The organism is Bacillus kalamii (assembly GCF_047238185.1).
Classification (GTDB): Bacteria; Bacillota; Bacilli; order Bacillales; family DSM-1321; genus Bacillus_AD.
The window spans coordinates 2,823,721-2,881,391 of the sequence record NZ_JBDFMI010000001.1; the positions used below are offsets into that span (position 1 = coordinate 2,823,721).

Annotated in this window: 57 protein-coding genes (1 of these 57 running past the window's edge); 17 read left to right on the top strand and 40 right to left on the bottom strand. The window is 41.0% G+C overall.

Going from position 1 to position 57,671, the window contains the following annotated elements:
- Together ABC357_RS14030 and ABC357_RS14035 are read right to left on the bottom strand one after the other, a co-directional pair.
- Positions 1-78: the 5' portion of a sporulation protein gene (locus ABC357_RS14030; protein ID WP_412888112.1), read on the bottom strand. 405 nt of this gene lie to the left of the window's left edge; 78 of the gene's 483 nt are visible here — the first part of the coding sequence; it begins with the start codon at positions 76-78; its stop codon lies off the left edge, out of view.
- Between the two features lie 340 nt (positions 79-418).
- Positions 419-772: a DUF1360 domain-containing protein gene (locus tag ABC357_RS14035; RefSeq protein ID WP_412888113.1), complete on the bottom strand. Its 354-nt coding sequence runs from the start codon at positions 770-772 to the stop codon at positions 419-421.
- A 131-nt stretch (positions 773-903) separates the two neighbouring features.
- Here ABC357_RS14035 and ABC357_RS14040 point away from each other — a divergent pair, with 131 nt between their 5' ends.
- The gene (locus tag ABC357_RS14040; RefSeq protein WP_412888114.1) at positions 904-1,431 is read left to right on the top strand and encodes a CotY/CotZ family spore coat protein; all 528 of its coding nucleotides are present in this window, start codon (positions 904-906) and stop codon (positions 1,429-1,431) included.
- Positions 1,432-1,471: 40 nt separating this feature from the next.
- Here the strand turns inward: ABC357_RS14040 and ABC357_RS14045 are convergent, their stop codons facing one another.
- On the bottom strand, positions 1,472-2,056 hold the full coding sequence (locus ABC357_RS14045; RefSeq protein WP_412888115.1) for a CotO family spore coat protein: 585 nt from the start codon (positions 2,054-2,056) through the stop codon (positions 1,472-1,474).
- Between the two features lie 164 nt (positions 2,057-2,220).
- The gene (fabI, locus tag ABC357_RS14050; protein WP_412888116.1) at positions 2,221-2,994 is read right to left on the bottom strand and encodes an enoyl-ACP reductase FabI; all 774 of its coding nucleotides are present in this window, start codon (positions 2,992-2,994) and stop codon (positions 2,221-2,223) included.
- 189 nt (positions 2,995-3,183) lie between these two features.
- Here fabI and ABC357_RS14055 point away from each other — a divergent pair, with 189 nt between their 5' ends.
- Complete coding sequence (locus tag ABC357_RS14055) at positions 3,184-3,393, top strand: helix-turn-helix transcriptional regulator (protein ID WP_412888117.1); 210 nt, start codon at positions 3,184-3,186, stop codon at positions 3,391-3,393.
- Positions 3,393-3,716, top strand: a complete 324-nt coding sequence (locus ABC357_RS14060) for a hypothetical protein (protein ID WP_412888118.1) — start codon at positions 3,393-3,395, stop codon at positions 3,714-3,716. The genes ABC357_RS14055 and ABC357_RS14060 overlap by 1 nt, the downstream gene beginning before the upstream one ends.
- A gap of 278 nt (positions 3,717-3,994) precedes the next feature.
- Here the strand turns inward: ABC357_RS14060 and ABC357_RS14065 are convergent, their stop codons facing one another.
- Complete coding sequence (locus tag ABC357_RS14065) at positions 3,995-6,145, bottom strand: peptidoglycan D,D-transpeptidase FtsI family protein (protein ID WP_412888119.1); 2,151 nt, start codon at positions 6,143-6,145, stop codon at positions 3,995-3,997.
- Between the two features lie 453 nt (positions 6,146-6,598).
- Complete coding sequence (gene mgtE / locus ABC357_RS14070) at positions 6,599-7,972, bottom strand: magnesium transporter (RefSeq protein WP_412888120.1); 1,374 nt, start codon at positions 7,970-7,972, stop codon at positions 6,599-6,601.
- Between the two features lie 219 nt (positions 7,973-8,191).
- Here mgtE and prpE point away from each other — a divergent pair, with 219 nt between their 5' ends.
- Positions 8,192-8,932 (top strand): bis(5'-nucleosyl)-tetraphosphatase PrpE, encoded by a 741-nt coding sequence (prpE, locus tag ABC357_RS14075; RefSeq protein ID WP_412888121.1) that lies wholly within the window; start codon positions 8,192-8,194, stop codon positions 8,930-8,932.
- 67 nt (positions 8,933-8,999) lie between these two features.
- On the opposite strand, the gene ABC357_RS14080 is transcribed toward prpE, so the two are convergent.
- A complete protein-coding gene (locus ABC357_RS14080; RefSeq protein ID WP_412888122.1) occupies positions 9,000-9,971 on the bottom strand; it encodes a GNAT family N-acetyltransferase in 972 nt (323 codons plus the stop codon).
- Positions 9,972-10,074: 103 nt separating this feature from the next.
- On the opposite strand from ABC357_RS14080, the gene sspO reads away from it, so the two are divergent.
- Positions 10,075-10,224, top strand: a complete 150-nt coding sequence (gene sspO / locus ABC357_RS14085; protein ID WP_412888123.1) for a small acid-soluble spore protein SspO — start codon at positions 10,075-10,077, stop codon at positions 10,222-10,224.
- Between the two features lie 255 nt (positions 10,225-10,479).
- Here sspO and ABC357_RS14090 read toward each other — a convergent pair whose 3' ends face one another.
- Genes ABC357_RS14090 through ABC357_RS14105 form a run of 4 tightly spaced genes read right to left on the bottom strand, consistent with a single transcriptional unit; the run spans position 10,480 to position 13,270 of the window.
- Positions 10,480-11,379: an RluA family pseudouridine synthase gene (locus tag ABC357_RS14090; protein WP_412888124.1), complete on the bottom strand. Its 900-nt coding sequence runs from the start codon at positions 11,377-11,379 to the stop codon at positions 10,480-10,482.
- A gap of 43 nt (positions 11,380-11,422) precedes the next feature.
- Positions 11,423-12,217: an NAD kinase gene (locus ABC357_RS14095; RefSeq protein ID WP_412888125.1), complete on the bottom strand. Its 795-nt coding sequence runs from the start codon at positions 12,215-12,217 to the stop codon at positions 11,423-11,425.
- A gap of 48 nt (positions 12,218-12,265) precedes the next feature.
- Positions 12,266-12,880: a GTP diphosphokinase gene (gene yjbM / locus ABC357_RS14100; protein WP_412888126.1), complete on the bottom strand. Its 615-nt coding sequence runs from the start codon at positions 12,878-12,880 to the stop codon at positions 12,266-12,268.
- A gap of 24 nt (positions 12,881-12,904) precedes the next feature.
- The gene (locus tag ABC357_RS14105) at positions 12,905-13,270 is read right to left on the bottom strand and encodes a UPF0738 family protein (RefSeq protein WP_412888127.1); all 366 of its coding nucleotides are present in this window, start codon (positions 13,268-13,270) and stop codon (positions 12,905-12,907) included.
- Between the two features lie 180 nt (positions 13,271-13,450).
- Here ABC357_RS14105 and ABC357_RS14110 point away from each other — a divergent pair, with 180 nt between their 5' ends.
- The 5 genes from ABC357_RS14110 to ABC357_RS14130 all read left to right on the top strand — a co-directional run bounded on the left by ABC357_RS14110 (position 13,451) and on the right by ABC357_RS14130 (position 17,782).
- On the top strand, positions 13,451-14,041 hold the full coding sequence (locus ABC357_RS14110) for a CYTH domain-containing protein (protein WP_412888128.1): 591 nt from the start codon (positions 13,451-13,453) through the stop codon (positions 14,039-14,041).
- Between the two features lie 9 nt (positions 14,042-14,050).
- Positions 14,051-14,746, top strand: a complete 696-nt coding sequence (locus ABC357_RS14115) for a lytic transglycosylase domain-containing protein (RefSeq protein ID WP_412888129.1) — start codon at positions 14,051-14,053, stop codon at positions 14,744-14,746.
- 122 nt (positions 14,747-14,868) lie between these two features.
- Positions 14,869-15,261 carry a globin domain-containing protein gene (locus tag ABC357_RS14120; RefSeq protein ID WP_412888130.1) on the top strand — a complete coding sequence of 131 codons (393 nt, stop codon included), beginning with the start codon at positions 14,869-14,871 and terminating at the stop codon, positions 15,259-15,261.
- A gap of 121 nt (positions 15,262-15,382) precedes the next feature.
- Positions 15,383-16,249, top strand: a complete 867-nt coding sequence (locus ABC357_RS14125; protein ID WP_412888664.1) for a ClpXP adapter SpxH family protein — start codon at positions 15,383-15,385, stop codon at positions 16,247-16,249.
- A 903-nt stretch (positions 16,250-17,152) separates the two neighbouring features.
- Complete coding sequence (locus tag ABC357_RS14130) at positions 17,153-17,782, top strand: DUF1269 domain-containing protein (RefSeq protein WP_412888131.1); 630 nt, start codon at positions 17,153-17,155, stop codon at positions 17,780-17,782.
- 50 nt (positions 17,783-17,832) lie between these two features.
- On the opposite strand, the gene pepF is transcribed toward ABC357_RS14130, so the two are convergent.
- Entirely contained in the window at positions 17,833-19,644 is a 1,812-nt protein-coding gene (gene pepF, locus ABC357_RS14135) for an oligoendopeptidase F (protein WP_412888132.1), read from the bottom strand.
- Between the two features lie 90 nt (positions 19,645-19,734).
- Positions 19,735-20,958, bottom strand: coding sequence for a competence protein CoiA (locus tag ABC357_RS14140; protein WP_412888133.1), 1,224 nt, complete (start codon positions 20,956-20,958; stop codon positions 19,735-19,737).
- Between the two features lie 200 nt (positions 20,959-21,158).
- On the opposite strand from ABC357_RS14140, the gene ABC357_RS14145 reads away from it, so the two are divergent.
- A complete protein-coding gene (locus ABC357_RS14145) occupies positions 21,159-21,566 on the top strand; it encodes a group-specific protein (protein ID WP_412888134.1) in 408 nt (135 codons plus the stop codon).
- 91 nt (positions 21,567-21,657) lie between these two features.
- Here the strand turns inward: ABC357_RS14145 and cls are convergent, their stop codons facing one another.
- Together cls and mecA are read right to left on the bottom strand one after the other, a co-directional pair.
- Positions 21,658-23,169 (bottom strand): cardiolipin synthase, encoded by a 1,512-nt coding sequence (gene cls, locus ABC357_RS14150; protein ID WP_412888135.1) that lies wholly within the window; start codon positions 23,167-23,169, stop codon positions 21,658-21,660.
- Positions 23,170-23,348: 179 nt separating this feature from the next.
- Positions 23,349-24,026, bottom strand: a complete 678-nt coding sequence (mecA, locus tag ABC357_RS14155) for an adaptor protein MecA (protein WP_412888136.1) — start codon at positions 24,024-24,026, stop codon at positions 23,349-23,351.
- A 366-nt stretch (positions 24,027-24,392) separates the two neighbouring features.
- Between mecA and ABC357_RS14160 the strand changes: the two genes are divergently transcribed.
- Positions 24,393-24,944, top strand: coding sequence for a GNAT family N-acetyltransferase (locus ABC357_RS14160; protein WP_412888137.1), 552 nt, complete (start codon positions 24,393-24,395; stop codon positions 24,942-24,944).
- A gap of 97 nt (positions 24,945-25,041) precedes the next feature.
- Here the strand turns inward: ABC357_RS14160 and spxA are convergent, their stop codons facing one another.
- Positions 25,042-25,437 carry a transcriptional regulator SpxA gene (gene spxA / locus ABC357_RS14165; protein WP_412888138.1) on the bottom strand — a complete coding sequence of 132 codons (396 nt, stop codon included), beginning with the start codon at positions 25,435-25,437 and terminating at the stop codon, positions 25,042-25,044.
- Between the two features lie 530 nt (positions 25,438-25,967).
- On the opposite strand from spxA, the gene ABC357_RS14170 reads away from it, so the two are divergent.
- The gene (locus ABC357_RS14170) at positions 25,968-26,159 is read left to right on the top strand and encodes a hypothetical protein (RefSeq protein WP_412888139.1); all 192 of its coding nucleotides are present in this window, start codon (positions 25,968-25,970) and stop codon (positions 26,157-26,159) included.
- A gap of 48 nt (positions 26,160-26,207) precedes the next feature.
- Here ABC357_RS14170 and ABC357_RS14175 read toward each other — a convergent pair whose 3' ends face one another.
- The 10 genes from ABC357_RS14175 to ABC357_RS14220 all read right to left on the bottom strand — a co-directional run bounded on the left by ABC357_RS14175 (position 26,208) and on the right by ABC357_RS14220 (position 38,095).
- Positions 26,208-27,158 (bottom strand): ABC transporter ATP-binding protein, encoded by a 951-nt coding sequence (locus ABC357_RS14175; protein WP_412888140.1) that lies wholly within the window; start codon positions 27,156-27,158, stop codon positions 26,208-26,210.
- A gap of 1 nt (position 27,159) precedes the next feature.
- Positions 27,160-28,203 carry an ABC transporter ATP-binding protein gene (locus ABC357_RS14180; RefSeq protein ID WP_412888141.1) on the bottom strand — a complete coding sequence of 348 codons (1,044 nt, stop codon included), beginning with the start codon at positions 28,201-28,203 and terminating at the stop codon, positions 27,160-27,162.
- Positions 28,204-28,220: 17 nt separating this feature from the next.
- On the bottom strand, positions 28,221-29,255 hold the full coding sequence (opp3C, locus tag ABC357_RS14185; protein WP_412888142.1) for an oligopeptide ABC transporter permease: 1,035 nt from the start codon (positions 29,253-29,255) through the stop codon (positions 28,221-28,223).
- Positions 29,255-30,184 carry an oligopeptide ABC transporter permease gene (gene opp3b, locus ABC357_RS14190; protein WP_412888143.1) on the bottom strand — a complete coding sequence of 310 codons (930 nt, stop codon included), beginning with the start codon at positions 30,182-30,184 and terminating at the stop codon, positions 29,255-29,257. The genes opp3C (ABC357_RS14185) and opp3b (ABC357_RS14190) overlap by 1 nt, the downstream gene beginning before the upstream one ends.
- A gap of 106 nt (positions 30,185-30,290) precedes the next feature.
- Entirely contained in the window at positions 30,291-32,000 is a 1,710-nt protein-coding gene (locus ABC357_RS14195) for a peptide ABC transporter substrate-binding protein (RefSeq protein ID WP_412888144.1), read from the bottom strand.
- 301 nt (positions 32,001-32,301) lie between these two features.
- On the bottom strand, positions 32,302-33,246 hold the full coding sequence (locus ABC357_RS14200) for an ABC transporter ATP-binding protein (RefSeq protein WP_412888145.1): 945 nt from the start codon (positions 33,244-33,246) through the stop codon (positions 32,302-32,304).
- A 1-nt stretch (position 33,247) separates the two neighbouring features.
- On the bottom strand, positions 33,248-34,297 hold the full coding sequence (locus tag ABC357_RS14205) for an ABC transporter ATP-binding protein (protein ID WP_412888146.1): 1,050 nt from the start codon (positions 34,295-34,297) through the stop codon (positions 33,248-33,250).
- Positions 34,298-34,312: 15 nt separating this feature from the next.
- A complete protein-coding gene (gene opp3C, locus ABC357_RS14210) occupies positions 34,313-35,347 on the bottom strand; it encodes an oligopeptide ABC transporter permease (RefSeq protein WP_412888147.1) in 1,035 nt (344 codons plus the stop codon).
- Positions 35,347-36,276 carry an oligopeptide ABC transporter permease gene (gene opp3b / locus ABC357_RS14215; RefSeq protein ID WP_412888148.1) on the bottom strand — a complete coding sequence of 310 codons (930 nt, stop codon included), beginning with the start codon at positions 36,274-36,276 and terminating at the stop codon, positions 35,347-35,349. The genes opp3C (ABC357_RS14210) and opp3b (ABC357_RS14215) overlap by 1 nt, the downstream gene beginning before the upstream one ends.
- Before the next feature lie 130 nt (positions 36,277-36,406).
- Positions 36,407-38,095: a peptide ABC transporter substrate-binding protein gene (locus ABC357_RS14220; RefSeq protein WP_412888149.1), complete on the bottom strand. Its 1,689-nt coding sequence runs from the start codon at positions 38,093-38,095 to the stop codon at positions 36,407-36,409.
- Positions 38,096-38,598: 503 nt separating this feature from the next.
- Here ABC357_RS14220 and ABC357_RS14225 point away from each other — a divergent pair.
- Positions 38,599-38,970: a DUF3899 domain-containing protein gene (locus tag ABC357_RS14225; protein WP_412888150.1), complete on the top strand. Its 372-nt coding sequence runs from the start codon at positions 38,599-38,601 to the stop codon at positions 38,968-38,970.
- 106 nt (positions 38,971-39,076) lie between these two features.
- A complete protein-coding gene (trpS, locus tag ABC357_RS14230; protein WP_412888151.1) occupies positions 39,077-40,063 on the top strand; it encodes a tryptophan--tRNA ligase in 987 nt (328 codons plus the stop codon).
- Positions 40,064-40,125: 62 nt separating this feature from the next.
- Here trpS and ABC357_RS14235 read toward each other — a convergent pair whose 3' ends face one another.
- The 9 genes from ABC357_RS14235 to ABC357_RS14275 all read right to left on the bottom strand — a co-directional run bounded on the left by ABC357_RS14235 (position 40,126) and on the right by ABC357_RS14275 (position 47,655).
- Positions 40,126-40,881, bottom strand: a complete 756-nt coding sequence (locus ABC357_RS14235) for a YjbA family protein (protein WP_412888152.1) — start codon at positions 40,879-40,881, stop codon at positions 40,126-40,128.
- Between the two features lie 124 nt (positions 40,882-41,005).
- Positions 41,006-41,803, bottom strand: a complete 798-nt coding sequence (locus tag ABC357_RS14240; RefSeq protein WP_412888153.1) for a DUF2268 domain-containing putative Zn-dependent protease — start codon at positions 41,801-41,803, stop codon at positions 41,006-41,008.
- 433 nt (positions 41,804-42,236) lie between these two features.
- Entirely contained in the window at positions 42,237-43,472 is a 1,236-nt protein-coding gene (fabF, locus tag ABC357_RS14245; RefSeq protein ID WP_412888154.1) for a beta-ketoacyl-ACP synthase II, read from the bottom strand.
- Positions 43,473-43,612: 140 nt separating this feature from the next.
- Positions 43,613-44,554, bottom strand: coding sequence for a beta-ketoacyl-ACP synthase III (locus ABC357_RS14250; RefSeq protein WP_412888155.1), 942 nt, complete (start codon positions 44,552-44,554; stop codon positions 43,613-43,615).
- A 399-nt stretch (positions 44,555-44,953) separates the two neighbouring features.
- Complete coding sequence (locus tag ABC357_RS14255) at positions 44,954-45,142, bottom strand: ComZ family protein (protein WP_412888156.1); 189 nt, start codon at positions 45,140-45,142, stop codon at positions 44,954-44,956.
- A 1-nt stretch (position 45,143) separates the two neighbouring features.
- Positions 45,144-45,941, bottom strand: coding sequence for a BMP family ABC transporter substrate-binding protein (locus ABC357_RS14260; RefSeq protein ID WP_412888665.1), 798 nt, complete (start codon positions 45,939-45,941; stop codon positions 45,144-45,146).
- Positions 45,942-46,121, bottom strand: a complete 180-nt coding sequence (locus ABC357_RS14265; protein WP_412888157.1) for a hypothetical protein — start codon at positions 46,119-46,121, stop codon at positions 45,942-45,944.
- A 59-nt stretch (positions 46,122-46,180) separates the two neighbouring features.
- Complete coding sequence (locus ABC357_RS14270) at positions 46,181-46,873, bottom strand: hypothetical protein (RefSeq protein WP_412888158.1); 693 nt, start codon at positions 46,871-46,873, stop codon at positions 46,181-46,183.
- 62 nt (positions 46,874-46,935) lie between these two features.
- Positions 46,936-47,655 (bottom strand): hydrolase, encoded by a 720-nt coding sequence (locus ABC357_RS14275; RefSeq protein WP_412888159.1) that lies wholly within the window; start codon positions 47,653-47,655, stop codon positions 46,936-46,938.
- A 550-nt stretch (positions 47,656-48,205) separates the two neighbouring features.
- Here ABC357_RS14275 and ABC357_RS14280 point away from each other — a divergent pair.
- Positions 48,206-48,394: a YjzD family protein gene (locus tag ABC357_RS14280; RefSeq protein WP_412888160.1), complete on the top strand. Its 189-nt coding sequence runs from the start codon at positions 48,206-48,208 to the stop codon at positions 48,392-48,394.
- A gap of 116 nt (positions 48,395-48,510) precedes the next feature.
- Here the strand turns inward: ABC357_RS14280 and clpB are convergent, their stop codons facing one another.
- Entirely contained in the window at positions 48,511-51,108 is a 2,598-nt protein-coding gene (gene clpB, locus ABC357_RS14285; RefSeq protein WP_412888161.1) for an ATP-dependent chaperone ClpB, read from the bottom strand.
- A 199-nt stretch (positions 51,109-51,307) separates the two neighbouring features.
- Positions 51,308-51,487, bottom strand: a complete 180-nt coding sequence (locus ABC357_RS14290) for a YjzC family protein (RefSeq protein ID WP_412888162.1) — start codon at positions 51,485-51,487, stop codon at positions 51,308-51,310.
- Between the two features lie 183 nt (positions 51,488-51,670).
- On the opposite strand from ABC357_RS14290, the gene ABC357_RS14295 reads away from it, so the two are divergent.
- Positions 51,671-52,483: an undecaprenyl-diphosphate phosphatase gene (locus tag ABC357_RS14295; RefSeq protein WP_412888163.1), complete on the top strand. Its 813-nt coding sequence runs from the start codon at positions 51,671-51,673 to the stop codon at positions 52,481-52,483.
- Between the two features lie 45 nt (positions 52,484-52,528).
- Here ABC357_RS14295 and argF read toward each other — a convergent pair whose 3' ends face one another.
- The 3 genes from argF to ABC357_RS14310 are packed head-to-tail and all read right to left on the bottom strand — an operon-like array spanning position 52,529 to position 57,670.
- Positions 52,529-53,488 (bottom strand): ornithine carbamoyltransferase, encoded by a 960-nt coding sequence (argF, locus tag ABC357_RS14300; protein WP_412888164.1) that lies wholly within the window; start codon positions 53,486-53,488, stop codon positions 52,529-52,531.
- A complete protein-coding gene (gene carB, locus ABC357_RS14305; protein WP_412888165.1) occupies positions 53,488-56,601 on the bottom strand; it encodes a carbamoyl-phosphate synthase (glutamine-hydrolyzing) large subunit in 3,114 nt (1,037 codons plus the stop codon). Before carB ends, argF begins: the two co-directional genes overlap by 1 nt.
- A complete protein-coding gene (locus ABC357_RS14310; protein ID WP_412888166.1) occupies positions 56,594-57,670 on the bottom strand; it encodes a carbamoyl phosphate synthase small subunit in 1,077 nt (358 codons plus the stop codon). Before ABC357_RS14310 ends, carB begins: the two co-directional genes overlap by 8 nt.
- Between the last annotated feature and the right edge of the window lies 1 nt (position 57,671).

Sequence of the window (57,671 nt, forward strand, 5' to 3'; positions counted from 1 at the left end):
ATCCGAACAACCCGCCAATACAAAGGCAAATAAAACAAGGGCTACCGCCACCTTTTTCATATAACGGCTTCTTTTCATTTTCTCCCTCCTCATAAACGGATTCTTTCTTTATCTTTTGCAAGTTACTAAAAAATATAAGGATAATAAAAAAAGAAATGCATCTCTGCATTTCTTCATTCTCGTTAAGCATATTCAATAAGATTTTTTCTTTTTGCCACAACCGCAGTCTCCTTTTTTCTTCGTCCATCCCTCTTGCTTTTTCACGGATTTTGCATCCTGTGGAATGTAGAATTTCTTTTGCATCATAAAGTATGCCTCCCTTACCTTGTATTGATGGCCAAGCTTTATTCGCTATATTTGTAACATATGTTAAAATGGTAAGCTTGTTCCATACACATGCCCAGCGTTTTCAAAAAAACTACTCCACAAGTTTCTGGACAACGCTCTCAAGCAAGGAAGCGAGGCCGGCAACAGCAAGTACGACAATAATCGGCCCTGCCCAATAAGGGAAAAAATAGTGTGCCAATACCACCAGGATTGCCATCCACATGCCCGTACACCAGTAACAGCTGAGCAATTCACCGATCCAGCCCCTTAATCCCGATTTATAGGGAACGATATAGATCTCCATTTCTCCCTTTTCATTTTTTTCTTCTGCTTCCTCAAAAAAAGGCTTCCTCATAAAAGCTGTGATTTTATCAAACACAATCAGCCTTGTAAGCCTGAAGCCTGCCAACGCTAATAAAAAAAAATCCAATGCATTTCCAATCATATACTTCCACCTCTTTCCTATTACCTTCAATGGCAAATACACCAAAAATGGGCATGTAACTCATTCCTTTTACACTGTCCCTTCATACTCTGTAAGTGACAGATGTTAAATAACTATTAGGAGGAATACGAATGAGTTGTGGACATGACAAATTTACAAATGACTGTGTTTGTTCAACATTGGTATCTGTAGCTGAAGCTCAAGAAAGAGTAGAAGATGATTGCAGATCTGGTTGTCAACAAGCCATTGATGAACTTAAGGGTCGTGTAAAAATTAGAGGTTTTGATACCATTCCTGTATTGATTACCTGCAACTGCCAGCCATTCGCAGGTGTGGGAGCACTTAGATGCGGAACAGACGACAAAATGTTCAATGTAATCCGAAGCTTCTTGTTCCGTGTCAGTGAAGTGGATGAGGATACGTGCTGTGCTACATTGGAGCTATTGAAGCCGATTGTGGCGTATCATGACTACGAGTCCGATGAAAGTGAAGATGAAAGCCGTGGTGACCATCACGACCAGCAATACCCTACTGCCTTCGATGAATTTTTGGCTGCATTGAACGATGCAAAAAAAATCGTCCGTACCGGTATTTGTATTACATTGGATTTAAAAGCTGCGACGTCTGTCACTTGCTTGCCACCGATTCATACAATGTAGGCGAAAAAACAAGGCTACTGTTGCAGTAGCCTCTTTTTATTTAAAGGTTTCCAACCTGTATAGCTTCGATTTCTTCCTCTTTGATTGCTATCGTTTCCTCTCGGTCCTCAAAAAAAAGCTTGATCATGTATACATTATTTCTCTTTCTTAACACTTGCCCTATCAGATCTTCCCCATCAATCATAATATTGCATATTGGCCTAGGAACAGCACCCGGCATATAGGCAAGATAGTTTAACAGATCTTCCTTCGACATTTCTGAAAACCGTTGCTTTTTTTGTTTTTTGATCGCTCTCTCTTTGTTCATCCTCCTCTTGTTATCCTTTGCATCATTTCTTTTTGCCTTATCCGAAACGTCCTGTATCCCTGTCGAAATCTCTATCACCTCTTCGGATTCGACATCGTCTTTTTCATTTTCCTTCACATTCTCTGTACTGACTACCCTTACTTCATCTTGTACTTGCATTATTTCATGATCGCTGGATGCATCATCCACATCGACAACTTCTGCTTCCCCAGGCTTTACAGCGGATCTATATTGCGATTGCATATTTGCATCCGGAGGCTCAATTTCGGGCTGCACAATATACATATAAGGGTGTTTATGCTCCGACTCTTTACCCATTGCCACTCCTCCTGACCTGTCTTCTTACTGAAAAATGTTCATTCTATAACGATATGTATGCATATTAGAGAAATTTATGCCAGTACACGCTTCCTTCATCCCCTGCTTGTAAAAGCAGAAAAAAACCTCCTGCCCAATTGGCAGGAGGCATTATCGTCTTTACATTAACGAGCCATAATGTGGAACCCGGAATCAACATGAATATTTTCACCTGTAATCCCGCGGGACATATCGCTGAAAAGGAAAACAGCAGTGTCTCCCACTTCTTCAGGAGTAGTCGTGCGGCGAAGCGGAGAGCTTTCCTCAATTTCTTTCAGGATCGTATTGAAATCGCTGATTCCTTTTGCAGACAGCGTACGGATTGGACCTGCAGAAATGGAATTGACGCGTATCCCCTGTTTGCCTAGATCGCTCGCCAAATATTTCACACTTGCATCCAAAGAAGCCTTCGCGACACCCATTACATTATAGTTCGATACGACACGTTCGCCTCCAAGATAAGTAAGAGTGATAATGCTGCCGCCTTCAGTCATAACATTTCGCGCTTCCTTGGCAATAGCGGTCAATGAATAAGAGCTGATATTATGCGCAAGCAAAAAACCGTCTCTAGTGGTATTCAGGTAGTCGCCGTCCAATTCTTCTTTATTGGCAAAAGCGATGCAATGCGCAATGCCATGGATAACCCCAGTTTCTTCTTTAATCTGTTTGAAGCACACCGCAATGTCATCATCGTTTGTTACATCACAAGGGATGACCGCATATTTTTCATCAAGAGAAGCAGCTAAATCCTTCACATTTTTTTCCAAACGTTCTCCTGCATATGTAAAAATCAAGTTGGCACCGGATTGATGAAGAGAACGGGCAATTCCCCATGCAATACTGCGCTTATTGGCTACGCCCATTATGACGAACGTTTTGCCTTCTAAAGAAAGTGTCATATTGTAAGTACCTCCATTATTTTATAACAAGTTATTAGTACCTAGTACTAAATCAATTATAACGAAAAATGCAACTTATGGAAAGAGCACAATGTTGTTTCAGCTATATTTCTTTTAAAATGTAAACCCAGCTTGACAAAAGGTATAGTCGACTTTACAATTTGAATAAAAAGGAAAATAGGTAAGAATATGCCGATTATTAATACCATTAAGGAGTTACGCGCAAAGCACCATCTCACTCAATCTGATTTGGCCGCTGCTGTACATGTTTCAAGGCAAACCATCGTCGCGTTGGAAAAAGGGAGCTATATCCCCTCCTTGTTGTTGGCAATGAAAATAAGCGACGTTTTTTCCATTCCCATTGAACACATTTTTACAATGAAAGAGGAGGAAAAATAATGAAAATCAAGAGAAACGCCATTTTTTGCGTTGGATGCATCGTATTGTCCGGGTGGATGTTAATATCACTGTATCAACCTATTACAGAGCTGGCCGATTATTTTCGTTTAGAGGAACCAACATTCAACGTTTCCTTCAACATTCATTCCATCCTCGTTTTTCTTTTGTTCGGCGGCCTATTCACATATCTTTTTTACAAAGATTCCAAACAGACAAAAGAAACACTGTACCATGCCCACCCCCTCCATGAAACCGATGAACGAAATGAACAACTAGCGGCGAAAGCAGCCCGCAACTCCTATATTGCAATGTGGTATACTTAGCCGCTTGCCGCCATCCTTATGCTTTTTTATCCATTCATCAATGAGACCATCCCATATTATCCAATTATGGTCATCCTGCTTGTGCCCCTTACACTATCAAGCGTCTACTTCATCACCCTAAGCAACATATACCGGGAATAAAAAAGCGAAAGTATCTGCTCAGAACCGACAAGCTTAAGAGGGATAGCTCAAAGGCTAGCTGATTACCCTCCGAGGAGCTAGTGAAGAATAATGAGCGGTTTCGTAATGGTCTATGAAGATATCAAAAAGAAGGCAGATTAATCTGCCTTCTTAGCTTTCTCTGCCTGTTTTTCCCGGTCCTCTTTCAATTTGAAATACGTATCCATCGCTTTTCTGCCGATTTCCATGTTCGGGCTGGGGCCTGAATTTCCAGCATACGCCCAAGGAACGACCACAGATATGGCCACTTCAGGGTTTTTCTGCGGCGCATATCCGATCATGGATAAGTTGATGATATCTTCCGCACCGTATCGTTTATTGACTGCCTTTATAGGTCCACCATATTGAGTTTGCGCGGTTCCTGATTTACCGGCGATATCATACTTCGCATCACCGAAGGCACTGTATCCTGTACCGCCTGGTTCTTGCATAACCCGTCTAAATCCTTCTTGCACCCGTTCAATCCAAGATTGCTTCATATCGATCTTATTGAGTACTTTGGGTTCCACTGTGTGAATCAAAGCACCCGGCTTCTTGGAACTGTTACTTGGTTCACGGACCTCTTTCACAAGATGAGGCTGAAGTCTGCTGCCATCATTTGCAATGGTGGAAACATATTGAGCAAGCTGAAGGGGCGTGTATAAATCAAGCTGCCCGATGGCGAGGTCCCAAATCTTACCAGGTGTATAATCGTATTTATTGTAGTACCCCTTCGATTCACCAGGCAAGTCAATGCCCGTCTTGACGCCGAGGCCGAATTCATGATAGAAATGGCGCATCTTCTCAAAATCGTTTGGCTTGACTCCTAAGGTACCATTCGGATGATACTGCACACCCGCAATCGCATTCGCCGTACGGAACATATAGACATTGGATGACATTTTCAGGGCGTCCAGATCATTGACCGGCCCTAAATTCTTCCACGATTTTTTATATTTATTTAAGCCCGGTATCTTCATCGGTGCATCATAAAATACAGTCCCTGGAGAAATGGCACCTGTTTGATAGCCGGTAAGGATTGTTGCCCCTTTGACGACCGATCCGCTCACGTAATTGGAATTGAACGCACCGAGGGCGTAATCCTGCATCTCGGTCTTCCCGGTCTTTTCATCCGTCACAAGCATCTTCCCGCTCATGGCTAGGAGCTCGCCAGTATTCGGGTTCGTCATGACAGCGAATGCCCGGTCCATCATGTACGTATTTCCCTTTACGCCTCTTTGCTTTACGGTATCCTCCAAGATTTGATCCAACGCCTTCTGCAGGTCCATATCTACAGATAAGACAAGGTCGTCGCCTTGTTTCCCCTCCGATAATACCTTGGAATCTACGATATTCCCTGTCCGGTCTGAAATGTACTGGACTTTCCTTTTTTCGCCTTTTAAGATGTCTTCATATTGGGCTTCCAGATAACTGGTACCCACCCGGTCATTTCGGCTATAGCCCCGTTTCAGGTAATACTTCAACTTGTCAGCGGGAAGCCCCTGGTTGGACTTTGAGACATTCCCAAGTACGCTTCGAAGTGTACTGCCATAGGGGTAAGTCCGTTCCCAGTCGGTGGTTACATCGATTCCTGGAAGGTTCTCCAAGTTTTCACTAACCCGAGCTTCTTCCAAGTCTGAGACCTCTTCCACCTTCTTAATGGTACCATTGATGTTTTTGGTTCGCTTCGTTTTGACGATTTGAGGAGTCAGCGTCCGCCCACTCGCCATTTCGCGGTAAAAGGCAAGTACTTCTAGTTCATGAGGTGTAAGAGTGGCTAAGTCTTCTTTTGTGATTCGTTTCAATTGATGTTGGTAAATGACCTTATCATCGATTTTTTCTTCTTCAAACAACCGTTGATCCTTTTTAGAAATTTTTTTCTTTGCCTTTTTCGGATGAATCAGCAGCCAAAAATCCTTTTTATCCCGATCGCGAATTTCATCGGTAGATTTATGAATCCCTAATTTGACTAGCTCTTCTGCTACTTTCTGTATGTCTTCTGAGCTGGTGTTTTTAGGACGGGTATACGTGATAGTCTTTACGGCAGAATTGCCCACTACCTCTTTTCCGTTCCGGTCGTAAATGATCCCCCGTGGAACAGCGGTCGATACCGTTAGATCGTCCGTTTTCTCCAGTTCCTTTTTATACGCATTCCCGTGAAGGACCTGTAAGGTTCCCAAACGGAGAATTAATGCCGTAAATAAAAGAAAAATCGCAAAAAACAGTAGGGACAGCCTCACAGGCAAAAATGTCTTCTTTTTCTTTTTCAAGCATGTCTCCCCTTTGTTTTCAAATCTTGTTCGTCCACTTTATTTAATCCTTTTTAGGCATAAAAATGCAATCGAAATGACTTCAAACAGAAAAGGAAATAGGCATGGATGCAACAGGATTGTCACTGGCGCAGAAATCGGATAAAGTCAATAAAAAACGAAGCCAACAGCCGTTTTATAAGGTGAATCGCCTTCGAGGATGGGGCCTATTCATCCAAGACATCCTCAAGAGTTTCCTAGATCCCCTCAATACACGGCTGCATCCATTGAGAAACTAGGTTTTCTTGCCATAGCCCTTCTATCGCACTTCGATGGTGCGGAATAGCTCGTCGCTTATACCAAAGACGCCTACTACGATAGAGAAGAGCGCTCCTTCTTTTGGCTTTTCATGCCTTAAGGCTTTGCGACTGATTTGCTGGACAAACAAAAAACCGGCAAACGCCGGTCGGGATTTTATATTAAATAACTCATGAAGATAGTCGCCATGCCAAAATAAATTAACACTGAAATAATATCGGAAATCGTTGTAATAAACGGACCTGAGGCCACCGCAGGGTCAATTTTCATTTTATGCATCAAAATCGGCACTAAACTTCCTGCCATAGTCGCAACGATAATGGTAGCAAAGATGGATGCACCCACCAATAACCCTAAGAAGAAATCGCCATGCCATAAAAAAACAACGCCTGTTACCAATAGGCCGCTTGTCGCTCCTGTTATGACACCAGTCCCCGCTTCCCTGATGATTAGCTTCCATTTACTTTCACGCTCAAGATCCCCTGTCGCAATTCCCCTGACGGCAACCGCCAAAGCTTGAGTTCCAGAATTCCCCGCCATCCCGCCAATCAGAGGAATAAATACTGCCAGAATTGCTTTCTGGCTCAGTGCGTTCTCAAAACGGCCTATTAAACTGGCGGTCATCATCCCAAGAAACAGCAGTATAATCAGCCATGGAAGACGTTTCTTGGCTGCCGAAAAAGGATGGCGGTCAACACTGTCGACATCCGATATACCAGCTAACTTGGAATAATCATCGGAAGCTTCTTCATCTATAACATCGATAATATCATCGACCGTGATAATGCCAAGCAAATGATGTTGAAAATCCACGACAGGGACAGCAAGAAAGTTATAATCTCTCATCGTACGCGCTACTTCTTCCTGATCTTCGCTTACCGAGACATAAACTACACGGTCACTCATAATGTCAGCAATCATAGTATCATCATCGGAAATGATTAAATCACGAAGAGAAATGACACCGGCCAATTTTTTATCTTCATCCACAACATACACATAATAAATCGTTTCGGCACGTGGTGCTTCTTTCTTCAGAATATTCATCGCCGAACGGGCAGTTTGGTTTGCCGCCAAGGAAATAAATTCGGTCGTCATGATACTCCCGGCTGTATATTCCTCATAATGGAGTAGTTCCTTGATTTCTTTAGCCGCATCTGTATCCATTATGGTCAAATAGCTAGCAACCTGCTCCTTATCCAGCTCATTTAAGACATCGACCGCATCATCGGCATACATTTGCGATAGCATATCCGCCACATATGTAGGTGCCATTTCAGCTAAAATTTCCTGGTATTCATCTTCCTCCACTTCCAGGTTCTCGAACAGTTCCGCCATTTCTTCGGGAGACAGGTAATGATAAATGACCGATCGATACTCATCATCCAGTTTTTCAAAAAATGTTGCCTGGTCATATGGATGAAGGTCCATGAATTCTTCCCGGAAAGCATCCAGCTCTTCATTCTTCAGGGCGTTCATCAGCAACTCTTCATCCATTTTTGGTGACTCTTTTTCATTTTGCTCAGTCATATAAGCATTACCTCCTCTCAAACACACATTTCTTTTTTAATGCTTGCCTACTTATACTAGCAAATAGCCTGTGCTTATGTCTTTCATTGCCGAAAATATTTTTATAAAGCGAATGGCTTTTCTAACACTTGCAGCCATTTTACAATGGTTCTATAGTATCTTTTCCCCTTATGGCCATACTACTCACTATATTCACTAAAAAAGAAGGAGGCAAACATTATGAAAATTGACGTTATCGGAGATATCCATGGGTGTTTCGAAGAATTTCACTTATTAACAGAAAAACTCGGCTATGCATGGGATAGCGGGATTCCAGAGCATCCTGAAGGACGCTTGCTCGCTTTTGTGGGCGATTTGACGGACCGTGGGCCAGCCTCTCTTAAAGTCATTGAAATTGTCTCTGCGCTTATTCACCAAAAGAAGGCTTATTATACACCAGGCAACCACTGCAATAAATTATACCGTTTCTTTCTCGGACGAGACGTGAGCGTAACGCATGGATTGGAGACCACTGTTGCTGAATATACCTCTCTAAGTAAAAAAGAGCAAAATCAGATCCGTTCAATGTTTGTAACGTTATACGAAGCTTCACCCCTTTACCAGATCTTAGATGGCGGTAACCTCATTATTGCCCACGCAGGCATTCGCGAGGATTTTATAGGCCGCTACGATAAACGGGTTAAATCATTTGTTTTGTATGGAGATATCACAGGGAAGTTCCATAGTGACGGTTATCCTATCCGCAGGAATTGGGCAAAGGATTACCGAGGAAAAGCAACCATTGTATACGGGCATACCCCAGTAAAGAATGCCGTTATCCAGAATAATACATACAATATTGATACAGGGTGTGTTTTCGGAGGCAAATTGACCGCTCTTCGCTACCCGGAAAAAGAATTAGTGGACGTTCCCTCAACCATGCCTCTTGTACCTGAAAAGTTCAGGGAATTGGATTTGTAAACATCTTTCAGATGATGCTTGCCGAGCTCCGCTTTTGAAGATAGGGCCCGGCTCCTCCCCTTTTCTCTTATAAAGCGGCTGACAAAATCAGAATCTCTCCGTTAGGGCCCGATTTCCTGCGGCCCGTATCTTTATAACCCGCAAATTCATATACCTTTTGAGCAGCGGCATTTCTATGATTGACACCCAGTACAATCTCATTCTTCCCAGGAAACTCCCTGGCCACAAACTCTTTCGCTGCCTTCATCGCCTTTTTAGCAATGCCTCTTCCCTGTGCAGAATCTCTGATGGAGAATGCCATCAATAGAATGGCCTTCCTATTATCCGTGTGCTCCATTACTTGTTCATTATCATGAAGATTAAAGAAGCCTACAATATCATTCTGTTCGAAAATAACAATCGGAAAAACGTTCTTCTTTTCAGCTGCCATCTGTATGGCATTCTGAGGCAAAGCGGTATATTTCAATTGTTCCTCGGGTAAATGATAACCTTTTACCTTTTCTTCATACAGCTCACCATAATGATCTAACCTAATGGCTATTTCGGTCTTTTCGGTCTTCACACTTTTTCCCTCTCTCCCAGCAAGTGCTGTCCGGATTTGTTTATAATGATGCAGGTCATGTTGGATTAGTCCCTGAAAGTAATCAAAAACAGACAATTCCTCATTGCCGATCCTTACTCTTGCTATCCAAAGATGTTCATCAAACGATTCTAATAAGTGAATCATCTTTGTTCTTCCTTCTATAAACCTGAGGATAGTATCCTCTTTTGAACATTCCCTTGCTTCCATCGATGCATCCGTATTCATTTGAACAGCCCCAGGACTTCCAGGCATGATCGTAGAGTCCGTAAAATAAGGAATGCGGCTACGGCAGACAAAATCATCCCATGGTATGAAATGGCCGATAATTTCGGCTACAGTCCATTTCCCCTCCGCATACGGCATCCTCCACAGGCCATCTCCCAGCTGCAAAAGCTGCTCAACAATAGCTATACTGTTTTTATAATGATTGATCGTTCGGTCTCTTAAACTCTCCAATATTCCGCCCCCTTAACTATCTTTTATTCGCCTTTCCAGCCAAAATCCTTGCTAATAAAAACAGGCCTTATGGTGAAACATAAGGCGAAGCGAGGTGACAACATTGAGCAAGAAAAAAGCAAATCATATTATCCCCGGAAAGAATGCGGCTAAAAGGCAAGGAAACGGGGCCGGCTATAATGAAGAGCTGGCCAATGAACCAATGTCGACAATCGAAAAATTGAACAATAAGAAGCGGAAAAAGAATCAGTAAACAACAGGGAGCGGCCAGCCGGCCACCTTACAAAATAAAACGCCAAGTAATGAAGCGGCCATTAAAAAATGGCAAGATCAAGTTATTCCTTTAGACAGCAGGTTGGGCATGAGTCCGATATTGAATCGGGCTCATGCCTTTTCATTTGCCTTCATCCATTTTGTATGGCCATACATGATATAGTTACTTTAAACAGGAAAAACTGCACCACAATGATTGTGCCTGACAATTGGGGTGCAGTTCAAAAGGGAGCGTTTATTTTTTCGTCATTTGTCCATAAGCTTTTTTCATATCATCCTGCAATCCAATTTCAAAAAACAGCATTTTTTCCAAGAATGGATGAAAGAAAGAGATTTTCTTACAATGCAAAGCTTGCCTTTCCATCAAATGGGCAGAACCCCCATAGAGTGTATCACCAAGCAGAGGATGGCCTATATAAGCCATATGGACCCTAATCTGATGGGTCCTGCCGGTCAACAGCTTCAAATTGACCAATGAATAACGGCCATCACTCTCTAGGCCTTGGTACAGCGTGCAGGCATATTGGCCCGTCTCGCACACCTGCCTTTCGATAATGCTAGTTGACTTTCGGCCTATCGGCTTTTCTATTCGACCGGAATCAAGAAGTTCCCCTTCCACAAGAGCCTCATATATTCTGCTAACATGGCCTTTTTTTTGTTCCTGGCTCATTAAATGGTGGACATGCCTGCTTTTTGCTACAAGCATGAGGCCTGAAGTATCCCGATCCAGCCTTGTCACAATATGTATCGTAGCATCTATCCCTTTTTCTCGGTAATAACCAGCAATAGCATTGGCCATTGATGAATTCGGATGTTCCCTTGACGGGATAGTATTCATAAATGGGGGCTTGTCCAAAACAAGGAAATAGTCGTCTTCAAATACAATAGATAAAGGAAGATGTTCAGGAATTAATCCATCGCTCACTTTTTCCGGAGGGAAAAACACTTGTACATCATCTTTTTCTTTCAACTTGAAACGGACATTCTCTTCCTTGCCGTTGACTTCAATTTTCCCACCATTGTATTTAATATCCACAAGGGCTGCCTTACTGACATGCTTGTGTTTCAGAAATTCCCGCAGTATGGTCCCATTCCATTCTTCACTGACTGTCCATTGTAATTGAAAAACACTCATATCATAATCCTTCTTCTACTGAATTCTACTTTTACAAACCATTTTATTCGCCAATAAAGGAATCACGCACTCTTTTCCAAAAAGGAAAAGGGCGGAAACGCGCAAACCGGATCTGTTCATCCGCCACCCTGTATTGAATGGATTTAACATCCTTTTGCAATAATTGCAGATGATCGACAGTAATAATGAAATCATCCTGATTCAATGGCTTCAGCATACATGTATGATGGTCCGGCAATATAAGCGGTGATCCTACAGTCCTGAATACCCTGTTATTGATTGAGGCCATCTCAGCGAGCTGGATAGCACGGATTGAGGGATGGATGATTGCCCCTCCCAATGCCTTATTGTATGCCGTGCTTCCTGAAGGAGTTGATAAACACAATCCATCTCCTCTGAATGTTTCAAATGTCTGCCCTTTAATATCAACATCCATCACAAGCGTTCCTTCAACGCCCTTAACAGTCGATTCATTTAATGCTAAATACTTTGATTCTTTACCGTTATGTTTATAGCGGACGATTATTTCAAGCAGTGGGTATTCAACAATCTGATAAGGCGTCTTTGCGATGGCAATGACCAGTTTTTCAATTTCATTTGGAGTCCAATCGGCATAGAAACCTAGATGCCCTGTATGGACCCCAACAAAAGCGATTTTATCCAAACGGTGCTTAAATCGATGGAACGCGTATAACAGCGTCCCATCTCCGCCGACCGAAATAACAATATCTGGCTTCTCCTCATCAAGCGTCAACCCGAAATCGGTCAAGTATGACTTCATTCGCTGCATAAGCATGTTCGACTTATTATCTCCCTTTGACGATATGGCGAATTTCATAATATCCTCCTTAGCGGAATCCCGTTATGTTCGCGAATTCTTTAAAAATTAGTCTGTCTTTCTTGAAAAAGCCCGTTGTGCTTCCTGAATTTCCAAGGCGATTTCAGACATCTCTTTGTCTAATAAATAAGCAGCCTCCGCAGCTCTTTGCAGACGAAGCTTTATATCCTCAGGAAACTGCCCCCGATATTTATAATTCAACGAATGTTCAATGGTTGCCCAAAAATTCATAGCCAGCGTCCGGATCTGGATTTCTGCCAAAATTTTTTTCTCGCCATAAATAGTCTGGACAGGATATTGGATCACAACGTGATAAGACCTGTAGCCGCTGCTTTTTTCGTGTGAAATATAATCTCTTTCTTCTATGATATCAAAGTCATTCCTGTTTCTTAATAATTCAACTACTGTTTTAATATCATCAACGAATTGGCACATCATACGCAGGCCTGCTATATCCTGCACTTCGGCTCCCAGCTGATCAATCGCGATCCCTTTCTTCTCAGCTTTATCCAGAATGCTAGGAACCGGCTTTACCCGGCCTGTAACAAATTCGATGGGAGAATGTACATTTTCCCTTTCGAATTGTGTCCGCATTCCTCTTAATTTTACCTTCAGCTCTTCTACTGCTTGTTTATATGGAGCTAAAAAATCATCCCAATTCATGAATAAGCACCTACCTCAAGCTTCTTACAGAAATACTTGCTCTACTTTGTTACCCATTTCATCCCCATAATTCGCATTATCTTTTATATTATCGATTAAATATGCCAATTCTTCCATGAAATCAATCAGTTCTATTTCCTTACCGCTGTGCTTCACATAGACTGGCAGTCCTGCTTGCATTCCATTGTTAAGCGCAGGCCAGCAACCTTCCCCGAATGAAAGATAAACGTATTCATCCATGTATTCAATTATGTATACAAGCGCAAACTGATCGGAGTCGACCAGCATTTGGCCTTTAGGTTTAATGGTTGACGGTGAATCCATTTGAATGGACCCCATCAATTTATTTTGTTCTATATGTACTTCTTTCATATCAATAATTTTTCTCATATGACCTTCCTTCCTTCGAAGACGTGGATAAATGAACCACATTGAACTAGCTTTGATTGGCGGGTAAATAATAGACAGCAATCAAAAAAGTTTCACTTTATTTTAACATATCCCTTAACGTATGCCTAAGGTTGAAGTAAGATTCATAATAGAACAATTTCATCGAAAGGATGGCAAACTATGAATCAGGAACTGGAAATTGAATTCAAAAATATATTGACTTCTTTTGAATTCGCTAAGCTCAGCCAATATGCCGGCATTGTTGATGAGGCTTTCTTCACTCAAGAAAACCACTATTTTGATACAAAAAACTTTGCTTTAAAAAAACAGGGGTGCGCACTCCGTATCCGATCAAAAAATGGAACATACGAGATGACCCTGAAACAGCCTGCTAAAGAAGGCCTATTGGAATCCAACCAAAAAATCGAGGTTCACGAGGCAACCGCCGCTATCCAGTCAGATCTTCTTCCAAAAGGGGAAATTATAGCCCTAATACATGAAACATACGGAATCCATCCCCACGAACTCTGCTATTTCGGTTCACTGATTACACACCGCGCCGAAACAGAATACGAGGAAGGAACCTTAGTACTCGACCACAGCGAATATCTAGGTGAAGAAGATTATGAACTTGAATATGAAGTGGCGGATTATCAAAAAGGGAAGATTTCTTTCGAAAACCTGTTAGAAAAGCTGAACATCCCTCTTCGTCCAACCGATAATAAGATAAAACGCTTTTATCTTGCCAAACTCCGCAAGATGAACAGTTGAGGTGAAAACATGAATATCCAAGACCTAAAAACACTAATTGAACTTCAGGCGCTTCAAGGCCTAAGCCTTGGAAGCACAGAGTCAAGCAATTCTTCATCCTCATCAAGCTTATTTCAAGAGATGCTTTCGGGTTTGCTTTCAGATACATCTGACCCATCTCTCGTATCGAATACGCTCGGTGTCGTCGGTTCCTTAGCAGGCAATTTAAATGAAGGCACAGACAGCCAAATCTCGAATTCCCTATACTCACAGCTGGCATCGTCCGTTGCTGCCATTCCCTTCGGCAGTACACCTACTGACTCCTCCAGCGGGCAGTCAATTGGGAGCGATAGTAAATATGCAGCACAAATAAAAGAAGCTGCCAAAAAGTACAATGTACCGGAGAAATTGGTTGCTGCCATCATTAAACATGAATCTAATTTCAATCCAACTGTCACTAGCCCGGTCGGAGCTTCAGGACTTATGCAGTTGATGCCTTCCACAGCCCGTTTCCTAGGCGTACAAAATGTGTTTGATCCTGCAGAGAATATTATGGGAGGCACAAAATATATAAGCCAAATGCTGAATAAATATAGCGGCAATACAGAACTGGCGCTTGCCGCATACAATGCCGGCCCTGGAAATGTCGATAAATACAATGGCGTGCCTCCTTTTAAAGAAACCAAAAATTATGTACAAAAAGTCATGAATTCATACAAAGCGTAAAAAACTTGTCCTCTATATGGACAAGTTTTTTTAATAATATCACGATAATTAAGCTATTTATTTGAGCATGGCTATTCCTCTTTGCTACAATAACTTTACATAAGTTGTAAGAGGAGAGAAAGATGAAGAATTCACAAGTACCATACGATGTAATCGGAAAAGAAGGGCTGAGCGATTTGGTGGATGCTTTTTATAGGAGAGTATCCAAGCATCCATTGCTAATCCCCATTTTCCCGAAAGATCTAACGGAAACAGCCAGAAAGCAAAAACAATTTCTAACACAGTTTCTCGGCGGTCCACCTCTCTATATGCAGGAGCATGGCCATCCTATGTTACGTGCTCGCCACCTACATTTCGAAATTACTCCAGAAAGAGCCCAGGCTTGGCTTGAATGTATGAATGGAGCGATGGACGAAGTCCAGCTACAAAGCGAACTTCGCGAATTCTTTTTCCAACGACTCTCTTTAACAGCCCAGCACATGGTCAATACACCTTCCCATGAGCAAAATACTTGACTGAACTGCAAAACATCAAAGGTATAAAGTTCCATTTTACATTCGATGAAATGATCCTTATACTACAAACAGTCAAGAAAGGAGAAAGCAGTTGAGTTCTCAAAAATCCGTGTTTAATTTTATGGAGTGGCTACATGCCCATCACTGTGCGCAAATCGGTAAAAAACCAATTGAAATTTATATATTTGTAGATCCTTTATGCCCGGAATGCTGGGCTCTCGAACCTGTTCTGAAAAAACTGCAAATGGAATATGGAAGTATTATCAACTTTAAGCATGTTCTGAGCGGAAAGCTGGCTTCACTAAATTTCCATGGCAGCCAAAGAAAAACAAAAAAAGTGAAGTCCCTATGTGGAAAAGGTGCGAACAGGCATGATATTTCATGCGATAAATGCATTCCTATATCTGCACCTGACGTGAATATGCCCTACAACGCATCCATTGCCATAAAAGCGGCTGAACTGCAGGGAAAAAGAAATGGGATACGCTTCTTAAGAAAACTGCAGGAATTTCTTTTCCTAAAACAAAAAAATATATCTGATTTATCCGTATTGGCCGAAATAGCTGATGCTGCCGATATCGATATCGATGAGTTCAAGGTCGATTTCTCGTCAAAAGCGGCCATCAAAGCATTTCAATGCGATTTAAAAATTACAGCTGAAATGGATATACAAGAAATCCCATCGATCGTAATTTTCAACGAAAAGATAGAAGATGAAGGAATTAAAATATCGGGACTTTATCCATACGAGGTTTATCTGTCTATTCTCCGTGAAATGATGCCCGATTTGCCTGAACCGTCACCTATGCCGAATATTGAATCATTTGTCCGTTTTTATAATATTGTCGCTACAAAAGAAGTTGCAATAGCATACAATCTAGATGAACAAAGCGCTGAAAAGGAATTAAAAAAGCTGATGCTTCAACAGATCGTTATAAACATCCATACAAAATACGGTACATTTTGGAAATATAAAAAATCTGAATGATTGGCCGTTGAAAGATATATCAAAAGGACCTGTGATGTACTGCACCCCAAAAAGGAGATTTGTTAATCTAACTTGTGGCGCACACATCATGACAGGTCCTTTTTTATATGTATGTAAAGTATCGAATAATGACTTTTACGATTAAAGAACATTTTGAATGCATGAAAAAACCCCGCCGGGATAAGCGGGGTTTTTTCTATTCATACGAACAAAGGGGATGGGAGAAATTTTTCACGGTCAAACAAAGGGGTATATGTTTGCTTGTGATCAACTTCACACTCATTATATTACAGGTTATTATTCTAAAATACAAGCGTTTGTTACTAAATTCACATTTTCGTCAAACTTTCAGTATAATTTTATCCTTCTTTCATATACTTTATTATCAATTTTTATAAAAGGAGGCCATTATGAAAAAAAGATATGTTTTCTTGCTTTTGTTTTGTTTAGCCGGTGCTCTCTTTCTTCATATCCTAGCATTGATACATTTGTTTCCACTCTATCTATCTGTCCCTATCCTCTTTTCCATTTTGATCATCTTTTTGCTCTCCATTGGAAAAAAGAATCGCTTTAGAGGATTTTAATCCCAATAAAATTATTTTTATATAATTTTATTTCTCTTTCCGGAAATACTCATGGTATTTTTCCCGCCTATTTCGACTTCATGTACGTTATTTTTACACTATAAGTATAGTATTTACATTTCCAATTACCTATTCAGCTTTTTTATAATGGCGTTAAATTGTAAAAATTGTGTATGAAATAACACATTAATCAAAATTAAAAGCACGAACTGCAAAATCTCTGTCTAAAAACTATATAATAGAATTAATGGTATAGCCATTTAAATCTTTATACTATTGATAATAGCAGTCTGAACGAAAGAAGAAATGAGGGATTATCATGGAAAATGTAGTGCTGACTTATTTTAAAATCGAGAGTGAAGCCTTCCAAGCTTTATCGGAATTGCAAAAACTAAGTACATTTGATGAAAAAATCATTCTTTCTCAAGTTGCCCTTTTAAAAAAGGACGATGGCCAAATTCTGCTGAAAGACAGTTTTGATACGGGGAAACGTACTTCTGACGATATATGGAAAGGCGGTTTGATCGGCGGTTTAGTAGGAATTCTTGGCGGGCCTCTTGTCTTTTTGCTGGGGATGGGCGTTGGTGCAGCTTTAGGAGCTGGAATAGACGCTGATGACATCGAAGAAGAGGATAGCCTTCTTCGCTCCGTCACATCTAGATTAAAAGATGGTGACGTAGCGATTATTGCCGTTGTACAGGAAACAACCGAAGCTTCCTATGACCGTGTGATGAATAAATTCGATACGGTCACCATCCGCTATGATGCCAGCGTAATTCAAGACGAAGTAGAACATGCTAATGAAGTCCAGAATGAACTTCAAAAACAGGCAAAAGAAAAAATGAAGGAAAAACGCTCTGAAGAACGCCATGCAAAGATTGAAGAGTACCGCACAAAAATAAAACAGGAATTTGAAGAACTAAAGAAAAAGTGGACAAGTGAAGACTAATTCATTCTATAAAACAGGCATCCCATTTTGGGATGCCTGTTTTTCCTTCTTTACAATAACTGTTCAAGCTCGGATAATCTCTCTTCAAACACTTTGAAGGCTTCCTCGATTGGTTCGGCTGTTGTCATATCCACACCAGCTTTCTTAAGGACTTCAATTGGATAATCTGAGCTACCTGCTTTCAGGAAATTAGAAATATATCGGTCAACGGCAGGTTTTCCCTCTTCCAGAATCTGCTTGCTGAGAGCAGTAGCGGCAGAAAAACCAGTTGCATATTGATAAACATAGAAATTGTAATAAAAATGAGGAATGCGGGCCCATTCTCTGCCGATTTCTTCATCAATGACAATATTGTCGCCAAAATATTTTTTGTTCAGTTTATAGTATTCTTCAGTTAACGACTCTGCTGTCAACGCTTCCCCATTTTGGGCTTTTTTATGGATCAGTTGTTCGAATTCAGCAAACATTGTTTGGCGGAAAACCGTTCCTCTGAATCCTTCGAGATAATGATTCAATAAATAAATGCGTTTCTTGTCATCATCCACTGTTTTTAACAAGTAATCCGTAAGCAGGTTTTCATTGCACGTAGAAGCAACTTCCGCAACGAAGATACTGTAATCCCCATAAGTAAATGGCTGTGTATGTGTTGTATAGTAGCTGTGCACGGAATGGCCGAATTCATGCGCAAGCGTAAATAGATTATTTACATCATCCTGCCAGTTCATCAAAATATACGGGTTGGTTCCATAAGAACCGGAAGAATAAGCTCCGCTCCGCTTGCCTTTGTTTTCATGGATATCCACCCAGCGGTTCTCGAATCCTTCTTTCAGAACCCTATTATAGTCTTCTCCCAAAGGTGCCAACCCTTTAAGCACATAATCCTTGGCTTCTTCATATGTGACTTTCATTTTAATATCTTTCACCAAAGGAGTGTAAAGATCGTACATATGTACTTCGTCGACTCCCAACACTTTTTTGCGCAGATCGACATAACGATGCAGCAGGTGCAGATTTTCATTCACCGTTTTAACAAGATTATCATAAACGCTTTCAGGTATACTATTGGCGCTTAGCGCAGCTTGGCGGGCAGAATCGAAATGTCTGATGTCAGCGTTGAAATTTTGCTTTTTCACTGTGCCTCCCAATGTGCTGGAGAACGTGTTTAAGAAACGGCCATATGTTTCATACGTTGCCATAAACGCGTCTTTTCGTACTCTCCGGTCTTCACTTTCCAGCAAACGTCCGTATCGTCCATGCGTTACTTGGATTTCTTCCCCCTTCTCATCCTTAATGGCAGGGAATTCAAGGTCTGCATTATTAAGCATGCTGAACGTATTGCTTGAGGCGTCTAGCGCTTCTGAAGCCTGAGCCAACAATGCTTCCTCATTGGCAGACAACACATGCGGTCTTTGCTTATTGATTTCTTCGAGTGCATGCTTATAGAGCTCCAGTTCAGGCTTCTCTTTCACAAAATCTTCAATCTTGGATGCTTCGATTGATAATATTTCCGGCACAATATAAGAAACTGAGCTTGCCGCTTGAGCATATAATGATTTAGCGCGGCCATCCATTGCCTGATAGAATGAATTAGCCGTATCTTGGTCGTGCCGCATATGTGAATATGCATACACTCGTCCAAGGCGCTCAAATACTGAATCTTGGTACTTCAATGCATTATATAATTGGTCTGCACTCTCTCCAAGCGTTCCCTGGAATGAGCCTGCTTTAGCCAATTCTTCCTTTACCGATTTATATTCTTCTTCCCATCGTTCATCTGTTTCAAATATATCTTCCAATTTCCATGTATCTTCTATTTTCAGGTCGCTTCTATTAGGTAATGCTGCAGTCTTTGCTTCTGACATTCTGTATTCCTCCACATCTAAGATTTCTTTGGTACTTCTATAGTACCAATTATACTATTAATTCTGTACTTTCATCAGATTTCCTGCATCTTATTTGATATGTGCCTTTTTAGTGTATGACTGTTCCTCTTTTTTCATGAGATTATTATAGAGATTAGGCAGTTTTTTATAGAAAGTTTGTTCTTCCCCCATATTAGCTGGATTAAAGAGAGACAATGGCCTCAATATCTGAAAAACATCGCCTGTTTCAGAATGTACTACACCTAATTCTATAAGTGCAAACAAATACATATCTGCCGGAACAAAAGGATTGATAGCTGGATAAAAAGGCAAGGGGCGCAAATTGATTTTCCCTTCCCTTATTAAGGATAAAGCGCCAATGCGCCATTCCTGTATAGTAAACACATCGCCGATATCCCTTGGATAAAGATTTTTACGGAAAAGCCAGTATTGCCATTCTACCGAGTGTGTTTCATACAGATGGCCATATGGAATCGGAAGCCCAATTTCCAAAGGAAAAGTGGCTGGATTCAATCCTGCTTTATAGATGGAAAGAAAAAACGGGTCAGACACAGCAGAACTCCTGCAGGCATACATACGCCAAGCCTTCATTTTGTGAGCCCAGGAAAAAGTGGGATAAACAAGGGAATGGTAAGGAAGAATAAGTTGTTGGAGTGAGGATGCAGCCAAAGACAGTTTATAGGAAGTTGAAAAGGTTGTTGCGGAAGAAAAAGGAATCATATGCGGCAAAAAAATCAATTCCAAATTCTTTGGGGATAAAAATATGGCTTGCGGCCGGGCCAGGGAACCTCGTATCGCGGTCCAAATAAACGAAGGGACTGAAAATTCATTATGCCTTCTTTGCTTGCATAAATCGTTATGGAAAATCCATATCGTTTCCATTCCTTTCTTTTTATAGCCCAATGTCCTCCGCTTCACTTCGTCCGATGAAATAATCGAGCATTGGAATTCGATGGCGTACTTTTTCCCCTGTATTTCTGCATACAAATCTGTCCGCTGCTTTATATCCGGAATATACAACTCCAACTGGACATGGATGCCTTGATCTTTTAGCCAAGAAAAGAGACTTTGTTTTCCTTCTATATGGCGGTTTGATTCTCCTTCCGCCGATACTGTACAGTTTCCTCCTGCCTTATGGGCAAAATGAGGAATCACTTTCCGGCCCGCCTTAAGGATCACCTCCCCTCCGCAGCCAGGACAGTAGTGCGGCAGTGGCCGGTAAGACTGTACAAGTTGCCGGTTACTATTCAGGAGATTTGTTTGTCGGCCTGAAGCATTTAATGCAATCAGCAAGATTTACCCCTCCTTTTTCATTTATTGATCTTATTCGACATCATCCACTAAATCCCTTTACGGCAAAATCATTATTTTACTTATCTGAAATTCACACTATTTAATACAGTTACAGAGAATGTAAAAGTCCTAAACACTAATAAAAAGTGAATACATTCCGCTCCAATGGCGGGGACAAAAAAAGAATAGGAGAATGTCCGATGAATTTTTATATAGCTTCCAGCTTTGCTAATATCCCGGATGTCAGGTATATGTCTACAAAGTTAAAGCAAGCAGGCTTGAAGCATTCCTACGATTGGACTCTAAATAATCGCGCAGATACCATTGAAAAACTGATTTCTATCGGCCAAGCTGAAAAAAAAGCAGTGGAGGATTCGGACTTTTTCATCCTTTTATTGCCTGCCGGTCCTGGAAGCCATATTGAATTAGGAATGGCCCTTTCATTAGACAAGCAGATTTTTATTTGCGCGCCCTCCGCTTCCTATTTTCAATTTGAAAAGACAACCACATTCTATCATCTTCCCTGCTTATGCCTTTTGGATGGAGATATTGCCTTCCTTACCGAATCCATTCTTAACCGTTTAGCCACTAAAGCGGATAGCGACTGATTACCAGCGATACGCTTAAAAAGGGGCACTGGCAACCTTTTTTATCTCACACAAAAAGGATAACCATTTAAGGCTATCCTTTTATCTTCTCTCATAATAATGGTGATAAAAGCCGGCATGTTGATTCCAAAACCCTGGTCCCAATATGGCGGGTTTTGAAAGATTCCGGGGTAAGTGCTTGTGAGGAACGCAAATCCTCTTCAAAGTCTTCCACCAATTTTTGAGTGGAACCCGTTCGGTATAAAAAGGCATTCACCTCAAAGTTCAAATGAAAACTTCTCATATCCATGTTAGCAGTGCCGATAGAAGCCAATTCGCGGTCAACAATGACAATTTTGCTGTGCATGAATCCATTTTCATACTGAAAAACCTTTACTCCTGCATCTAATAAGTCCGGAAAATAGGAGCGGGATGCATGCCAAACAATTTTCTTATCAGGGTTCATCGGTACAAGAAGGCGGACATCAATTCCACTTAACGCGGCCACTTTTAAGGCTGTAAAAATATCTTCATCAGGAATAAAGTACGGAGACGCAATCCACACTGATTCCTTAGCTGAAGTGATCATTGAAAAAAAGATATTCTTAATGACACTCCATTCATTATCAGGACCTCCAGCAATCATTTGGACCCCGCCATGGTTATGTTCAAGCGCCACACTTCTAGGAAGATAGGCATCCGTTAAAAAACTATGATTTGTACTATAATACCAATCTTGCAAAAAAATAAGCTGTAATGAACGGACAGCCTCTCCCTTAGCCATCAAATGGGTGTCCCGCCAAAAACCGAAATGCTCGTCGCGTCCTAAATATTCATCTCCTATATTTAAACCGCCTACAAATCCGACGTCCCCATCAATCACCACTATCTTCCGATGATTCCGGAAATTCGCTTTACTATTTAGGAAAGGCATACGGACTGGGCCAAATCGGGCTACTTCGATCCCCCCATTGCGTAAATCATCCAAATAAGAGCGCGGCAACGTCCATGCGCCAACAGCATCATACATGAAGCGCACTTTAACACCCTGGCTTGCACGTTCAAGAAGCACCTTCTTAATATCTCTGCCAATATGGTCATCACGGACAATATAGTATTCCATGTGGATATGATGCTTCGCTTTCTTCAATTCTTCAATAATCGCCGAAAACGTTTCATTTCCATTTGTAAGAATCTTTGTTTCTGTCGCAAAGGAAATAGGGCTGTTCCCTAGATTTTGCGCCAGTTCAATCAAATTGCGCTGATGTTCCCCCATCATTTCCTTTCTTTCATTATTGATTTCCTTTCCTTCTTTATTTTTCAGAAAGGTCTGTTTATCAAGGAAATATTTACGTCGATATTTTCTTTCCTTGCGGTAATTTCTCCCGAACAATAAATAAAAGATAAAGCCTAAAAGAGGAAAAGCCCCAAAGACCACGAGCCAAGTCAACGTCTGTGTCGGATGCCTGTTTTCCAGGAAAATCACAATGCCGACCACAATGGCAGCAATAGATATCAGTATACTGAAAACACTGAACAAATTCGTATGTACATAATCTTCGATTAAAAACCAAACCCCGGCAATCAAAGCCAGGAAAATAATGATGCGAACCGTATTTTTCATTTATCCACCCCAAATATTCATCTTGCCAATTACGATATATATACCCATTTTTTCTTATTATTCAGCAAAAGGCAAGAAAATATATAGGAGAAGCTAAAATGGAGTTGTTGCCAATCGTTTTCTCATCTCAAATCCAAATGAGCCGGTTTCTAAACGAAACCGGCTCATTACTAGATCCTTTATGCGAAATAGTGCTGAATGGTCTGGAAAACATCCTCTTCAATGACTAATTTACCGTATTCCTGCAAGCGGTGAATAGTCAAAGCAGATTCTGTTCCATATTCCAAAAGGATACTTAGAGTATTATCAACAATCTCTTCATCTTCTACATCTTCATCAAATTCAACGAATAAGTAATATTTATTATCATATGCATAAAGTGATGACCGGAAACCTTCGAGGGATTTGCACTTGCTTAAAGAGATAAGGTCCTCAAAATCCTGGAAAACAATCATACATTCAAGTACATCTAATTCATACTCTGTAGATTCTTCCCCATCCTCTTCCGTCTTAACTTGAAAATGCTGGTCAAGAAGAGATTCAATCCGCTCATCGACTGGAATATCCTTGACTTTATCGTCACCTAAAGGCAATTCAATTTTTTGCCCATCTTTTGTGAATTGGGCTTTCGTAACCATAATCTCCAACCCTTTATCCATTGCTTGGACCTGAATCCATAAAGGGCCCTCAACCGCAAACTCTTCTTCATGATGAATTTCATCCATCATTTCCCAAAATAATTCTTCACTTCGGTCACGATTGTACCAGATTTCGTCGCGATCAAAGCCTCTTTCTTCAATATCCATATAAGAAATGTAAAATTTTACCGTATTTTCATTAATTCTTTCAATTTCCATAAATCCCCTCTCCCTTCTGTTTAAGTATTGTTTGAAGGGAATTACCCCCAGTAAAAGTGAGCCGAGTCTTAATCATATTGTACCCTTTATACAAATGAGCTAACCATCTATTGTTCTATCTTTATTTTATGATAAAAATGAAGAGAAGGAAAACAAAATGCAGATATTTTATAAAAACAAACACCAGCCTAAATGTTTCTCTCATTTTACATAAAGGAAGCATACATTTCAAGAATAACCAACAATCATGAAAAAAGCGGGGTTGTAAATATTTTAATTTTCTAACTATTATGTTATTATATGTTAACTACAATAAAAATACCCATAAGTTCCTGTACTATTTTAAATAGGAGGATGATGCTCTTTATGAAGGATGGAATGCATCTTGTAAGGCCGTCGCTCCATTTAAGAACTGCCTACATATCCTATTTTGAGGAATGGGCCGCCACAGGTGAAAGCATGATTCCAGCTGCTTCAGCATGTGATCCCTCCGATTTCCGCGCCTTTATCGAAAAAATACAAAATGCAGAAAAAGGAGTTGGAATTCCTGAACATTGGGTCACCGACTCCATGTTTTGGCTTATGGACGAACATGAAGGCATCATCGGCATTATATGCATACGCCATAGCTTGACCATTCCTTTATTGAATACAGGCGGCCATATAGGCTATGGAATCAGGCCTAGCCAAAGAAAAAAAAGGTACGCAACTTACATGCTCCACCTTGCACTGGAAGAGGCAAAAAAACTTGGCCTTCCCAAAGTATTGATTACCTGTGACGCAGCCAATACCGGATCAGAAAAAGTAATACGGTCCAATGGCGGACAAGAAGACCACCCCTTTATAGAAGAAAACGGGAACATAGTAAAACGTTTCTGGATAGATTTAAAAGAGGAAAATGCCTGGCCAAAGGCGTAAGGAGGAGGCAAAAATCCTCTACACACTATTCCAACAAGATCATTTCCTAAAAAACAAAAAAATACCCTTAGCTATAGGGCCAAGGGATCCGTCTATATTAATTAACCATTTTTTGCGCTTCACGTAATTGATAGGTACGTACTTTTCTTGGAAGAAATCTACGAATTTCATCTTCATTATATCCAACCTGTAATCTTTTTTCATCCAAAATAATCGGTCTTCTTAAAAGGCCAGGATTTTCTTTGATGAGTCTATAAAGTCTTTGTAAAGGCAAAGACTCTAAGTTCACATTTAATTTTTGGAATGTTTTGGAACGGGTAGAAATGATTTCATCCGTACCATCTTCAGTCATGCGCAATATTTCTTTTATCTCTTCTATTGATAGAGATTCAGAAAAAATATTTCTTTCCACATATGGTATGTTATGTTCTTCCAGCCAAGCTTTTGCCTTCCGGCATGATGTACAGCTCGGTGATGTATATAGTGTTACCATGCTATCCACTCCCCTTGTTATAGAATCTTAGATCTATGATTGGGAAAACTTTTCCATTCATGACACAAACATGCTAAATTGAAATAACTTTTAAAAAGAAATTTCTACAGTTTATTATACATCAATTATTCACAAAATGAACACTTTTTTTGAAAAATATTAAAATATTCTCAAAGCCTTAATAGATTAGTATTTCAATACCTTTCATTCCTTTAATTTGACCGAAATAAAGGATTCCCAAACAAAATATGGATAAAATCTACAGAGACTTTAGACTTATTTATCATAATTTATCCATATATTAATATAACTTTTTTCACATTTTCTTTTTGTGTCTATGTAATATAAATACCCGAATAGGAGATTTGTAAACCTTTTTGCTCATTAAATATAAAAATATAGAAATCGCTAAAACAACTATTTGTTAGGGGTTAAAAAAGAGTTCATAGACCGTTTATCTGAAATACAGATTCACTATAATCATATTTCTATTTAATCGGAATACAATGCATTATATAGGAGGTATTAAAATGAACGAGTATATATTCGATTTATTGCTGACAGCTGTTCTCATTATTGGCTTAACAGCATTAAATGGTGTAATCAGCAATACAATTGGAGAAAAGTTATTCCGCAGCAAAAAAAGGCATGTCCACCGTATGGCCTCCTTAAACACACAGGAAGGTTGGGGCCTATCAGGAGGCAAGGCCGACAGAGACTAGCGACCCAAAACCATCACGATGCAAAAAAAGGCCTGAATGGCCTTTTTTCTATGATTTAATAAGCAGTAATTCTTGTTGATATTGAATATATTCTTTTTCTGAACACATGACAAAATGCCCAGCCCTCACTTCCCTCATCTTCACTTCTTCGTCCTGTCCATATTGATGCAGGGAAGGATTGTATTCGATACGTTTTCTTACACGTTCGCTGATCGGATCCGGCTGAGGGATGGCAGAAAGCAATGATTTCGTATACGGATGCAAAGGACGTTCATATAATTCCTCACTTGTTGTCAATTCCACCAATTTGCCATAATACATGACACCTATACGATCACTGATATATTTCACCATCGAAAGATCATGGGCGATAAACAAATAGGTAAGCCCTTTTTCTTTTTGCAATTCCTTCAATAAATTGACGACCTGCGCCTGAATGGATACATCCAATGCAGAAATCGGTTCATCTGCAATAATGAAATCAGGCTGGACGGCAAGTGCCCTGGCAATGCCAATTCTTTGCCGCTGCCCCCCTGAAAACTCATGGGGATAACGGTTGGCATGTTCCCGGTTCAATCCAACTGTCTCAAGCAGCTCATACACCATCTCCAATCGGCTTTCTTTTGTTTTGGCCAGGCCATGGATATCAATGCCTTCAGCAATAATATCGCTTACCTTCATCCTTGGATTTAAGGAGGCATATGGATCCTGGAATATCATTTGCATTTTATGGTTAAATTCCTTCAATTCACTTTTTGACTTTTTCCCGTGCACATTTTTCCCGCGAAATAACACTTCACCGCCAGTTGCATCATACAGTCGGATAATTGTCCTTCCTGTAGTCGATTTTCCGCATCCTGACTCTCCTACGAGACCTAACGTTTCCCCTTCATAAATGGCAAAGGAAACGTCATCGACAGCTTTGACCGTATTAGGCTTTCCTTGATTGAAATATTGTTTAAGATGCTTTACTTCCAATAATATATTCTTTTCCTTCACATCATCTGCCTCCATTCATAGCCTGGAACTGCTCATGCCTTTTCACCACTGCCTCGGGCGGGTTTACCTTAGGGGCATCAGGATGAAGCAGCCAGGTGGCGGCATAATGGGTATCTGAAACTTTAAACATCGGCGGCTGTTCTTCCAGGTCAATTGCCATTACGTATTCATTCCGCGGAGCAAAAGCATCGCCCTTCGGCGGATTCAATAGGTCCGGCGGCGTCCCTGGAATGACATACAGTTCCTTACCGCGCGAATCCAAATCAGGCATGGAGCTAATCAATCCCCAAGTATAGGGATGTTGTGGATTATAAAATATTTCATCCACCGTTCCTATTTCTACAATTTTGCCTCCATACATAACTGCCACACGATCGGCGACATTCGCCACTACACCTAAATCATGCGTAATAAAAATGATGCTTGTGTCTACTTTCTTCTGCAGCTTCTTCATCAGTTCCAATATCTGTGCCTGAATGGTCACATCAAGCGCTGTCGTCGGTTCATCGGCAATCAATACTTGCGGGTTGCAGGCCAATGCGATCGCTATGACTACGCGCTGCCTCATTCCTCCGGAAAACTGGTGGGGATACTGCTCGAAACGGGATTCCGCCATCGGTATGCCTACAAGCTTCAGAATATCGAGCGCCCTTTTTTTCGCTTCCGATTTCGATATTTTTTGGTGCTTTAGGATTGGCTCCATAATCTGCTTCCCTATTTTCATTGTCGGATTCAAGGAAGTCATCGGGTCTTGGAAGATCATAGAAATATCCTTGCCGCGGATTTTTTGCATTTGCCGTTCTGTCAGCTTTGCAATATCCTTGCCATCGAATAAAATTTCTCCGCTTTTAATTTGGGAATTACCTGGAGGCAATAGACGCATAATGCTTTTTGTTGTTACTGATTTTCCTGAACCCGATTCACCGACTATGGCGAGAGTCTCTCCTTTATTGAGTTCGAAGTTCACTCCCCTGATAGCTTGTACTTCCCCGGCAAACGTATGGAATGAAATATGCAAGTCTTTAACTTCAAGTATTTTGGTCATTTGTTTCGCACCTACCTTTAATCACGCATTTTAGGGTCTAACGCATCTCTGATTCCATCTGCAACCAAGTTGAAGCAAATCATAATAAGGCTTATGGCTATGGCCGGGAAAATGAGCATATGAGGATACATCATTAAAGATTTAAAACCATCATCAATCAACGTTCCCAAAGAAGCATGGGGTGCCTGCAAGCCTAATCCGATGAAGCTGAGAAACGCTTCAAAAAAGATTGCGCTCGGGATTGTAAACATAGTGTTAATGAGGATAACACCGGATAAATTCGGGATTAAATGTTTAAAAATGATCTTGCCGTGCGAACTTCCTAACGTCCGGGAAGCCAATACGTATTCCTGCTCCTTGAATTTCAGCACCTGCGCCCTGACTACACGGGCCATACTGACCCATCCTGTGATGGACATGGCGATGGTTATGGAAATAATCCCAGGTTCGAATACAAGAATCATCAGGATGACAACAACAAGATTCGGGATGCCCATCAATACCTCAGTTATCCTTTGCATCACCGTATCAAGCCGTCCCCCGAAATAACCGGAAATAGCCCCATAGGCAACTCCCACTATCATATCGATTGCGGCTGCCAAAAAAGCGATATAAAGGGAAATTTGCGCGCCTTTCCATAGTCGTGTGAATAAATCTCTGCCAAGTGCATCTGTTCCAAACCAGTAGTACGTATCGCGTGGCACTTTTTTCATTTCATACATATTTATTTCCCTGCCGGTTTTTGTAACCGTCACTCCATCAAACGGGAGCCAATGGATATTCTCAAGGACAGGTATTTTGGGAGGAAGATTAGCTTGCCTTACATTTTGTGTATCGTATTCCTTGCCTGATATGAAAGGTCCGATAATCGCCATGATCAGAAAGAGAACCAAAATGACCATACAAAAAACGGCTCCTTTATTTTTTCGGACACGAAGCCAGGAATCCTTCCAAAAACTAAGGCTCGGCTTGCTGATTTGCTCGCTTAATGAACGGTCTACAACAACTGGCTTAAATTTATCCTGCGAAACATTCACATTAATATTTGACATTATTTAGGACCTCCTGCTAAACGAATACGCGGATCGATCAGTCCATACAAAATGTCCACGATAAAGACAATTAAAATGAATAAAGCTGCAAATAATAAAGTCGTTCCCATTATAACCGGATAATCATTCACCTGAATGGCTTTCGTAAATTGTTCCCCTATCCCAGGCACAGCAAATATCCGTTCCACAACCAATGTTCCAGTCATCAAAGACACCGTCAACGGTCCTAAAACAGTGACAACCGGAATAAGCGCGTTTCTCATCGCATGCTTGACTGATACCTCAAACATGCTTGCTCCTTTTGCTTTAGCCAGCACGATATATTCGGAACCAAGCACTTCGACCATTTCCGTACGCATAAAACGTGCAGCGATGGATATTGGGAAAATGCTGATGGCAATTGTCGGCATAATGGTATATTCAAACCCTCTCCAGAACATAACCGGAAACCAGCCAAGTTTCACACCGATAAAATACTGCAGCAGCCCGGCAAATACAAAACTTGGGACCGACTTCCCGAGCACAGCCAAAAATGTACTTGTATAATCAATCCACGTATTTTGGTAGAGTGCGGCTACCAACCCCAAGACAATGCCTATAAAAGTGCCGAGGACCATTCCTTGAAAACCAAGCTGCATGGAAGGACCCAATAAGTTCTTAAGAATATCTGTAACAGGGGTATCATTAAACTGGAATGAAACACCCAGATCACCTTTTGTGATATTCAGCATATACCTTCCATATTGGACCGGTATAGGATCATCCAAGCCATACTTACTCTTCATAATTTCCAACTGCTGGGGCGATAATTTGTCCGCCTTTGAAAACGGAGTTCCAGGGATTATTTTCATGAGGAAAAAAGTAAGAGAAGCAATTATGAATAGAGTGATAACCATGTAGACAATTCGCTGTAATACAAATTTGATCAAACATGACACCTCCTAATTTTCTGATAATTAAGCATATTTCGACATTTATTTTACAGGTAAAAAGAGAGTATGCTTTATACTCTCTTTCCCCTAAATTATCGAAGTCTTATTTTAATACTTTCATATATTGATAGCTATATTCAGGACCAACAAGATGATATTTGAAGCCCTTGACTTTATCCACAATCAATAAGTTGGATGCACGTTGGTACATTGGGGCAATCGCTGCATCATCCATAACGATTTTTTCAGCTTTTTGCATATCTTCCCACCGCTGGGCAAAATCAGAAGAATTTTGTGCATCCTGGATCAATTTATCGTATTCAGGATTCGAATAGCTCATTTTATTATTGCCGCCGTCTGTTACCCAAAGATCTGAGAATGATATCGGATCCAGATAGTCAGGACCCCAGCCAGCCGCTTGCAGGTCATAATCTTGCTTTGTATCACGGTCTAAACGGATTTTGAACGGAACACTTTCCAATTTGATTGTCAAACCAGGCAATGTCTTTTCCATTTGATCTTTCATATATTGGTCGGTTTTTTTAGATGTTTCTGTATCTCCGCCCAAATATCTGATGGTCAAATCTTTTTTACCGATTTCTTTTAGGCCTGCTTCCCAATTCTTTTTGGCTTCCTTGGGATCATAAGTCAGCATGTCGCCATTGCCCTTCCGGAAATCTTCCCCTTTTTCATCCTTGACGAAATCGGCTGGCACTGCAAAGTTTGCAGGTTTTGAACCGTTATTCAAAACAGCCGCTGCTAAGTCTTCCTTATTGAAAGATTGTGCAAGCGCTTTACGGATGTTTACATTTTGAAGCGCTTTATTGTCTTTTTGGTTCATCTTCAACCAAAAGACCGTAGGCTCCAACCAGCGAAGCATCCGTGGATCATCGGCATATTGCGGAACTACATCACTGCTTAATTTAATTGTTACATCAACTTCGCCTGCTTCTAGTGCATTTACAGCAGCCTGAGAGTCTTTTTGGACATTGAATGTCAATTTATTTAATGTAACGTTGTCTGCATCGCGGTAGCCTTCATTCTTCTCCAATACCCATTCAGATGCAGTCGGACCATCCCATTTAGTCATCTTGAAAGGGCCATTCGACAATAGATTGGCTGCAGTAGCCGCATATTTGCCTGATTGTGCTTCAACGAATTTTTGGTTTTGCGGCATATATGTCCCGAATGCCATCAACCCTTTGAAGAATTCAACTGTCATTGGTTTTTCTGTTTGAACCTTCACTGTATAATCATCAACAGCTTTTATGCCTAGGCTGTTCAGGTCATACTTTTTATTGTCTGCGCCTGCTTGAGTGATTTCTGCAGCACCAAGGATCTTGTGGTCCATCATGTATGAACCATAGTCAGATTTCGTTTTTGGATCAATGGCACGCTGCCATCCATATACGAAATCATGTGCAGTGACCGGGTCGCCATTCGACCATTTCACATCGTTTTTCAATTTTATTGTAAACTCCTTGCCGTCAGAGCCCATTTCCGGCTCACCATCGGCAACTCCCGGCTCAAATTTATTATCTTGGTTTTGGCGGTACAAGCCTTCTTGCGTAGCATTAATCATTGTGAACGAAATCGTATCGCTCACCTTTGCACTGTCCATGCCCGGAATTTCAGTTGATTCAAGAATACGTACCTCTTGGTTATCTGCCAATTCTTCCTTTTTCTCATTATCTTTACCTGGCTTTTCATTGGCATTAGTGTTTGCTTCATCATCTTTGCCGCTACAAGCTGCCAAGAATAAGCTCAGCACCAACAAAAGGCTCAAAATCAAAGAAAATTTTGACTTTTTCAAATATTTACACCCCTTTTATGTATTTAGCATTACAAATTTATTATACAAGCTTTTAGTTGTTTGTAAATTATGTTTTTTATAAATATTTACAAATCTTAATGAATTTAACAATTTTTGAGCGCGAATTAGTTCTTTATACCTATAAAACTTACCGTATATTTACTGTTTTACAGTATTATTGCCGTAAACAAGTAAAGGAAGCGCTTTTCCATTTTTCGAAAAATTTCATAAGCCTGCATACTTATTCAAAATCTGTTTTAAATGCAAGAAAAAAACATGCGGGATGTTTACCCGCATGTTTTTATTGAATGCCTAGTTGCTTTTGATATTCATTGAATTCTTTTTCTGAACAAAGGACAAAATGCCCTGGTTTCACTTCACGCATTTTCAATTCTTCACTGCCATCATAGTTGTGGACGGCAGGATCATAGGCAACCCTTTTTCTTGTCCGTTCACTGATTGGGTCAGGCTGGGGAATTGCTGACAATAGAGATTTTGTATATGGATGCAATGCATTATTATACAATTCTTCGCTTGTTGTCAGTTCAACCAATTTCCCGAAATACATAACGCCGATCCGGTCGCTGATATATTTCACCATGGAAAGGTCATGGGCAATAAACAAATACGTCAAGCCTTTTTCTTTTTGCAATTCTTTCAGAAGGTTGACGACCTGTGCCTGGATGGAAACATCCAAAGCTGAAATCGGTTCATCGGCAATGATAAAATCGGGCTGGACCGCTAGAGCCCGTGCAATTCCGATACGCTGGCGCTGGCCGCCTGAGAATTCATGCGGATAGCGGTTGGCATGCTCACGGTTTAGGCCAACCGTCTCAAGCAGATGGTACACTTGATTCATGCGGTCTTCTTTTGATTTGGCCAACCCGTGGATATCGATGCCTTCAGCAATAATATCGGCTACCTTCATACGAGGGTTTAAAGAAGCGTACGGATCCTGGAAAATCATTTGCATTTTCCGGTTTAGTTCTTTCATTTCCTCTTTGGACTTTTTGCCGTGGACGTTTTGCCCGCGGAATAACACCTCGCCGCTCGTTGCTTCGTATAGGCGGATTATCGTACGGCCCGTCGTGGATTTTCCGCAGCCGGATTCACCAACAAGACCTAATGTTTCTCCTTCATAGATGAAAAAATTGACATCATCTACTGCTTTAACCATGTTTGGCTTCCCGACATTGAAATGCTGCTTTAAATGGTTAACTTCCAGTAATTTTTTGTTAACATCCATCTTACAGTCCTCCATTCATTGAGAGGAATTGATTTCTTCGTTTAACGACTGCCTCAGGAGGCTCGACCTTCGGAGCATCAGGATGCAATAGCCATGTGGCCGCATAATGAGTATCCGACACTTTGAATAATGGCGGATCTTCTTCTAGGTCGATCTGCATGGCATATTTATTACGCGCTGCGAATGCATCGCCTTTCGGAGGGTTCAATAAATTTGGAGGCGTTCCTGGAATAACATACAGTTCTTTTCCTCTAGAATCCAAATCGGGCATTGAACTGATCAACCCCCATGTATACGGATGCTGCGGATTATAAAAAATCTCATCAACTGTTCCGATTTCCACAATTTTACCGCCATACATAACCGCAACACGGTCAGCTACATTGGCCACTACGCCAAGATCATGGGTAATAAAGATAATGCTTGTATCTATTTTCTTCTGCAATGCTTTCATCAGCTCAAGAATCTGCGCTTGGATAGTTACATCCAATGCAGTTGTCGGCTCATCGGCAATCAATACTTGAGGATTGCAAGCAAGTGCGATTGCAATAACAACACGCTGTCTCATTCCGCCTGAAAATTGGTGGGGATATTGTTCGAATCGAGCTTCAGGCATTGGAATACCAACTAGTTTCAACAAATCGACCGCTCTTTTTTTCGCTTCATGCTTGCTTAATTTCTGATGTTTTCTCAGTGGCTCCATAATTTGCTTGCCGACTTTCATTGTCGGATTCAAGGAAGTCATCGGATCCTGGAAAATCATTGAAATATCTTTACCGCGGATTTTTTCCATTTGGCGTTCCGGCAACTTAGACAAATCATTGCCGTTAAATAGAATTTCTCCATTTTTATATTCTGAGTTTCCTGGAGGCAGAAGTCGCATAATGGACTTAGTTGTAACTGATTTCCCGGAACCTGACTCCCCTACAATTGCCAATGTCTCCCCTTTATACAGGTCAAAATTGACTCCACGGATCGCCTGTACCTCGCCAGCGAATGTGTGGAATGAAATATGCAAGTCTTTTACTTCTAATACTTTTTCCTTTTCCATTAAACTTCACCTACCTTAATCGCGCATTTTTGGATCTAGTGCATCACGCAAGCCATCAGCAACCATGTTGAAGCAAATCATGATTAAACTGATTGTTATTGCCGGATATATCAACTGGTGCGGATACGTCAGCAATGATTTGAATCCATCATCAATCAATGTTCCAAGCGATGCATGTGGAGCTTGTAAACCAAGTCCAATGAAGCTTAAGAAGGATTCAAAGAAAATCGCACTTGGAATTGTAAACATTGTATTAATAATAATGACCCCCGCCAGGTTAGGCACAAGGTGCTTAAAGATTATTTTACTGTGGGATCCGCCAAGTGTTCTGGAAGCCAACACATATTCTTGTTCTTTCAATTTCATAATTTGAGCACGGACAACGCGGGCCATCGAAACCCATCCGGTTATAGATAACGCAATGGTAATGGATAGAATACCAGGTTTCAGTACTAGAATCATAAGTACGACGACAACCAGATTAGGAATACCCATCAATATTTCTGTGATACGCTGCATGACGTTATCAAGCTTGCCGCCAAAATAGCCTGATATAGCACCGTACGCAACACCGATTACCATATCAATGACAGCTGCCAAGAGGGCGATATATAAAGAGATTTGTGTACCTTTCCATAGACGGGTGAACAGGTCCCGGCCCAATGAATCTGTACCGAACCAATAATACGTATCAGCAGGGACATTTTTCTGTTTATACATATCTATTTCCACGCCACTGCGGTTTTTCATTGTTCCATCGAACGGCAGCCAATGGACATTTTCAATTCCCGGAATTTTGGCAGGAAGATTAGCATGGCGCACATTTTGTGTATCATACTCACGGCCGCTGATAAGCGGGCCAAGGAATGCCATTATAACGATCAATAAAAGAATAACAAGGCTGATAATCGCTCCTTTATTCTTTTTGACGCGGAGCCATGCATCCTGCCAGAAATTCAAGCTGGGCTTAGTGATTTCTTCTCCTTTTGAGGCATCAATAACGGCAGGGTGGAATTTTTCTTTTGCTATTTTGATATCAATGTTTGCCATTATTTATTACCTCCTGCCAATCTGATTCTTGGATCGATTAAACCATACAGGATATCGACCACCAGTGTAACGACTACAAACAGTGCTGCGAACAGTAAAGTCGTCCCCATGATAACAGGATAGTCATTCACTTGGATTGATTTTACGAATTGCTCACCGATTCCTGGCACAGCAAAGATTTTCTCTACTACCAATGAACCGGTCATTAATGAAACGACCAATGGTCCCATAACAGTTACAACAGGAATCAAGGCATTTCTCATCGCATGTTTGAAAGCAATTTCAAATGAGCTTGCTCCCTTTGCTTTTGCTAGAGTGATATAGTCAGATCCTAAAACTTCTACTAATTCAGTACGCATGAAACGTGCTGCGATTGATATAGGGAAAATAGACAACGCGATCGTTGGCATAATGGTATATTCCCATCCGCGCCAGAACATAGTTGGGAACCAGCCCAGCTTAACTCCGATAAAGTATTGGAGCAATCCGGCAAAGACGAAGCTTGGTATTGATTTACCGAGAACGGCTATAAAGGTTGCCCCATAGTCTATCCACGTATTTTGTTTCAAAGCCCCTACCAAGCCAAGCAATATACCGACAATCGTACCGAAAACCATCGCTTGGAAACCAAGTTGTGTGGATGGGCCGATCAAATCTTTAAGGATATCATTAACTGAAGTGTTATCAAATTGGAATGAAACGCCTAAGTCACCTTTTACTAGCTTGCCCATGTATTTTACATATTGGACGGGAACAGGATCGTTCAAGCCGTATTTGTCTTTCATGATTTCAATTTGCTCGGGCGATAACTTATCTGCTTTTGTAAACGGAGTCCCTGGAATAATTTTCATGAGGAAAAATGTAAGAGAAGCGATTATAAATAGCGTTAACAGCATGTAAAAAACACGTTGAGCAATATATTTAATCATATCCCCGCACCTCCTAAATAGTTAGAATTTTCAACAATGTTCGACAATTTTACAGTAGTAAAAAGAGAGTATATCGGAATAATATACTCTCTTTTAAAGTACTACACACAAAGCATGGTTCTAAAAAAGATTATTCTGTAATTTTGATGTCATAGTAGCTGTATTCTGCTCCAACTTTATGGTAAGTGAATCCTTTTACTTTTTCACTTACTAATACGTTAGATGCACGTTGGTATAGCGGTGCAATTGCAGCATCGTCTTCAACGACAATTTTTTCTGCTTTATGCAAAGCATCCCAGCGTTTTGTTTGGTCAGCTGTTTCTTGAGACTCTTTGATTAGAGCATCATATTTAGGATTTGAATATCCCATATGGTTGTTGCCGCCACCTGTAACCCAAAGGTCAGAGAATGAAACTGGGTCAAGATAGTCTGGGCTCCAGCCTGAAGCCAACAAATCATAATCTTGTTTGTTTTCACGGTCCAAACGGACTGCGAAAGGTACAGACGTGATATTAACTGTTAAACCAGGAAGGTTTTTCTCTAATTGGTCTTTCACATACTGAGCTTCTTTTTTAGCTGAATCAGTATCGCCAGTTAGATATGTCAATTCGACTTTGTCCATTCCGATTTCTTTCAAGCCTTTTTCCCATGATTTCTTCGCATCTTTAGCATTGAACTTCATCATGTTCTTGTTTGTATCATTGAAATCCTTGCCGTCTTCATCTTTTACGAAATCTTTTGGCACTGCATAGTAAGCAGCTACAGAACCATTATTCAATACGCTTGCCGCAAGGTCATCCTTGTTAATGCCGGTAGAGATTGCTTTACGGATGTTCAGATTAGCTAAAGCTTTGTTATCTTCGTTCATTTTGATCCAGAAAATTGAAGGTTCCAACCAACGTACAAGACGAGGGTCGCCATCATATTGTGGAACGATGTCTGAAGACAATTTAGGTGTAATATCAACCTCGCCTGATTCCAAAGCATTCACAGAAGCTTGTGGATCTTTTTGGACGTTGAATGTTACTTTAGTCAATGTTACATCTTTAGCGTTGCGGTACTTATCGTTTTTCGCATAAACCCATTCTGTTGAAGTTGGACCGTTCCATTTTTCTAGCTTGAATGGTCCGTTAGATAATAATGTTTGTGCATTTGTAGCATATTTTCCGTTTTGCGCTTCAACGAATTTTTGGTTTTGCGGCAAGAATGTTCCGAAAGCCATTAATCCTTTGAAGAATTCAACTGTCATTGGTTTTTCAGTTTGGACAACCAATGTGTTCTCATCAGTAGCTTTTACACCAAGTGTATCAACACTGTATTGTTTTTTGTTAGCGGCAGCATCAGTGATTGCTTGAGCGCCTTTGATTTTGCCATTCATCATGTATGGGCCGTAAGGAGAAGCTGTCTTAGGGTCGATTGCACGTTTCCATGCGTACACGAAATCGTTGGCAGTTACAGGGTCACCGTTCGCCCATTGAACATCTTTCTTCAATTTAACAGTGAACTCTGTGCTTTCTTTATTTGTTTCAGGATCGCCATCAGCGATTGCTGCAACTAGTTCATTGTCTTTGTTTTGGCGGTATAAGCCTTCTTGAGTATTGTCAAGAGTTGTGAATGAAACAGTATCCTGTGCCATTACGCTATCCATTGTTGGAATCTCTGCAGATTCAAGGACACGCAATTCTTGTTTAGCAGCAAGTTTTTTGCTGTCTTTTCCGGATGAATTAGATTCATCTGACTTTTTGTCTCCACATGCAGCCAAAAATAAGCTGAGCACAAGAGTAAGAGTCAAAAGCAGAGAAAATTTAGACTTTTTCAAATTTGACACCCCTTCTACTTTCTTTTTATAAATTCTATAAATTTTATTATACAATTTTTTGACTATTTGTAAATCGGGATTATGAAAAAATTTTCTGGAAATAATTTAATATAGACACAAAAACAGCTATATAAAGGACTTTTCACTCAAAAAATTATTGTATTTTAGTGTATTAAAGCGTTATAACACTGAATTTTTGGTGGATTATATGGAATTTTTTCTATTTTTTAGGAGGTTAAAATAATGTTTCTTTTTTCAAATTTTTACAATAAATGTATATAAAAATAATTAGTTAAAAAATTCTGAATAATTATTATGTATATAAACATAATAATTATTCATGTTTAGAAGCTGACTCAACCAAGAAAGAAACTTCTCTTGCGGCCTCTTTTTTTGTTATACTGTTCTTTATACATGTCTTGTCTCTCAAATGATTGCAAAACGCCTTCCTAATGTACTAATAGGAAGAAACTAAATTAAACAGCAAAAGAGGAATATATTATATGTCTATAAGAAGAAAAAATAAGCGTATTCTTATCACAGTTGCAGCCACGCTTCTGGCGAGTGTCCTTCTTTCTTTCATTGCCTACAAACAATTGGCCCTCTTACATTTCATTAATATAAGCTTTTATTTTTCCAGTGCCTATATTATGGCCGGCCTGCTCATTCTAGTCGTCGATAAAGGGTTCTTTGACGGGATGTCATATAGCTTCCGCAGGTTATTTAAAAGGAATAGCTCCTCTGAAGCAGGTGAAGATGTCAATGACATTGTCCCTTTATCCCAATTGGTGAATCTTCCATATTCATCATTGCTAATTAGCGGCTTTATCTTGTTGGGCATCATGTTGATCAGTCTAATGGTTTTCTATCTATAAAGTACTTATGGTTTTTGGCAATCAAACTAAAAGGCCAGCCATCATTTTCAATACTTCGTATCTGGAGTAGAATGTATGTATATATAACAAGGAGTGGTATTTACACATGAAAACAATATTCTCTGGCATTCAGCCTTCCGGTTCCGTTACATTGGGGAACTACATCGGGGCAATCAAGCAATTTGTGGAACTACAGCATGATTATGATTGTTACTTCTGTATCGTCGACCAGCATGCCATTACTGTACCCCAAGACCGCCTTCAATTAAGGCAAAATATAAAGAACCTGGCAGCCCTTTATATCGCTGCTGGCATAGACCCTGAAAAATCGACTATATTTATCCAATCAGAAGTACCTGCCCACTCACAGGCAGCATGGATGATGCAGTGCATCTCCTATATCGGCGAGTTGGAAAGAATGACTCAATTCAAGGACAAATCGGCTGGAAGGGAAGCTGTTTCCGCATCTCTCCTTACCTATCCTCCGTTAATGGCAGCCGATATCCTCCTCTATAGTACGGATATCGTTCCGGTTGGCGAAGACCAGAAACAGCATTTGGAATTGACTCGTGATCTGGCTCAACGCTTCAATAATAAATACAATGATATCTTCACGATCCCTGAAGTACGTACACCTAAAGTCGGCGCTCGGATCATGAGCCTTCAAGACCCTACCAGAAAAATGAGCAAATCCGATCCGAACCCAAAAGGATTGATTGCTTTATTGGACGAGCCTAATGTTTTGAGAAAGAAAATTAAAAGCGCCGTTACCGATTCAGACGGCATTGTCAAATATGATCCGGCGAGCAAACCGGGCGTTTCCAATCTATTATCGATTTATAGTATTTTAACTGGTATAGCGATTGAAGATTTAGAGAAGAAATATGAAGGAAAAGGATATGGGGATTTTAAAGGAGAAATGGCTGAAGCCGTCGTATCAGCGCTTCAACCGCTTCAGGAACGCTATCATGCCTTGGTAAATTCCAAAGAACTTGATGACATTTTGGATGCCGGTGCAGCAAAAGCGAATAAAGTAGCCAATAAAATGGTGCGTAAAATGGAAAACGCTATGGGATTGGGCCGTAAGCGCTGATTCTCTTTTCAAATAGTACAACATATGAAAAAAGGTGAAAGGGATCTTCCCTTTCACCTTTTTTATGATATTGAAGGACGGTCCCCAACTTCAATTTCCCAAAGCTTTTCAAAGAAAGGCTGTCCTTTTACAAGGCGTTCACATAATATTTCATGCTTCGCACTCCATCCTTGCTTAGCTTCCATAAACAATTCCGACCAAGCCTCTTCAAAATGGAGCTGCTGTATGTAGCTGTATTTATCCGGTGCCCATTCTGTATACCAGTAACGGACTTCCGCGGTGTTCTTGGCTCCATTTAACTGGTCAAGGGCCATGAAAAGCAATTGTTTCATTTGTCTTTCTTTTCTGGTTAATCCAAACATCATTTCAGGCTCAGGTGAAAGAATATGGTAGCCTTTTTGGTTATGGCTCTTTGAATCAAAAGGATAATCGCCTTCAGGTGCGTTTTCGATCATTTCAAAAACAAGCTGTTCCTGCCTCGGTATCAATCTGCTTTTTCTCATAGGCATCTGATAGCCCATTGTGTCGACAGCTAAAATGCCGCTGCCATCCGATATGACGAAACAATATTCCAGTTGGATCCGTTCATGGTTTTTCCGGCAAAAAGCCTTTTGGTAAATATGTTCTAATAAACTTTGCGGCAATTCACTAAGATCATTCTCAATGTACTGAAAGAGAGCGGAAGATACTTTTAGAAGCGGAACCTGATCTAGCAGTTCTATTCCATCTTCTTTTCTCCATTCATGAAAGTGACAGATGTTATAACCATTCTCTTCACCTTCAAACCAATTTACCCATACATCATGCAGATATAACATTTTTCATCCCTCATTTACTGGAAACTATTTGTCCATAAGTATAGTCACCATTCAATGAATTTATTCCCATGCCATAATTTCTTTGCTTTATTTTTATCTCTGATACGTTAAGGAAATCGTACGCTTATTCGGAAGAATCCTGTTTCTTTCTATAAAAATCTATGAAAGCTTCTGCAGGCATGGAAAAAGACTGCTCTATACTATATGTATGGTGTTCTGCATATTGTTCAACTAAAAAATAGCCCATACAATAGCCAATCATATAGGGATGGCCATTTTTCCCCAATAACAAATCATCATGCTTCGGATCAGTCCGGTTACAGGACACTGCATCCTTAAATTTTTTATTCCAATAGGATTCCAGAAATGGTTGTGAATATTTTTTTGTCCAAGGCGCCAAATAGGATTCATCGCCCAATATACTTGCCACAGCGAATTCAGCGCATCCTTCCAATATGCTGGAATCGGCAAGACAATAATGATTCATTTTCTTATCCTGCCTATTCAGGCGGCAAACATGATGGTACTCATGGATAAAAAGAGCTTCCTTTTCCTTTTGAGGGAGATTGGGAGATAGAAAAAGTACTAGTTTATCAGGAAATGCAAGCCCTGATTTATGGTGGCCTCCGGAAAAGAAACCGACTCTTCTATGGGGAAGGATGAGGATGGGAATATTGGGGCCATCCCATTTCTTCTGATATGTTTCATGCAGGTCTGCAAAAGTTTCCCATGCCTCTTCCTTTTTAAGCAAATTGGCATCCTCAGCCCCTTTTGGTCCTGAAGTATACATTCCAAATGATTGCAAATACGCCAAGACATCAGCCGCCTCTCCATCGGGAAAGTAAGGGGCAAGCCTCTTGCATAGCTCCAACGGTTCACCCGCATATTTTTTCAGAATCGGATACGTTTCCTTTACGCCCATTTATCCCGCCTCCACTCATGCTTGGATAATGATAGTATATGATAAAGCCGCGTTTTAAATGAGTATGGAAAAGATGAAATCGACCCCGTTTATAGAAAGGCACTATTTGATGTCTCTGGAAGTATCGTAAAATCAGCAAGACACCAGGCAATCTTCTCTAAAGCTGCAGCTCCATATAAAACAGATGATGAGGGATTTTAGATTCTGTTTTAGCTCTATAGTATTATCCTTCTACATTTGGCTGAGGAGAATTATCGCTTGCTTGTGGAGAGCGGGCATCTCCACATACCCTGCCTTAGCCGACATAGCAGTGTGTCTTCTTAAACAGAATGATTCATGACGCTGTACCCTTTATAAACCTAGTTATACTATCCAAATGTTTTTTCGCAAAAAAAAGAGATAGCCTTTTATCGGCTATCTCCAGATAAGAATCTTACTCGTATTTTTTAAATGCAAGTGTAGCATTATGTCCGCCGAACCCTAAGGAATTCGAGATGGCTGCCTTAATGTCTTGCTTTCTTGCTGTATGAGGGACATAATCCAAATCGCATTCCGGATCAGGCGTTTCCAAATTAATAGTTGGAGGAAGTACGCCTTCCTTCAGAGCAAGCACAGTAAAAATGGCTTCCACTCCTCCGGCTGCGCCCAGTAAATGGCCTGTCATAGATTTAGTCGAACTGACAGCTAATTTATACGCATGGTCTCCAAAAACGCTCTTAATAGCTGTTGTTTCATACTTATCATTATAATCGGTACTTGTTCCATGTGCGTTGATGTAATCAATATCCTCCGGAGATAAATCGCCGTCATCAATAGCCATCTTCATTGCACGGGCGCCTCCCTCTCCATTTGGAGCCGGGGCAGTAATATGATAAGCATCTCCAGTAGAACCGTAGCCTACCACTTCCGCATAGATCTTCGCTCCGCGTGCAAGTGCATGTTCAAGTTCTTCCAATACTACAATTCCTGCCCCTTCACCGATAATAAAGCCATCGCGGTTGGCATCAAATGGCCTACTTGCCGTTTTAGGGTCCGGATTGGTTGAAAGAGCTTTATTCGCACAGAATCCGGCCACCGACATTTTAGTGATTGGAGCTTCTGCACCGCCCGAAATCATTGCAATGGCATCGCCGCGTTGAATAACCTTAAATGCATCGCCAATAGAGTTGGTTCCAGTAGCACAAGCGGTTACCGTACATGAGTTGACCCCTTTGGCGCCTAAGTAGATAGACACTTGCCCTGCAGCCATATCCGGAATCATCATCGGTACAAAAAATGGACTGACTCTTCTATAGCCTCTATCCAAAAAGGTCTCAAATTGATTTTCAAATGTCTCCATCCCGCCAATTCCTGAACCGACCCATACACCGATTTTGTCGGCATTCTCATCGTTGATGTCAAGCTGGGCATCTTTAACTGCCATTTTGGCCGCTGCAATCGCATAATGTGTAAAGCGGTCCATTTTACGGGCATCTTTCTTATCAATAAATCCATCTGTTGAAAAATCTTTCACTTCTGCAGCAACCTTAGCTGGGTAATCCTCGCTGTTCAATCTCGTTAAAGGACCAATACCCGATTTACCTTCGAGGATATTCTCCCATGTTGTTTCAGCATTATTTCCTAGAGGTGTCACAGCACCAATTCCGGTAATTACAACTCGCCGTTTCATCCAGTGTCATCTCCTTACAACCTATATAAATTCTTCCCAATCTCCATTGGGTTTGGTAATGTTCAACATTTACAGTAGACGAACTATACTATTGTAACAAAAATTTGTGCAATGCACTTTTTAAATGATTGTTTATTTCATTAAATTCCCCATCTTAATGCGATAGCTCCCCAAGTCAAGCCGCCGCCAAATCCAACCATAACCACTACATCATTGTCTTTGATCTTTCCTGCCTCCAATTCCTCAACTAACGCAACTGGAATTGAAGCTGCCGAATTATTCCCGAATTTGCGGATCGTATGGGACATCTTTTCCGGAGGCAATTCCAAACGCTGACGTGCCGATTCCATAATTCTTAAGTTCGCTTGGTGAGGAATTAAATAATCGACATCCTCTTTCCCCAAACCGGCTTTTTCCAGCACTTGCATACAGGAATCTCCCATTTGGCGCACAGCGAATTTAAATACTTCACGGCCGTTCATAACGATTGTTTCATTCTCCATGTCCTTATAAAGATGTTTCCCGCCTGAACCATCAGCACCCAATTCAAACGCCAAAAGGCCTTTCCCGTCCGAAACGGGTCCCATTAACACAGCTCCAGCCCCATCGCCAAACAAAACAGCCGTATTGCGGTCTTCCCAGTTAGTAATCTTGGACAGCTTTTCAACCCCGATTACTAATACGTATTTATAGGCTTTATTATTTATGAATTGTTGTGCAGTGGCTAATCCATACATGAATCCCGCACAAGCCGCCGATATATCCATTGCAGCTGCTTTAACCGCTCCCAATCTCTCTTGAAGCATGCACGATACAGTCGGAAATGATTGGTCCGGTGTCACTGTTGCCACCAATATTAAATCAATTTCTTCCGGTTTCACCCCTGATTGTTCAATAGCTGCTTTCGCCGCATTGAAAGCCATATCAGAAGTGTCGATATCGTCTCCAGCTAACCTTCTTTCCTCAATTCCCGTTCTTGTTCTAATCCATTCATCAGACGTATCCATTATTTTTTCTAAATCTTGATTTGTTACAACTCTTTCAGGCAAATAACGTCCTACTCCAAGAATCCCTGCATTCATTTTAAACAACCCCTTCTCTATTTCTCTTTTATATACATTGTCCAAAGTATCTTATTATCAATTGTTATGACTTGGTACTAATTTTACCTAATCAGTATACTACTTGCAAGAATAAAAATAAATACAGACAAATTCACATCTAAAGCGAAAAGCGCCGGGTATCCCCGACAAGCTTAAGACTTGCTCTGCTTAAAGGCTGGTCTTTGCCTTTAACAGAGATTGGCTTAAGACCTCGAGGGGATGGCGCTTGCAGCTGGATGACTCTAAAGCGGAAAGCGCCGGGTATCCCCGACAAGCTTAAGTCATGCTCTGCTTAAAGGCTGGTCTTTGCCTTTAACAGAGATTGGCTGAGACGGGGATCGAAAAAAAAGCCAAAAGGCAAAGGGCCTTATGGCTTTTCTACATTTTTTTCCGAGCATCTTTTCTGCCAAGCTCATATGCTTCACCCATCACTTTCGTGAATAAATCCATAAAAGCAGGCATCATTCCGATAGAGAGTTCGATTCCTTCTGTCTTTAATCTTGTCTTTGCTTCAGGGAAGTGTTTTAATGCAATTTGAAGAAATTGTTGATTCAAATGATTATTCATCCTACAACCCCTTTACCGGCAAAACACCGGTTTTCTTATATATTTCCACTTGTTTTAATAGCTGCTGGCGGAAAGATAGAGGAACCGAAGGACTGAATTGGCCCATTGAGGTAATCCCCTCCTCAAAATCATAAGAGATATTACCTGAAGGGAGTTTTCCACGATAGAATTGATCAGCAGCTAACACGTATAATTGATCAATATGCTGCTCGGTGCTGGTTAAGACCGTATTTCTCCCTAAATAAGACTGATCGGTAATATAACCGATTGCAAATAAACCCTTTTCTTTCATTTTGTTTATCGCTTCTACATTGTATCCATCCCCGGCAGGATATAGTACATCCAGGTCATCAGCAATCATTTTATCCATTTCTTTAAGCGCTTTTTCGACATTATCCCAGCTATGTGTATAAACAATTGTGACCTTTGTTTCCGGGTTTTGTATAAATGCCCCATCGAAGAACCCTTTTAATTCAGGTTGCCACTCATAGGCCCCTATCGCTCCAATTCGGTGAGTGCTGCTCATTTTGGCGGCTGTCATTCCGCCAAAATATCCCATGGCGTATCCTTCGATGTCCATATTTGTCTCATTTCCCATGATGGCATTGCCATTCACGGTCACAAAATGTACGGAAGAATAGCGATTTGCAATTGTATTGAAAACCTGGCTGTACAATTGGCCATTACCAATGACCAGGTTCAAGCCCATTTTCTCGAATTGGTCAACGGCATTATTGATTTTTTCGGCAGTATCCATTTTTTCTTTCACAAAAATATTGGCTTTATATGTTGAGCCTATCTAAAATAAAGCCTTATATGCCTTCGTTCCCCATCCTTGGTCTTGAATCGTATCTGTTACAAGAAGCCCGACATTCATTTCCCTTTTGCCATCGCCCTTATATGCATCTGTGCCTGATAAGGAAAGAATCAACAGTAAAAGCCCAAAACTAATGAGTGTTTGGCGAATGGCTGTATCCATATAGCATTCCTTTCTCGACTAAAACAAATAGAAATAGATAGGTCTGCAAGACCCTCCGGTTATTTTTCGTTTTTAGGAAAAACCGTTTCGCTATTCTTCTTCACTTGCTGAATGTCCGCCAACGCTTCTTCCATTGTTGTTCTTCTCGGGACCGGGAATGGAGTTATATCCTTCGCTGGCATTTCTTTGATGATTTCCGATAAGCTCCCTGAATGTCCATAAATATAGATATTTCCTTTTATTTTCAGTAGTTCTTCCATACATGGAAATAAATCTCCTATATATATACCTTCCTTTTGTACATCTGTTTCCATTTCCAATCTAGAATACAAAGAGGAATCTGGCATCCAAGGCCCAAAAAGGTTTTCGACGTAAACACATTGGGATGCAGGGACTTTCTTTACAAATGCATCCGCTTCTTCAGAGTCCGGAGGAAGAAAAAAAGTTTTTCTAATATGTTCAGCCCCTTTGAAGTTTAGCATGATCTCCAACGGATTTTGCCACTGTTCGTTTATATCCATAAAATCATAAATGGAAATAAAAAGGTGCGCATCTTCCGGGATGAAAGCGTCCTTCAACGCTTTATATTGAAAGTTGGCATTTCTTCCGATATACATTTCCTTTTCATCCGCGTATTCAATTGCCTCATCATTTATATCAAAGCCAATGACCGTTTGCCCCTGATCTAAGAGGTATCTGGTTAAGTGAAAACCCAAAAATCGAAGCGAACCGATGACAATAGAGGTACTCATATCGTTTTGCACCCTCTCTGCTACATTGATTTCTTATATATTAGTGTATGCAGAGGATTTCCTTACAGGACATTTTCATATGCTTTATAAAACCGAAGTGCTTCATTACCTATTTTATAGCGTTTTTCCGGCAGGAGGTATGAGATCTCCGTCTTTTGTTTATTATGCTTTTGCACTTTTTTATAGGAATCCATTTTTCCGCTCTGCTCATGTTCCAGTACGTGGATAATTTTAAGCGGAACGTCCATGTCGGCATCATCCCCTAGGTCGGCATCCATTGTGGCCTGAAGGGATGATTCCTCTGTCCCGAATGCTTTCGTCATTGATTTTACAAACGGTTGGAAATACACCTTTTTATGTTTTTCTTCATCAAAGCATTGCTTCACTGATAAGCAAGGATTTAAAAAAACAGCCGCTCGGATATGCTCCGGCATAATACTCATCAGTTTTAAGGCGACAAGAGCTCCTTTCCCTTCTGCGAAAAGGTGGATTTCTGTATTTAAAATCTCCGTTTTCATAATCAAATGGTATATTGCTTTGGCCAATTGGACCGCATCATCATTACCCCAATGCTCCCCGTATAGATTGGATGAAAAACAAGTATATCCGCTATCCAGGAATTGATCTAGGATCTGTGTTCGGCCAGGATGTTGGAGCCAAAAGCTATCTTGATTGTCAACGTACTGGTGATGGTCACCGATAATAAAAATGGAAAAGCCGCTTGGTTTCTTCGGATAGTAGATGATATTCCACTGATCGTCATATTCAAAGCTACGCAGCATCTTTAGCCCAGTCCTTTCTTTAAAATATATATCAAGGAAAGCCGGTTTATTGAATATGTTTCCTGATGTCCCGAGGCATGTCCAACAAATAGGCCAGCTCAAGTAGTCCCATCCGGCTTCCCGACCGTTTATTCTATACTCTTCTTTTTTCCTTGTTGCTATTTATCAAACCACTTCTTTTGTAAAAAGCGAATAAAAGATACTTTTACATTTCAAATAATAGAGGAACCAGCTCCTGTTGCCGTGCTTGAATATGCAATATACATAATATACCATATCTCCAAGGCCGGCACCTATCATTTTTCTTAAGTTCCCTTTAACGTATATGTTATTCACATTCTCCTAAAATGTTACAACATAAGCCTGTCCGAATAGACAATTTTCTTTAACATATACTAATGTATCATATTATCGCCCTGGAATTTGTCAGAAAAATGAATACTAAACAATATCCCTTCCTTAAAAGGGGTATTAGGAGTAAAAAGACATATCTTACATGCGAAAAATATGGTAATATATAAAAGATTGACGAACATAAGAGGTGATAAAAATGCGTTATATTGCAACCTTCTTTTGGGTGGTACTATTATTACAGATGATAACTTATGTAGTAAGCTCTATGATTGGTGCTAGCTATGATTACATGATCGGATTATATCTTTCCGTACCTGTAACCATAATTGTCAGCATCTTACCGCTTGTTATCGGCGATGAACCTGCTGAAAGTGTCCAGCATTGATTCTGGGTTCCACGATGCAAGATGTTTTAAGCACAAACTGATAAGGAAAGAGCCGCTCTCTTTTCTTGTTAGCTAAAGTAGAAAAGAGGCAGCTTATAGCTAGCCTCTTTTTTCTATCAGGATACCTCAATTTTAAGATTTCCATCTTGGACCTCTACTGTTGCTTTTTTGTTCTCTGTCACTCCGCCTGCTATCAGTTGGCGAGCCAGTGCTGTTTCAACATGTTTTTGAATATATCTCTTCAATGGACGCGCCCCGAAAACAGGATCATAAGCGGCATTCGCGATAAACTCTTTTGCCTCGTCGGTTATGCCGATTGTAATAGAACGCTGTGATAATCTCCGTTGAAGATCTTGTATCAGAATCTCAACAATTTTCGTCACTTGTGATAAGCCTAATGGCTTGAACATGATAATGTCATCAACGCGATTCAAAAACTCAGGACGGAAGTGCATCTTAAGGTCATTCATAACTTTTCCCCTTGCTTCGTCCGTTATTTCATCGTTGACTGTGCCTTCGATTAAATAAGTGGATCCAATATTGGATGTCATAATAATGACTGTATTCTTGAAGTCCACCATCCGCCCATGGGAATCGGTAATGCGGCCGTCATCCAGAATTTGCAGCAAAAGATTGAATACATCTCTATGCGCCTTTTCCACTTCATCCAATAGAATAACGGAATATGGTTGTCTTCTGACTGCTTCAGTCAGTTGTCCGCCTTCCTCAAAACCTACATATCCTGGAGGCGCTCCTATAAGCCTTGATGTGGAGTGCTTTTCCATATATTCCGACATATCAATCCGGATCATGTGGTCTTCGCTATCAAATAATGCTTCTGCCAGCGCTTTGACTAATTCTGTTTTACCGACGCCAGTGGGTCCCATAAAAATAAACGATCCGATTGGTTTGTTTGGATCCTTAATACCTGCTCGCGCTCTAATGACTGCATCGGCTACCAGTTGGACAGCTTCATCCTGTCCGACGACACGCTCGTGAAGAACGTCCTCTAAACGCAAAAGCTTTTCACGCTCTCCTTCAACCAACCGTGAAACAGGCACTCCCGTCCAACGGGAAACGATCGAGGAAATTTCTTCTTCGGTTACTTCCTCACGCAGAAGCTTCGTATCGCCTTCCTTATTGTTCACCTGCTCTTCCAGCACTTTCAATTCCTTTTCTAGCTGTGGAATTTTACCGTGGCGCAATTCGGCGGCTTTATTCAGATCATATTCGTTTTCCGCTTCTTCCAGTTCACGCTTCATCTTTTCCAAAGCCTCGCGCTTTTCCTGGATGTGCTGCAATCCTGATTTTTCCAATTGCCATTGGGAACGCATTTTATTTGTTTCTTCTTTCAAGTTGGCCAGCTCTTCTTGTAGATCTTCCAACCGTTTGCGGCTTTGCTCATCCTGTTCTTTTTTCAGTGCAGCTTCTTCAATTTCCAATTGCATCACTTTACGCGTCAATTCGTCCAACTCGGAAGGCATCGAATCAATTTCTGTTCGAATCATGGCACATGCCTCATCCATTAAATCAATCGCTTTATCGGGCAAAAAACGGTCGGTGATATAACGATTGGAAAGAGTCGCTGCAGCCACCAACGCCCGGTCATGTATACGGACCCCGTGATGGACCTCAAACCGTTCCTTTAATCCCCGGAGAATCGAAATGGTATCTTCCACGTCGGGTTCTTTGACAAGCACTTGCTGGAACCGGCGCTCGAGTGCAGGATCTTTCTCAATGTATTGCCGGTATTCATCCAATGTGGTCGCTCCGATACAATGCAGCTCTCCACGGGCAAGCATCGGTTTGAGCATATTTCCTGCGTCCAAGGCTCCATCCGTTCGCCCAGCGCCCACTATCGTATGCAATTCATCGATAAACAATAGAATTTTACCGTCGCTTTTCTTAATTTCATTGAGGACAGCTTTCAGCCGTTCTTCGAATTCGCCACGAAATTTGGCTCCTGCTACTAGTGAACTCATATCTAACGCGAACACAGTTTTATCTTTTAGCCCTTCCGGTACGTCTTTTCTGACAATCCGCTGAGCCAGCCCTTCCACGATCGCTGTTTTTCCGACACCCGGTTCACCGATTAACACTGGGTTATTTTTTGTTTTTCGGGAAAGGATACGGATGACGTTCCTGATTTCCGAATCTCTTCCGATTACCGGATCCACTTTGCCGCTCCGTACTTCTTCAACCAAATCGCGGCCATATTTCTTCAACGCTTCATATGTGCTTTCAGGGTTAGAACTTGTCACTTTTTGATTCCCCCTTATATTTTGAATGGTTGATTTCATTTCTTTTATCGAAATCGGAAATTGTTTTTTTAGCAGTTTCATTTCTTCAGCCGTACTAGAGAAGAAAGCTAGCAGTAAATGCTCTATCGATAAATACTCGTCCTCAAACCGGCCCACTTCATCCCAGGCTTCATTGATTGCATTCTGCAGCCCTTGGGACATATATAACTGTATATTGCCTGATGAAGCAGAGACTTTTGGTTGTCTGGCGATGTGGTCATCCACTGCTTTTGTAAAAGCGGCTACATCAATTTTTTGGTCTTCCAATATGCGCAAAAGCATATAGTCTTCCTGTGCCAGCATCACAGACAAGAAATGGACGATTTTCAATTCTTGCTGCTGTTGCTGCTGCGCTTCTGTTTGCGCACCAATAAACACTTCCTGTACACGATCGGTCATTTTATTTAAATCCAATTCAATCTCCTCCTACCATTCCTTACAGGCATGATCGCAATAAAGATAGTTTGACCTTTCTTGACCTTTAAATCTATTATACAACTATTTGCTAATATGTAAAGTAATTGACGAACAATAGCCGCACCCGCACACCGCAACACTTAAGCCCGCCATTGCCGCTTATAATAGCGGCAATAATGGGCTTATAGCTTCAAGGTTACGGCTTTCTCTGATATGTCCAATTACGATTTTCATTCGTATTTTCCGGAAAACGATCTCCAGCATGCAGATGGATTTTCTTAGGATTATTCACCATACTGCCAGTCTCTCCTACCTCTACATAATAGCCATTATTCGGAGCTTTTTGGCCATGCTTGAAGTGCCGGGTTTGTCCCATTATGCAATTTCCTCCCTTCCAACATGATCAATATGTATTGTTCCCCAAACACAAAAAAACATGGCGGTTTTCTCTTTTATGTACATTTACCTCTTTGTTTTTTTTATAAACCATCTTTACTTTATATATTAGAATAGTGTTAAATGAGAAGATACGAATGAAGATTCAACAGGAGGAACCATCTTGGAACACTTAATTGAAATGTTAAAATATCTTTTCCTAGGAATTGTTCAAGGTTTTACAGAGCCTATTCCCGTATCATCAAGCGGCCATCTTGTCTTAATTCAACACTTCTTTGGCCTTGAAATTAAAGGAATGAGCTTTGAACTTTTAGTAAATACCGCATCCCTATTTGCAGTATTGCTTATTTACCGCCAGGATATCATCCGTTTAATCAAAAACGGCTTATTATATATAACAAAAAAAGAGGAAAGCGCCAAATCCGATTTCCGCTTTATCCTTTATCTCATTGTCGCAACTATTCCGGCAGGTGTAGTCGGAGTATTATTCGATGATTACATCGCTGCCTACTTTAAAGGGATACGGACTTTAGCAATTGCATTATTAGTGACCGGCCTTGCCCTTTGGTTGATCAGGAACCTCCGCGGCCGCAAAAATGATGGTGATCTCACTTTGAAAGACGCCATAATTATCGGTTTGTCACAAGTAGTTGCCTTGATTCCTGGCATTTCCCGGTCCGGGGCAACGATTGTAGCTGCCATGGCATTAGGGATGAAACAAGAAACCGCTCTGCGTTTTTCTTTTCTATTGTTTATTCCTGTAAGTCTGGGAGGGATGGTTTTAAGCTTGACAGATCTAATAGCCGACCCTCAAATCAGTTCACTGGCAGTACCATACACGCTTGCTTTCTTCGGTTCCTTGGTCGCATCTTATTTCTCTTTGAAATGGTTTATGAATATAATGGCAAAAGGAAATTTAATTTATTTCTCCATTTATTGCTTCATTGTCGGCGCTGCTGTATTGATCTTTGCCTGACAATGACAAAAACAGGCCTCCTATATGGAAGGCCTGTTTTTATATTTATTTCATTAAGTCCACCAATAGAGCTTTTTGGGCATGAAGGCGGTTCCCTGCTTGGCGGAACACAACCGAATGGCTGCCATCAATCACTTCTGCGCTGACTTCTTCCTCTCGATGGGCAGGCAGGCAATGCATGAAAATATAATCATCTTTCGCATGGGCCGCCAATGTAGCATTCACTTGAAAACCTTGAAAATCATGCAGCCGCTTTTGATTTTCATTCTCCTGTCCCATACTGGTCCATACATCGCTGTATATGATATCTGCGTCCATCACAGCTTGCATCGGATCATTGACTATTTCCAATGTTGTACCATTTTGATCTGCCATACGCTTCACATCTGTTGCAACCCCACTATTAGGCTCATATCCTTGAGGAGTCGCCACCGATACATCGATTCCTACTTTTACACAGGCTTCCATTAAGGAATGGGCTACGTTATTCCCATCCCCGATATAAGCAAGCTTCAACCCTGACAATGTCCCTTTTACTTCTTTAATCGTCAATAAATCCGCAAGTGCCTGACAAGGATGGTACAGGTCAGTAAGCCCATTAATAACTGGTACCGAAGCATTTTTTGCCAATTCCTCGATTTTGTCATGACCGAATGTGCGGATCATGATGCCATCGACATATTCCGATAGAACGTGGGCACTATCCGAAATCGTTTCGCCTCTACCTAATTGAAGGTCCTGGCTGCTCAGAAATAGAGCATGGCCACCGAGCTGGATCATTCCGATCTCAAACGATACTCTAGTCCGTGTAGAGGATTTTTCAAAGATCATAGCAAGGTTTTTTCCTTTTAAAGGAGTGTACTCCTCACCTATGGCATGCTTTTCTTTTATGTCCTCCGCTATTTGCAAAAGAGCATGGATCTGTTCCCTGCTTACGTCAGTCAGTGTCAAGAAATCTTTTCCGGTTAAGATTTTAACATACGGTTGCGATGATATGATTGTCATTAGTCCACTACACCCTTCTTCATTTTTTCGTGCCATTCCTCCAATGAAACGACTGGTGCATCATTGTGAGTAAATCCATCCACGTAAGCTGCAAATGTTTCCAGGCTAGTGAAGGATAACAAACGGTATTTGGCCGCTTTTAAACGATCTTCTTTTTCATTTTCAGTCAGAGAAATAATGACTTTCCCCTTCTTCTCTTTCAGCCAAGCTTCAAGGTCGGACTCGGCTGCCAAGGACAGCCCTGCATCTTTCATCTTTGTAAGCACTGATTCCTCTAATTGGGCATGTCCCGAAAGGAATATTTCATTCCCGCGGTCGGATATGCTCTTTTCCAAAAATTCAAAAGCTTTTGCGAGCGCCTCTTCTTTTGAATTGCCAATAGCAATGCCTTCACCGGTCGATTTCATTTCAGGCCCAAGCTTGCTGTCCAGCCCGCTAAGCGCAAATGTTGAAAACACTGGATATTTCACCACATGATAAGGCAACTTAACTGTATCTGCCTTTACATCAAGCAAATCCTGCAATCCATATTTCCCGAGCAATATTTTTGTCGCAATTTGTACCATAGGGACATCTGTCACCTTTGAAATAATGGGGATGGTCCGGCTTGCTCTTGGGTTGACTTCAAGAATATACACGTCTTCATTTTGAATGACATATTGAATATTCATTAGACCTTTATAATCCAGTGCTTGCACAAGCTTCTTCGCATAATGGGCCATTTTTTCCTGAACATTTTTTGAAAGTGTCTGGGCAGGAAGATAGGCCATACTGTCACCTGAATGAATTCCTGCTTTTTCGATATGCTCTGCGATAACCGGGATAAATAATTGATGTCCGTCACCGATTAAATCTACTTCTGCCTCTTTTCCAGGCAAGTAAGAATCGATCAGAATTGGGTATTGGCTTTCTATAATACCAGCCTTCAAAGTCTCCATATTGCTATAAACCTTCATGCCGCTTCCTCCAATGACATAGGAAGGACGGACAAGCACTGGGAACTGCAGCTCCTCGGCATAACGGAAAAGTTCTTCTTCATTATTGGCTACATGGCCGGCCACGTGCGGGATATCAAGATTTTCAAGCAGTTCATAAAAACGGTGGCGGTCTTCTAGTTGATCTACCACGTCAAAAGAGGTACCAAGTAAATTAATTCCGCTTTTCTCTAAAGCTTCCGCTAAATTGATGGCTGTTTGGCCGCCGAACTGGACGATCACATCCGTAATGAGTTCAGCCTCAATTACATTCAATACGTATTCCAATGTCAACGGTTCAAAGTACAACTTATCAGCAGTCGCAAAGTCTGTGCTTACGGTCTCTGGGTTATTGTTGATCATAATGCTCTCTACGCCCTCTCCCTGTAAAGCAAGGACGCTGTGTACAGAGCAATAATCAAATTCAATCCCCTGCCCAATCCGGATGGGCCCGCTGCCAAGAATCAGCACCTTTTTCTTATCGCTTGGCAATTGCTCGTTTTCACCATTGTATGAACTATAAAAATAGCTTGTTTTCGATTCGAATTCAGCACCGCACGTATCTACCATTTTATAGGACGCAACAATGCCCATTTGTTTTCTCTTTTCTCTTACTTCCGCTTCTTTTACACTCCACGCTTGTGCCAAGTATGCATCCGCAAATCCTAATTCTTTATAAAGAGAAAGTTCATCATATTGAACAGATTCGAACACTTGTGTTTCAATTTGTTTCTCTGCAGATACCAACTGTTCAAATAAGCGAAGATAGAAATAATCTATTTTAGTCTCTTGATGTATGGTTATAATCGATTCACCTCTGCGCAACAATTCAAGGATGACGAAAAACCGTTCATCGTTCATCGCCCGCATCTCTTCATATAATCCGTCTACAGGGACATTTTTTAACTTTGTCAGCTTTAATCCGATGACTTTCTTCTCTAAAGAAGCCACCGCTTTTTGAATTGCGCTTTCAAGGCTTCTGTCTATCGCCATCACTTCTCCGGTCGCTTTCATTTGTGTTCCCAATTTCCGGTTTGCACCCGTAAATTTATCAAAAGGCCAGCGCGGGAATTTAACCACAACATAATCCAATGCAGGCTCAAAACTGCAATAGGTGCTTTTCGTAACAGGATTTACAAGCTCTGAAAGAAGATAACCTACTGCCAATTTGGCTGCGATTCGCGCTATCGGATAACCGGTCGCTTTGGAAGCAAGGGCAGAAGAACGGCTAACCCGAGGGTTCACTTCAATCAAATAATATTGTTTACTGGCTGGATCAAGCGCAAATTGAATATTGCACCCACCTATGATTCCCAAGGATGAAATGATCTTAATGCTCGCCCCCCTCAACATCTGATACTCCTCATCTGTCAATGTTTGGGAAGGGGCGACCACTATGGAGTCACCTGTATGGATGCCGACCGGGTCGATATTTTCCATATTACATACAGTGATGCACGTACCTGACGCGTCACGCATCACTTCATATTCGATTTCTTTAAAGCCTGCAATACTCTTTTCCACCAAACATTGTGTAATCGGGCTTTCCTGCAAGCCCCCGCGTACAAGCTCCTTATATTGATCTTCATCAGCAGCTATTCCGCCGCCTGTCCCTCCAAGTGTATAAGCAGGGCGAATGATAATCGGGAACCCTATCTCTTCGGCGAATCCCATTGCCTCATCCAAAGTATGGATGATTTTACTGTCAGGGACTGGTTCATTGATCTCATACATCAATGCTCTGAACAGTTCGCGGTCTTCTCCCTTTTTAATAGAATCTATTGGAGTTCCCAACAACTTCACTTGATATTTATCAAGAACGCCCATTTCATCAAGCTCATAAGCCAGATTAAGGCCTGTCTGCCCGCCCAATGTAGCCAATAAGCCATCAGGGCGTTCCTTTTCAATGATTTTAGTAATTGACTCCTTCGTCAAAGGCTCAAAATAAACTATGTCGGCATTCGTTTCATCTGTCATAATAGTCGCTGGATTATTATTGATCAAAATGACTTTATAGCCTTCCTCTTTCAGGGCGAGGCACGCTTGGGTGCCGCCGTAATCAAACTCCGCCGCTTGGCCGATAACAATCGGGCCTGAACCGATGACAAGGATGGATTGGATGGATGTATCTTTAGGCATATGCTTTCTCTCTCCCGCTGTTTCTTTTTACTGTAACTAAAAATTCGTTGAATATTGACGCACTTTCCGCTGGTCCTGGGTTGGCTTCCGGATGGAATTGCACAGAAAGGATCGGCCATTGTTTATGCTGCATCCCTTCCACTGATCCATCATTGACCTGAACAAATCGGACTTCCAGATTTGTCTTCAGCAGGCTTTGTTCATCCACCACATAGCTATGATTCTGGGATGTCATAAAAACAGTATGATTTTCCTTATCCAATACAGGCTGATTGGCACCTCGATGTCCAAACAACAATTTTTTTGTTTTTCCTCCAAATGCCAAAGCGATTAATTGATGCCCTAGACAAATGCCCAACGTCGGATAAGCAGAAATGATGGATTGAATCTCTTTGATATAAGGAAGCATTTCCATCGGGTCCCCCGGCCCATTTGATAATAATATTCCATCAGGCTGAAGTGCCTGCACCTCTTCATAACTTGTGTTGTACGGAACGACTGTTACTTTACACTGGCGGTCAAGCAAAGATTGAAGGATCGACTTTTTATAACCGAAATCCATTAACACAATATGGCGGTCGCCTTCTCCATAACTTTTCACTTCTTTTTGTGAAACTAGTGGAACAGGCGGCTCTGACTCCAGCTTCAACGAAGGAAATTCGGCACCAGATTGAATGCAGGCAGGCATCGAACCATGCTCTCTTATCCGTTTCACGATAGCCCGTGTATCAGCATGCCCGATCATGGGAATATCCCATTTATTTAAATACTGCACCAATGATTTTTTTGCATCATAGTGGGAATGGGCCATATCCCCCCGATGGACCACCACAGCCTTAACATGCGGCTTCGCACTTTCAAAATCATGTTCATTAATTCCATAGTTCCCTATTAACGGATACGTAAATACAACAATCTGGTCTTTATAGGAAGGATCGCTTAATACCTCTTGGTATCCTGTCATTCCTGTGTAAAAAACAATTTCTCCACTAACCGGTTTATCCGGTGCTTGTGTGAGCCATTTACCACTAAAGGACTCACCATTCTGCAAATGTATATAACTGTCCATA

Excerpts from the sequence above, each read along its gene's own strand:
- ABC357_RS14120 (WP_412888130.1), top strand. The coding sequence starts at position 14,869 with ATGAAGAATTCACAAGTACCATACGATGTAATCGGAAAAGAAGGGCTG.
- ABC357_RS14040 (WP_412888114.1), top strand. The coding sequence starts at position 904 with ATGAGTTGTGGACATGACAAATTTACAAATGACTGTGTTTGTTCAACA.
- ABC357_RS14265 (WP_412888157.1), bottom strand. The coding sequence starts at position 46,121 with ATGGATACAGCCATTCGCCAAACACTCATTAGTTTTGGGCTTTTACTG.
- yjbM (WP_412888126.1), bottom strand. The coding sequence starts at position 12,880 with ATGAATTGGGATGATTTTTTAGCTCCATATAAACAAGCAGTAGAAGAG.
- ABC357_RS14270 (WP_412888158.1), bottom strand. The coding sequence starts at position 46,873 with ATGAGTACCTCTATTGTCATCGGTTCGCTTCGATTTTTGGGTTTTCAC.
- ABC357_RS14275 (WP_412888159.1), bottom strand. The coding sequence starts at position 47,655 with ATGCTGCGTAGCTTTGAATATGACGATCAGTGGAATATCATCTACTAT.
- ABC357_RS14105 (WP_412888127.1), bottom strand. The coding sequence starts at position 13,270 with ATGAGAAAAATTATTGATATGAAAGAAGTACATATAGAACAAAATAAA.
- ABC357_RS14095 (WP_412888125.1), bottom strand. The coding sequence starts at position 12,217 with ATGAAATTCGCCATATCGTCAAAGGGAGATAATAAGTCGAACATGCTT.
- ABC357_RS14205 (WP_412888146.1), bottom strand. The coding sequence starts at position 34,297 with ATGGAAAAGGAAAAAGTATTAGAAGTAAAAGACTTGCATATTTCATTC.
- carB (WP_412888165.1), bottom strand. The coding sequence starts at position 56,601 with ATGCCTAAAGATACATCCATCCAATCCATCCTTGTCATCGGTTCAGGC.
- ABC357_RS14255 (WP_412888156.1), bottom strand. The coding sequence starts at position 45,142 with ATGAATAATCATTTGAATCAACAATTTCTTCAAATTGCATTAAAACAC.
- cls (WP_412888135.1), bottom strand. The coding sequence starts at position 23,169 with ATGAAAAATACGGTTCGCATCATTATTTTCCTGGCTTTGATTGCCGGG.
- ABC357_RS14090 (WP_412888124.1), bottom strand. The coding sequence starts at position 11,379 with ATGAGTGTTTTTCAATTACAATGGACAGTCAGTGAAGAATGGAATGGG.
- ABC357_RS14280 (WP_412888160.1), top strand. The coding sequence starts at position 48,206 with ATGCGTTATATTGCAACCTTCTTTTGGGTGGTACTATTATTACAGATG.
- ABC357_RS14060 (WP_412888118.1), top strand. The coding sequence starts at position 3,393 with ATGAAAATCAAGAGAAACGCCATTTTTTGCGTTGGATGCATCGTATTG.
- ABC357_RS14290 (WP_412888162.1), bottom strand. The coding sequence starts at position 51,487 with ATGGGACAAACCCGGCACTTCAAGCATGGCCAAAAAGCTCCGAATAAT.
- ABC357_RS14045 (WP_412888115.1), bottom strand. The coding sequence starts at position 2,056 with ATGGGTAAAGAGTCGGAGCATAAACACCCTTATATGTATATTGTGCAG.
- ABC357_RS14225 (WP_412888150.1), top strand. The coding sequence starts at position 38,599 with ATGTCTATAAGAAGAAAAAATAAGCGTATTCTTATCACAGTTGCAGCC.
- ABC357_RS14170 (WP_412888139.1), top strand. The coding sequence starts at position 25,968 with ATGAACGAGTATATATTCGATTTATTGCTGACAGCTGTTCTCATTATT.
- argF (WP_412888164.1), bottom strand. The coding sequence starts at position 53,488 with ATGACAATCATATCATCGCAACCGTATGTTAAAATCTTAACCGGAAAA.
- trpS (WP_412888151.1), top strand. The coding sequence starts at position 39,077 with ATGAAAACAATATTCTCTGGCATTCAGCCTTCCGGTTCCGTTACATTG.
- opp3C (WP_412888147.1), bottom strand. The coding sequence starts at position 35,347 with ATGGCAAACATTGATATCAAAATAGCAAAAGAAAAATTCCACCCTGCC.
- spxA (WP_412888138.1), bottom strand. The coding sequence starts at position 25,437 with ATGGTAACACTATATACATCACCGAGCTGTACATCATGCCGGAAGGCA.
- ABC357_RS14240 (WP_412888153.1), bottom strand. The coding sequence starts at position 41,803 with ATGGGCGTAAAGGAAACGTATCCGATTCTGAAAAAATATGCGGGTGAA.
- ABC357_RS14200 (WP_412888145.1), bottom strand. The coding sequence starts at position 33,246 with ATGGATGTTAACAAAAAATTACTGGAAGTTAACCATTTAAAGCAGCAT.
- ABC357_RS14125 (WP_412888664.1), top strand. The coding sequence starts at position 15,383 with ATGGAGTGGCTACATGCCCATCACTGTGCGCAAATCGGTAAAAAACCA.
- opp3b (WP_412888148.1), bottom strand. The coding sequence starts at position 36,276 with ATGATTAAATATATTGCTCAACGTGTTTTTTACATGCTGTTAACGCTA.
- ABC357_RS14310 (WP_412888166.1), bottom strand. The coding sequence starts at position 57,670 with ATGGACAGTTATATACATTTGCAGAATGGTGAGTCCTTTAGTGGTAAA.
- ABC357_RS14110 (WP_412888128.1), top strand. The coding sequence starts at position 13,451 with ATGAATCAGGAACTGGAAATTGAATTCAAAAATATATTGACTTCTTTT.
- ABC357_RS14160 (WP_412888137.1), top strand. The coding sequence starts at position 24,393 with ATGAAGGATGGAATGCATCTTGTAAGGCCGTCGCTCCATTTAAGAACT.
- ABC357_RS14235 (WP_412888152.1), bottom strand. The coding sequence starts at position 40,881 with ATGTTATATCTGCATGATGTATGGGTAAATTGGTTTGAAGGTGAAGAG.
- ABC357_RS14145 (WP_412888134.1), top strand. The coding sequence starts at position 21,159 with ATGAATTTTTATATAGCTTCCAGCTTTGCTAATATCCCGGATGTCAGG.
- mecA (WP_412888136.1), bottom strand. The coding sequence starts at position 24,026 with ATGGAAATTGAAAGAATTAATGAAAATACGGTAAAATTTTACATTTCT.
- ABC357_RS14250 (WP_412888155.1), bottom strand. The coding sequence starts at position 44,554 with ATGAATGCAGGGATTCTTGGAGTAGGACGTTATTTGCCTGAAAGAGTT.
- ABC357_RS14180 (WP_412888141.1), bottom strand. The coding sequence starts at position 28,203 with ATGACCAAAATACTTGAAGTTAAAGACTTGCATATTTCATTCCATACG.
- fabF (WP_412888154.1), bottom strand. The coding sequence starts at position 43,472 with ATGAAACGGCGAGTTGTAATTACCGGAATTGGTGCTGTGACACCTCTA.
- ABC357_RS14035 (WP_412888113.1), bottom strand. The coding sequence starts at position 772 with ATGATTGGAAATGCATTGGATTTTTTTTTATTAGCGTTGGCAGGCTTC.
- ABC357_RS14130 (WP_412888131.1), top strand. The coding sequence starts at position 17,153 with ATGGAAAATGTAGTGCTGACTTATTTTAAAATCGAGAGTGAAGCCTTC.
- mgtE (WP_412888120.1), bottom strand. The coding sequence starts at position 7,972 with ATGACTGAGCAAAATGAAAAAGAGTCACCAAAAATGGATGAAGAGTTG.
- pepF (WP_412888132.1), bottom strand. The coding sequence starts at position 19,644 with ATGTCAGAAGCAAAGACTGCAGCATTACCTAATAGAAGCGACCTGAAA.
- opp3C (WP_412888142.1), bottom strand. The coding sequence starts at position 29,255 with ATGTCAAATATTAATGTGAATGTTTCGCAGGATAAATTTAAGCCAGTT.
- prpE (WP_412888121.1), top strand. The coding sequence starts at position 8,192 with ATGAAAATTGACGTTATCGGAGATATCCATGGGTGTTTCGAAGAATTT.
- fabI (WP_412888116.1), bottom strand. The coding sequence starts at position 2,994 with ATGACACTTTCTTTAGAAGGCAAAACGTTCGTCATAATGGGCGTAGCC.
- ABC357_RS14055 (WP_412888117.1), top strand. The coding sequence starts at position 3,184 with ATGCCGATTATTAATACCATTAAGGAGTTACGCGCAAAGCACCATCTC.
- ABC357_RS14115 (WP_412888129.1), top strand. The coding sequence starts at position 14,051 with ATGAATATCCAAGACCTAAAAACACTAATTGAACTTCAGGCGCTTCAA.